Below are 54,939 nucleotides of genomic sequence, written 5' to 3' on the forward strand. Positions count from 1 at the left end.
GATGTCGACGGCCGGGTCGCCGGGCATGAGGACCACCAGGGAGAACACCCCGATGCTCGCGATGAACAGCACGCCGACGAGTTCCAGCACCCGAAGGGCCAGTCGGCGCAACGCGGCGGGACTCATGGTTCTCCTCCAGATCTGCCCGGTGCCGTCGGGCCGGGGGCGGCGGGCGTGGCGGGAGCGGCGGGATTCACTTGCCGATCCAGGCCTCGCCGAAGAGGGCCATGTACTCGTCGGTCGGCACGATGCCGTGCACGTTCTCGCCCCAGGCGGTGAACGCGGCGCTGGCGCCGAGGTTGACGAGCGGAACGTCCTCGTTGAAGAGCTTCTGGATGTCGTCGAGGACCCGCTGGGTCTCCGCCTCGCCCTGCGCGCCCTGCAACTCGACGAGGAGGCGGTCCATCTCGGGGTTGGCGTAGCCGCCGGGGTTGCCGTAGCTCTTGGAGTTCAGGACGCTCTGCAGACGGTGGTAGGGGTCGCTCTCGGAGACGCTGGCCGCGCCGCGGCTGATGTCGAAGTCGTGCTCGACGTAGGTCTTGGCGGTCCGGTCGGCGATGGAGGAGACCAGGTCGAGCTCGACCTTGAAGCCGACCCGTTCGAGCATCGCCTTGGTGACGACGGCCTTGGCCCGGGAGACGGGGTCGGTGCCGTCCATGTAGGTGATGGTGCCGTCGTAGCCGTCCTTCTTGGCCGCGGCGAGCAGCTGCTTGGCCCGGTCGAGGTCGATGCCGATCGGCTCCACGTCGGAGTGCCAGCGCGACTCGGGCGGGAAGATCTCCTGACCGGGCAGGCCCTTTCCGTCGTAGGCGCGTTCGGTGTCGAGGGCCGGGTCGAGGGCCAGGGCCATGGCCTTGCGGACGCGCAGGTCGGCGCCGGGCCGGCCCTCGCGGGTGTTGATGACGACCATGTTGCCGAGCCCGGTGAGGGTCAGCTCACCGGGGTGGCCCTCCTTCACGGCGTCGTCGACGACGTCCGGGCTGCGCATGTACACCACGTCGGCCGTGCCGTCGTTCAGTGCCTCCAGCTTGGCGCGGTCGGCCTGCGGCCAGGTGAAGCGCAGGGCGTCGAGGTACGGCTCGCCCTTCCAGTAGTTCTTGTTCGCCTTGAGGACCATCTCCTCCTGCGGCGCGTACGTGCCCAGGGTGAAGGGGCCGGCGCCGATCGGCTCGAACGTCTTCCCGTCGTACGCGGCGGGCGCGACGATCATGCCGGGTGCCTGGGCGAGCATCGCGGGGAAGGTGGCCCAGGAGTTGCGGAGGGTGAAGACGACGGTGGAGTCGTCGGTGGCCTCCATCTTCCCGAGGTTGGGCGCGAGCAGGGCCGTGTCGGCGCCCTTGTTCTCCTGGTACCACTCGATGCTGCCGACGACGGCGTCGGCGTCGAGCGGGGTGCCGTCGGAGAACTCGACTCCGTCGCGGAGCTTGAGCGTCCACGTCTTGGCGTCGTCGGTGGACCGAAGGGATTCGGCCAGCCACGGTTCGTACGTGTTGGCGGCGGTGTCGTAACGCATCAGCACGTCGTAGACGGCGGCGAGCGCGGAGCCGCCGGAGGCGCCGGTGGCGTAGGTCGCCGCGGGGCTGAGGCTGCGGGCCTCGGCGTAGTCGGCGAAGTGCAGGGTCCCGCCGCGGACCGGCTCACCCGCTTCTGGCTGCTTGCCGACCTTGCCGAAGGTGTAGCGGCCGCGTTCGGTCTTCTGTTCGCCGCTGCCGGCGTCGTCGGGCGAGACGCATGCGGAGGTGAGCAGTGCCGCGGCGGCCAGGGCCGCGGCCAGGCGGGCTCGCGCCCGTGGTGCTCGCTTCATGGTGTCCTCCAGGTGTCCGGTGGCGGGAGCGGAGACGAACCGGGGCCGGATCGGGTGGGGGGACGCTACGGCGGGCGAAATCCGGCCGACGTGACGCATCCCACTCACCGGGAGCCCGCCCTTGCGCGGCCCGTCGGTGCGGCGCGGCGGTTCTCCCGGCACCGGCGTCGTGGCACGGTGTCCCGGTGACCGGAACCGGCGGGGAACGCGCCCGCTCCCCGGCCGACACTGGCCCCGACCGCGATCACCAGTGGAGTTCCCGACGCACCAGGAGTCCCCGATGCCCAGCGACACGGACCACCGCTCCGCCGCCCGCGACCGAGCCGATCGGCTCACGGCTCCCGGCGGGCGGTTCGAGCTCATCGACGACGACGTGCTGGGCACCCGGCTGCCGGTCTTCGCCCACCGGCAGCGGGCCCTGCACGAGGTACTGCACGCCTCCGTCGCGTACGGCGACCGCACCTACGTCGTCACCGCGCGCGAGCGCCTCACCTTCGCCGAGCACGCCGCCCGGGTGTCGTCGCTGGCGCGCGTGCTGAGTGAGGAGTACGGGATCTCGCGGGGCGACCGGGTCGCCATCGCGGGCGCCAACTCGCCGGAGTGGATCCAGACGTTCTGGGCGGTGGTGTCGCTGGGCGCGGTGGCGGTCGGTTTCAACGCCTGGTGGTCCGCGCGGGAGACGGAGTACGGCTTGGAGAACGCGGAGCCCGCGCTGGTGGTGGCCGACGCGAAGCAGGTGGCGAAGCTCAGTGGCTGCCCGGTGCCGGTGCTGTCCCTGGAGGACGACGTCCGCCGTTTCCTCACCGCGCATGTGGACGCGCCGCTGCCGTCCGCCGACGTCGCCGAGGACGACCCGGCGGTGATCCTGTACACCTCCGGCACCTCGGGGCGTCCCAAGGGCGCCGTGCACACCCATCGGAACCTGCTGGCCGTCGTGGAGTACCACCGTCTCAACGACGCCCTGCTGCTGGAGTACGGCGATCCGCTGGCGCCCGAGGACCGGGTCTACCTGCTCACCCTGCCGCTGTTCCACATCGCGAGCCTGCACAACCTGGCCGTGCCGCGCCTGGCCACGGGCAGCCGGATCGCCCTGCACCAGGGCGCCTTCGACGCCGACGCGGTCCTGGGCATGGTCGAGCGGGAACGCGTCACCAACTGGGGCGCGGTGCCGACGATGGCGCACCGGCTGCTGGAGCACGGCCGTGCCGACCGGTACGACACGTCGTCGCTGACGGCGTTCGCCCTGGCCTCGGCGCCGTCGTCGACGGAGTTCAAGGAGCGCCTGCGCAAGGAGCTGCCGTTCGCGAGGAACTCGCTGGTGGACAGCTACGGACTGACCGAGTCCTGCACTGCGGTCGCCGCGGCGAGTCCGCAGGAGCTGGCGGTGGCGCCGGGCACGCTGGGCCGGCCCGTCACCGGGGTGCGGCTGGAGATCCGGGGGCCGGGCGGTGAGGTCCTCGGCGAGGGCGAGGAGGGTGAGGTGTGGGCGCGCAGCATGTACAACATGCGGGGCTACTGGCGTGACCCCGAGGCCACCGCGAACGCCTTCGACGCGGACCGCTGGCTGCGCACCGGGGACCTGGGGTGCCTGCGGGAGGGCCGACTGTACCTCAGCACGCGCCGTTCTGACCTCATCATCCGGGGCGGTGAGAACGTCTATCCGGCGGAGATCGAGACGGTCCTGAGTGAACACCCGGCCGTCAGGGAGTGCCTGGTGATGGGTGTGCCGCATCCCGACCTCGGGCAGGAGGTGGCGGCCGTCGTGGTGCTCCGCCCCGGGGCGGCGGTCACTCAGGAGGAGCTGCGGGAGTACGCGGCGGGCGAGCTGGCCTACTTCAAGGTGCCGAAGCACTGGCGGCTGACCACCGACGCGCTGCCGCGGAACGCGACGGGGAAGGTCGTCCGGCGCGCGGTGCGGGTCTGACGCGGACTTGAAGACGCCCCCGGCCGCCGTGTGCGGTCGGGGGCGCGGTGGTGAGGGACGACGCCGGAGCGCGACTCAGAAGTCCTCGGGTCCGCGCAGCACCGTCTCGGCGCCGCCGTCGACGTAGAGCACCTGGCCGGTGATGTGGCTGTTGTCCTCGGAGGCGAGGAAGAGCACGGTGCGGGCCACGTCCTCGGGCTGGAGGTAGCCGTTGAGCGGCATGGGCACCGCCGCGTCCATGACCTTCTTCATCTCCGGGTCGTCGAAGATGTCCGCGCTCATCGGGGTGAGGACGATGCCCGGTGCCACCACGTTCAGGGGGATGCCGGCGCCGGCCCAGCCGTCGGTGACGGCGGTGCGCCGCGCCCACTGGGCGAGCGCCGCCTTGGAGGAGGGGTACAGCTGCCGGGCGCGTCCGTCGGCGACGGCCCGGTCGGCGTGGGCCAGGGCGGCGGGCTCGTCGGCGGCGAGGCAGGCGGCGACGACGTCGGAGTCGTGGGGCTGGGTGCCGGAGATGGAGCCGATGAGGAGGGCCCGGGGCTGCGGGGCGGCGGCGAGGGCCGGGCGCAGGGCGGTCACGAACTCGGTGGTGCCGAAGTAGTTCACCGTGACCATCGCCGGTCCCGGCACCGAGGTGCCGGCGCAGGTGACGACCGCGTCCACCGCGCCGCCCGCCGCCGCGACGGCCCTCTCGGCGGCCGCGGCCCGACCGTCCGGCGTGGACAGGTCGGCGTCGATCTCGGCTCCGCGCAGGTCGACGCCGATGACGCGGTCGCCGCGGGCGCGGAGCATGGCGGTGAGGGCGGCGCCGATTCCCGAGCCGGATCCGGTGACGACGACGTTGCGTGGCATGGGGTACTCCTGGGTCTGCGGCCGGTGATCTTGCCGCACCGTAGCCGCGTGTCGCGGCGGGGGCCGGGCGCAGTCCCGGTGACCGGACGGGCCCCGGCGTCCTGAGGGGGTGTCACGCTCGACTGTCCTCGAGGACCGGTCCGAGCAGCAGGCGGCAGGCCAGCCGGATGCCGTCCTGGGCCGCCTCGGGCGACGAGCGTTCGTAGAGGACGGTGGTGAGCAGGCCGTACCAGGCCTGCTCCAGGATGCGGACCACCCGGCGGTCCCGCTCCCCGGGATCGGTCACTCCCGCGGTGCGCAGCACCAGGTCGGCGAGGATCTCGTCCGTGCCCCGGGACGGTCCGCCGCCGACGGCGAGCGCCGCGTTGTTGGCCTGCATCATCGCGAGCGCCAGCCTGGGTTGTTCGAACAGCTGCCGGCTCGCGCCGGTGAGCAGGTCCGTCACGGCGTCCACCGGCCCGGTGCCCGGCGCGGGCGGCGGGGTGTCGGCGGCGAGGCGCAGCACCTGGGCGCGCATGACCGCGGCGAACAGGTGGGTCTTGGACGGGAAGTAGCGGTACAGGGTGGCGATCGCGACGCCGGACTCCCTGGCGACGTCGTGCATCTGCATCCGTTCGAGGCCGTGCCGGGCGCCGAGGCGCGCCGCGACTCGCAGGATGCGGGCGTAACGGCGGTGCTGTGCGGCGGAGTTCGGGTGCGCGGGGGTTCTGTCGCCGGTCATCCGGGGCACGGGGGGGGTGTCCTTCCGTCGGCCGCCGATCGTCTCGCGCGCGGTACGGACCGGGTTCGGGCGTTCCGTTCAGTGGGACCCGGGCCCGCGCCGGGCGGGGGCCGGTGACTTGATGGCCCTGACCCGCCCCCTGACGTCCTGTTCCGAGAGAGGTGCCCTCATGCGGATCGGCATCACCAGTCCCGTCGTCACTGCCGTGCCCGGCGCCCACTCCCCGTGGGAGCGAACCGCCGGGATCGAGGAGCTGGGGGCGGTCGCCGAGGTCGCCGACCGGCTCGGCTTCCACCATCTGACCTGCTCGGAACATGTCGCCGTGCCCGCGGACGTGGCCGAACAGCGCGGAGGCACCTACTGGGATCCGCTCGCCACCTTCGGCTACCTCGCCGCCCGCACCCGCCGCATCCGGTTCGCCACCCAGGTCCTGGTCCTCGGCTACCACCACCCGCTGGCGGTGGCCAAGCGCTACGGGACACTGGACCGGATATCGGGCGGACGGCTCGTCCTGGGGCTCGGCGTGGGCAGTCTGGAGGAGGAGTTCCGGCTGCTGGGCGCGGCCTTCGAGGGACGGGGCGCCCTCGCCGACGACGCGCTCGCGGCGCTGCGGTCCTCGCTGTCCCGGCGTGAACCCGCCTACCACGGTGAGCACTTCGACTACGAGGGCTTCGTGGTGGAGCCGCACGCCGTGCAGGAGAGGGTGCCGCTGTGGATCGGCGGCCGTACCCCGCGTTCGCTGCGCCGGGCGGTGGCGCACGGTGACGGGTGGGTGCCGTTCGGGCTGGGGCTGGACCGGCTGCGCGAGATGCTCGGTGCGGTAGAGCTGCCGGAGGGCTTCGAGGTGGTGCTGAGTGCGGGCCGCCCGCTCGATCCGGGCGGGGACCCGGACGGTACGGCGGCGACGCTGCGGAAGGTGTCCGGCGCGGGCGCCACGCTGGCCGGCGTGTCGCTGACGGCCGGGTCCGTGAGCCACTACGCCGAGCAGTTGGAGTCCCTTGCCGAAATCACCGGCGTCGGGCCGGCCGGGGAGGTCCGGGCATGAGCGGGGACCGGCCGGCCACCGTCGAGGCGCGGCTGCGGCGCCTGGAGGACGAGCGGGACATCGCCAGGATGATGGCGTCCTACGGGCCGCTGGTCGACGGCGGCGACGCGGACGGTGTCGCCGCGCTGTGGGCTCCCGACGGGGTCTACGACATCGACGAGTTGTTCCTCGCGGGCCGGGAGCAGGTCCGGGAGATGGTGCGGTCCGCCGCCCACCAGGGGTGGATCCGGCAGGGCTGTGCGCACGTCGTGGGGCCGCCGCACATCACGGTCGACGGCGACGAGGCGGTCGCGGTGTGCCACTCGCTGATGGTGGTGCACGAGGCCGGCCGGTACGTGGTGCGCCGGGCCACCGCGAACCACTGGCGGCTGCGCCGCGCGGCCTGCGGCGCCGGGTGGCAGGTGGTGACGCGCACGAACCGGATCCTGGACGGCCGTCCGGAGTCGCCCGCCCTGCTGGCCGGCGGGGTGCGCGGCGAACCGGCGGGCGGCTGAGGAAACGGCGCGCGAGGGAGCGGTGACGGCCGCTCCCGCCCCCTCCCCCGCCGCGCGTGCGGGCGGAGCCCTGTACCGGCCGCCGGGAGGGTCGAGGCCGTGCCCGCCCCGCGGTCCGTGAGGCTCCGCCCGGCCGCCGCTCCGGGACCGGCGGGGCCCGGGACCCGCCCGGCACGGGTCGGCAGGACCCCGCCGAGGCCGGGTCAGCGCGCCCCGTACACCGGTTGGGGTGTCTCCGCGTCGGCCAGCAGCTTCAGTGCCGCCTCCCCCGCCTCGGCCGGGCTCCAGCGGGCGCCCTTGTCGGCGGTGGGGCCGGGGCGCCAGCCCTCCATCACCGTGATCCGGCCCGCCTCGGCCTCGAAGACCCGGCCGGTCACGCCGGCGGACGCCGCCGAGCCCAGCCAGACGACGAGCGGCGAGACATTGTCCGGGGCCATCGCGTCGAAGGCTCCCTCACCGGGCGCCGCCATGGTCTCGGCGAAGGTCTCCTCCGTCATCCGGGTGCGCGCGGCCGGGGCGATCGCGTTGACCTGGACGCCGTACCGGCCCATTTCGGCGGCGGCGACCAGGGTCAGGCCGACGATGCCGGCCTTGGCGGCGGAGTAGTTGCCCTGGCCGACGCTGCCCAGCAGGCCCGCTCCGGAGGCGGTGTTGACCACGCGGGCGGCGGGGACGCGGCCCGCCTTGGCCTCGGCGCGCCAGTGCGCCACCGCGTGCTTGAGCGGCAGGAAGTGCCCCTTGAGGTGGACGCGCATCACCGCGTCCCAGTCGTCCTCGTCCAGGTTCACCAGCATCCGGTCGCGCAGGAACCCCGCGTTGTTGACGAGGGTGTCGAGCCGGCCGAAGGAGTCGAGCGCGGTGGCGACGAGTGAGGCCGCGCCGTCCGACGTGGCGATGTCGCCGCCGTGCGCGACGGCATCGCCGCCCGCCGCGCGGATCTCCTCGACGACCTGCTGCGCGGGGCCGACGCCCGCGCCGGAGCCGTCGAGGCCGACGCCGAGGTCGTTGACGACGACCTTCGCGCCCTCGGCGGCGAAGGTGAGGGCATGGGCGCGGCCGAGGCCACGGCCGGCGCCGGTGACGACGACGACGCGGCCGGCGCACAAGGCGGACGGTGAAGTCATGGCGGGTTCCTTCCGTAAGGGGCGGGCGGCCGGTGCCGTACCGCTCAGTGGCACGGCACTCCCCCGGCGTGGGCATCGCTGCTACCTTCAGCCCTAACAAACGTTTGGTGGAAAGGTAGCTGATCTGCTCATGGGTGTCTCCACCTCCGTCCCGGAAGAGGGCGTGGCCGTCGTCACCGTGGACTTCCCTCCGGTCAACGCCCTGCCCGTACAGGGCTGGTACGACCTGGCCGCGGCGGTGCGCGCCGCCGGCGCCGACCCGAAGGTGCGCTGCGTGGTGCTCGCCGCCGGGGGCCGCGGTTTCAACGCGGGCGTCGACATCAAGGAGATGCAGCGCGCGGACGGGCACGGGGCGCTGATCGGCGCCAACCGGGGCTGCTTCGAGGCGTTCGCCGCGGTCTACGAGTGCGAAGTCCCGGTCGTTGCCGCCGTGCAGGGCTTCTGCCTGGGCGGCGGGATCGGCCTGGTGGGCAACGCGGACGCGATCGTGGCCAGCGACGACGCCACCTTTGGGCTTCCGGAGCTGGACCGGGGCGCACTCGGCGCGGCCACGCACCTGGCCCGGCTCGTCCCTCAGCACCTGATGCGGGTCCTGTACTACACCTCACGCACCGCGACGGCCGAGGAGCTGCACCGGCACGGCTCGGTGTGGCGGGTCGTCCCGCGCGAGGGCCTGCGGGCGGCCGCCCTCGAACTGGCCGGTGAGATCGCCGCCAAGGACGGCTACCTGATGCGGCTGGCCAAGGCCGCCATCAACGGCATCGATCCGGTCGACGTGCGCCGCAGCTACCGCTTCGAGCAGGGCTTCACCTTCGAGGCCAACCTCAGCGGGGTCGCCGACCGCGTGCGCGACACCTTCGGCACGGACACCTCCGGAACCGGCACTTCCGGAACCGACAAGGAGCAGCGAGCGTGACCGACGACAAGACGATGACGGCCGACGACGTCGTCGGCCGGCTGGAGAGCGGCATGACGATCGGCATCGGCGGCTGGGGCTCACGCCGCAAGCCGATGGCCCTGGTACGGGCGTTGCTGCGCTCGGACCTCACGGACCTGACCGTGGTCTCCTACGGCGGCCCGGACGTCGGTCTGCTGGCCGCCGCCGGGAAGATCCGCAAGCTGGTGGCGGCGTTCGGCACGCTCGACTCGATACCGTTGGAGCCGCACTTCACCGCCGCCCGGCAGCGCGGGGCGTTCGAGATGGTGGAGTACGACGAGGCGATGCTGATGTGGGGGCTGACCGCCGGGGCGCAGCGGCTGCCGTTCCTGCCGGTGCGGGCCGGGCTCGGGTCGGACGTGATGCGGGTCAATCCCTCGCTGCGCACCGTCCGGTCGCCGTATGCCGACGGTGAGGAGCTGGTCGCGGTCCCGGCCCTGCGCCTGGACGCGGCCCTGGTCCACCTCAACCGCGCCGACCGGCACGGCAACGGGCAGTACCTGGGCCCCGACCCGTACTTCGACGACCTGTTCTGCGAGGCCGCCGACCACGCCTACGTCTCCTGCGAACGGATCGTCGACACGGCGGACCTGCTCAAGGAGCACGGGCCGCAGACCCTGCTGGTGAAGCGCCTGTTCGTGGACGGCGTGGTCGAGACGCCGAACGGCGCGCACTTCACCTCGTGCGTGCCCGACCACGACCGGGACGAGGACTTCCAGCGCGCCTACGTCCGGGCCGCCCGCGATCCCGAGCAGTGGGCGGCGTTCCGCGAACGGTTCCTGTCCGGCGACGAGGTCGCCTACCAGGCCGCCGTCACGGCGTTCCACCAGGAGGAGGAAGCATGAGCGCCACCACCGGAACAGGTCTCGCCACCGCGACCCGCGCCGAGCACTGCGTGGTGGCCTGCGCGGAGGTCTGGCGCGATGCCGGTGAGGTCCTCGCCAGTCCGATGGGCACCGTCCCTTCCATCGGGGCTCGCCTGGCGAAGCTCACCTTCTCGCCGGAGCTGCTGCTCACCGACGGCGAGGCGCTGCTCATGGCGGACGTGCCCTCGGTCGGGCAGCGACCGGGAGCCGTGGAGGGATGGCTGCCGTTCCGTCAGCACCTGGCGCTGACCGCCAGCGGGCGCCGGCACGTGATGATGGGCGCCAGTCAGCTCGACCGCCACGGCAACCAGAACATCTCCTGCATCGGCGACTGGGCCAGGCCCACCCGGCAGCTGCTCGGGGTGCGCGGGGCGCCAGTCAACACGGTCAACAACCCGACGAGTTACTGGGTGCCGAAGCACTCCGCGCGGGTCTTCGTGGAGCGCGTCGACATGGTCAGCGGCGTCGGGTACGACCGGGCCGCCACGGCCGGACCCTCGGCGACCCGCTACCACCGCGTCCCCGACGTCGTCACCAACCTGGGCGTCTTCGACTTCGAGACCCCGGACCGCTCGATGCGGCTGCGTTCGCTGCATCCGGGGGTCACCGTCGAGGAGGTCACCGAGGCCACCGGCTTCCCGCTGGTGGTCCCCGACGAGGTCCCTTTCACCCGCACGCCCACCGAAGCGGAGCTGCGGCTGATCCGGGAGGTCGTCGACCCGAAGGGACTGCGGGAGCGGGAGGTCCCGGCGTGAGCGCGCCGGAGGGGCCGGCGACGATCCCGACGGCGCTCACCGAGCTGACCGGGGTGCGGTACCCGATCGTGCAGACCGGCATGGGCTGGGTGGCCGGCCCCCGGCTGGTGTCCGCCTCCGCCAACGCGGGGGCACTCGGCGTCCTCGCCTCGGCCACGATGAGCGTGGAGGGGCTGCGGGCCGCCGTGCGGGAGGTCAAGTCCCGTACGGACGCGCCGTTCGGTGTCAACCTGCGGGCGGACGCGGGCGACGCCGTGGACCGGGTGCGGGTCATCGTCGAGGAGGGGGTGCGGGTGGCGTCCTTCGCGCTCGCCCCGTCCAAGGACCTGATCGCCCGTCTGAAGGACGCGGGCGTCGTCGTCATCCCGTCCGTGGGCGCCCGGCGGCACGCCGAGAAGGTCGCCGCGTGGGGCGCCGACGCGGTGATGGTGCAGGGTGGGGAGGGCGGCGGTCACACCGGTGACGTGGCCACGTCCGTGCTGCTGCCGCAGGTGGTGGACGCCGTTGGCATCCCCGTCATCGCGGCGGGCGGCTTCCGCGACGGGCGGGGCCTGGTGGCCGCGCTGGCCTACGGGGCGGCCGGCATCGGGATGGGCACGCGGTTCCTGCTCACCTCCGACAGCACCGTCCCGGCGGCCGTGAAGGAGAAGTACCTGGCCGCGTCCGTGAAAGACGTCACCGTCACGACCAAGGTCGACGGGCTGCCGCACCGGATGCTGCGCACCGAGTTGGTCGACTCCCTGGAGCGGTCGGGCCGCGCGGCCTCGCTGCTGCGGGCGCTGCGGCACGCGTCGGCGTTCCGGAAGGAGTCCGGGACCAGTTGGCCGCGGCTGGTGCGGGACGGGCTGGCGATGAAGCACGGCAAGGACCTGACGTGGGGCCAGGTGCTGCTGGCCGCCAACACGCCGATGCTGCTGAAGGCGTCGATGGTCGAGGGCCGCACCGATCTGGGGGTGATGGCCTCCGGGCAGGTGGCGGGGCTGATCGATGATCTGCCGTCCTGCGCGGAGCTGGTCGGGCGGATCATGGAGGAGGCGCGGGCGGCGCTGAAGGCGCTGCCCGAAGCCGGCTGACGGCCCCCGCACGGCGGAGGGGCGGTCCGGAGTCCGGGCCGCCCCTCCGCCGTCGTCGCACAAGTCGTCGTACGAGTCGTCGTACGAGTCGTCGTACGAGTCGTCGTACGAGTCGTCGTACGGGTCGTCGTACGGGTCAGAGGCGCTCGATGATGGTGACGTTGGCCTGGCCGCCGCCCTCGCACATCGTCTGCAGGCCGTAGCGGCCTCCGGTGCGCTCCAGTTCGTGCAGCAGGGTCGTCATCAGCTTGGTGCCGGTGGCGCCGAGCGGGTGGCCCAGCGCGATGGCGCCACCGTTGACGTTGACCCGGTCCGGGTCGGCGCCGGTCTCCTTCAGCCAGGCCAGGACGACCGGTGCGAACGCCTCGTTGATCTCGACCAGGTCCATGTCGTCGATGGACATCCCGGCCTTCTTCAGCGCGTACGCCGTCGCCGGGATCGGGGCCGACAGCATGCGGATGGGGTCCTCGCCGCGCACCGACAGGTGGTGGACGCGGGCCCGGGGGGTGAGCCCGTGTTCGGCGACGGCCCGTTCGGAGGCGATGAGCAGCGCAGAGGCACCGTCGGAGACCTGGGAGGACACCCCGGCGGTGAGCCGGCCGCCCTCGACGACCGGCTTCAGGGCCGCCATCTTCTCCAGGGACGTGTCACGGCGCGGCCCCTCGTCGGTGGTGAGGTCCCCGTAGGCGACGGTCTCGCGGTCGAAGCGGCCCTCGTCGATGGCGCGCAGGGCCCGCTGGTGCGAGCGCAGCGCGAACTCCTCCATCGCCTCCCGGCTGATGTCCCACTTCTCGGCGATGAGTTCGGCGCCGTGGAACTGGTTGACGGGCGCGTCGCCGTAGCGGGCGCGCCAGCCCTCGGAGCCGGCGTAGGGGCCGTCGGTGAGGCCGAGGGGTTCGGCGGCCTGGCGGCTGGCGAAGGCGATGGGGATCATCGACATGTTCTGCGTGCCGCCCGCGACGACCAGGTCCTGGGTGCCGGAGAGCACGCCCTGGGCAGCGAAGTGGACGGCCTGCTGGGAGGAGCCGCACTGCCGGTCGACGGTGGTACCGGGCACCTCCTCGGGCAGGCCGGCGGCCAGCCAGGCGGTGCGGGCGATGTCCCCGGCCTGCGGACCGACGGTGTCCAGGCACCCGAAGACGACGTCGTCGACGGCGGCCGGGTCGATGCCGGTGCGCTCGACGAGCGCCTTGATGACGTGCGCGCCGAGGTCGGCGGGGTGGACGGCACTGAGGCCGCCCTTGCGCCGGCCGACCGGCGTGCGGACCGCTTCGACTATGTATGCCTCGGCCATGACTGCTCCTTCATGTGGGACAGGGGGTGTCAGCTGCGCGGGGTGATGCCTTCGAGGACCATGGACAGGTACTGGCGGGCGATCTCCTCCGGGCTGTGGGTGCCGCCGGGGCGGTACCAGGAGGCGGCCACCCACACGGTGTCGCGCACGAACCGGTAGACGAGCCGGACGTCCAGGTCGCCGCGGAAGACCTTCTCGGCGACGCCCCGCTCCAGGGTGCGCAGCCAGGCGTCCTCGAACTTGACCTGGGAGTCGGCGAGGTAGGCGAAGCGCGGCTGGGCGGAGAGGTGCCTGGACTCCTTCTGGTAGATGGCGACTGCCGGTCCGTGCCGGTCGATCTGCCGGAAGGACTCGGTGACGAGGGCCTCGATGGTCTCCCGGGGGCCGAGCCCGGCGGCGAGCACGGTGTCGTAGCCGGCCCACAGTTCGTCCAGGAAGGCGGAGAGGATCTCGTCGAGCATCGACTCCTTGGAGTCGAAGTGGTAGTAGAGGCTGCCGGCCAGCAGCCCAGCGGCGTCCGCGATCCGGCGGACGGTGGTGGCGTTGTAGCCCTGGTCGGCGAAGACCTGGGCGGCGGTGGCGAGGATCTCGGCGCGGCGCTCGGCGGCGGAGTTGGTGCTCATCGGGTCATGCTCTCTGACTGCTGACGGAAACGGTCTCACCGGTCAGGTAGGAGGAGTAGCCGCTGGCCAGGAAGACGATGACGTTGGCGATCTCCCAGGGCTCGGCGTAGCGGCCGAAGGCCTCCCGCTCGGTGAGTTCGGCGAGGAGTTCGGGGGTGGTGACCTTCACCAGGTGCGGGTGCATGGCGAGGCTCGGGGCGACGGCGTTGACCCGGACGCCGAAGTCGGCGGCCTCCAGGGCGGCGCAGCGGGTGAGGGCCATGACGCCGGCCTTGGCGGCGGCGTAGTGGGCCTGGCCGCGCTGGGCCCGCCAGCCGATGACGGAGGCGTTGTTGACGACGACGCCCGGCCCGCCCTGCTCCTTCAGGCGGCGCAGGGCGGCGCGGGTGCAGCGGAAGGTGCCGCCGAGGGTGACGTCGAGGACCTTGGACCACTGTTCGTCGGTCATGTCGACGAGGTCGGCGGTGCCGCCGAGTCCGGCGTTGTTGACGACGACGTCGAGGCCGCCGTGCCGTTCGGCGGCGAGCGTGAACAGGGCGTCGACCTGTTGTTCGTCGGTGACGTCGCAGGGCAGTCCGGCGACGTTGTCGGCGCCGAACTCGTCGGCGAGGGCGGCGGCGCTCTCCTTGAGGCGGCGTTCGTGGGCGTCGCCGATGACGACGCGGGCGCCCTCCTCCAGGAATCTGCGGGCGGTGGCTCCACCGATCCCGGCGCCGGCAGCGGCGGTGATCACGGCGGTGCGGCCGGCCAGGAGGGAGTGTCCCGGTACGTAGGGCGGCGGCTGGTGGGTCGCGGTCACGGGCGGCTCTCCTTCGGCAGGCCGAGGACGCGTTCGGCGATGATGTTGCGCTGGATCTCGTTGGACCCGGCGTAGATGGTGTCGGAGCGGGAGAAGAGGAACAGCCGCTGCCAGTCGTCGAGGTCGTAGGGTTCCCCGGCGGCGAGCAGGCCGCCGGCGCCGCACACGTCCATGGCGAGTTCACCCAGCTCACGGTGCCAGGTGGCCCAGAAGATCTTGCCGATGGACGCCTCGGGTCCGGGGGCACCGGCGGCCACGCCGTCCAGCATGCGCAGGGCGTTGCAGCGGATGGTCTCCAGCCCCGTCCAGGCGCGGGCGAGGCGGTCGCGGACGAGCGGGTCGTCGGCCGCCCCGTTGCGCCGGGCCAGGTCGATGAGGGTTTCCAGTTCGCGCCGGAAACCGACCTGCTGGCCCAGTGTGGAGACGCCGCGTTCGAAGCCGAGGGTGGCCATGGCCACGCGCCAGCCGTCGCCGGGGGCGCCGACGATGTGGTCGGCGTGGGTGCGGGCGCCGTCGAAGAAGACCTCGTTGAACTCCGAGGTGCCGGTCAGCTGGGTGATGGGCCGGACCTCGACGCCGGGCTGGTCGAGCGGGACCAGGAGGTAGGACAGGCCCTGGTGGCGGCGCGAGCCCGGTTCGGTGCGGGCGACGACGAAGCACCACTGCGCCTCGTGGGCGAGTGACGTCCAGATCTTCTGTCCGGTGACCACCCAGTGGTCGCCGTCCCGCTCGGCCCGGGTCCGCACGTTCGCCAGGTCGGACCCGGCGTCGGGCTCGCTGTAGCCCTGGCACCACAGTTCCTCGGCGGCGACGATCGGCGGCAGGAACCGGGCCCGCTGCTCGGGCGTGCCGAAGGCCACCAGGGTCGGCCCGAGCAACTGCTCCCCGATGTGGTTGACCCGGGCGGGCGCCTCGGCCAGGGCGTACTCCTCGTGGAAGGCGACCTGCTGGTCAATGGTCGCGCCCCGGCCGCCGTACTCCTCGGGCCAGCCGACGCAGGTCCAGCCGGCGGCGGCCATGTGCCGCTCCCACTCCAGCCGTTCGGCGAAGGCCTCGTGCTCACGACCCGGGCCGCCGCGGCCGCGCAGGGCGGCGAAGGCGCCGGTGAGGTTGGCGGCCAGCCAGCCGCGGATCTCGGCGCGGAACTCCTCGACGCTGCTCATGCCGTTACGTTAATCTACCAAACACTTGTTAGGGAAGGAGGGCCGATGTCCGCTGCCCACGACGAGACCGGCGAACCCGTGCGCTACGAGAAGCAGGGCCCGGTCGCGACGGTCACCATGAACCGCCCCGAGTACCGCAACGCCCAGAACTCCGCGATGACTTACGCCCTGGACCGGGCGTTCTACCGAGCGGCCGAGGACGACGAGGTGAAGACCGTCGTCCTGGCCGGGGCGGGCAAGCACTTCTCCGCCGGCCATGACATCGGCACCCCCGGCCGCGACGCCCACCTGCCGTTCGAGCGCAGGGCGGGGCTGTGGTGGAACCACTCGGACAAGGAGGGCGCGGAGAGCCGGTTCGCCCGCGAGTCCGAGGTGTACCTCGGCATGTGCCGCCGCTGGCGCGAGCTGCCGAAGCCGGTCGTCGCCTCCGTGCAGGGGGCGTGCGTGGCGGGCGGGCTGATGCTCGCCTGGGTGTGCGACCTGATCGTCGCCTCGGAGGACGCGTTCTTCGCGGACCCGGTGGTGCGGATGGGCATACCGGGTGTCGAGTACTTCGCCCACCCGTGGGTGATGCCGCCGCGCGTCGCCAAGGAGTTCCTCTTCACCGGCGACCGCATGAGCGCCCGGCGCGCCTACGAGGTCGGCATGGTCAACCGGGTCGTTCCCCGCGAGGAACTGCCGGAGCGCACGCGGGAGCTGGCGCTGCGCATCGCCGAGATGCCGCGTCTCGGGCTGGCCCTGACCAAGCGCGCCGTCAACCAGGCCGAGGACCTCCAGGGCCTGCACACCGGCATGGACTCGGTGTTCGGGCTGCACCACCTGGCGCACGCGCACAACGCCGAGACCGCGCCGGACGCGCTCGGCGGCATGGACATCCGGGCGATGAAGAAGGCGGGCGGCTGATGGACCTCGACTTCAGCGAGGCGGACGACACGTTCCGCGCCGAGGTCCGCGACTGGCTCGCCGCCCATGTGCCGACCACTCCCCTGCCGTCCCTGGAGAGCGCCGAGGGCTTCGCCGCGCACCGGGAGTGGGAAGCCGAGCTGTCCGCCGGCCGGTGGTCGGTGGTGTCCTGGCCGGAGGAGTTCGGCGGGCGGGGGGAATCGATCCTGCGGTGGCTGGTCTTCGAGGAGGAGTACTTCGCGGCCGGCGCCCCCGGGCGCGTCAGCCAGAACGGCATCAACCTCCTGGCCCCCACCCTCTTCGAGCACGGTACGCCCGAGCAGCGGGCCCGCATCCTGCCCCCGATGGGGCGCGGCGAGGTCATCTGGGCGCAGGCCTGGTCCGAGCCGGAGTCCGGTTCCGATCTGGCCTCGCTGAAGTCGACGGCCCGGCGCACGGACGGCGGCTGGTTGCTGAGCGGCCAGAAGACGTGGTCGTCCCGGGCGGCCTTCGCCGACCGGGCCTTCGGCCTGTTCCGCAGCGACCCGGACGCGGCGAAGCCGCACCACGGACTGACGTACCTGATGTTCCCGCTGGACGCCGAGGGTGTCACGGTGCGGCCCATCGGCCGCCTCGACGGCAGGCCGGCCTTCGCGGAACTCTTCCTGGACGACGTGTTCGTGCCGGACGAGGACGTCATCGGCGAACCCGGCCAGGGGTGGCGGGTCGCGATGAGCACCACCGGCAACGAGCGCGGGCTCACCCTGCGCAGCCCCGGCCGCTTCACGGCCGCCGCCGGCCGGCTGACCGAGCTGTGGCGCGAGTACGGCGATCCGGCCGACACCGCGCTGCGCGACCGGGTCGCCGACGCGGTGATCGGCGCCCACGCCTACCGGCTGTTCTCCTACGCGGGCGCCTCGCGCATCCTGCACGGCGAGGACGGACCTGCCGGCGCGGCCTCCAGCCTCAACAAGGTCTTCTGGTCGGAGCTGGACATCGCCCTGCACGAGACGGCCCTGGACCTGCTCGGCCCGTACGGCGAACTCGCCGACCACGCGGGCGAGTCACCGGCCCACGGAGTCTGGGCCGAGGGTCACACCTTCTCCCTGGCCGGACCGATCTACGCCGGCACCAACGAGATCCAGCGCGACATCATCGCCGAGCGGCTGCTCGGCCTGCCGAAGGGACGCCGGTGATGCGGTTCCTCCTCGACGCCGAGCAGCGGGAGTTCGCCCGCTCCCTCGACGGGCTGCTCGCCTCGTCGGACACCCCGGCCGTGGTGCGGTCCTGGGCGGCCGGTGACCACGGTCCCGGGCGGGCCGTCTGGGCGCGGCTGGCGAACGCCGGGCTGTTCGCGCTCGCCGTGCCGGACCGGTACGACGGCTTCGGCGTCCTGCCGCTCGAACTCGCCGTCGCCTTCACCGAACTGGGCCAGCACGCCGTGCCCGGACCGCTGGTAGAGACGGTCGCGACGGCCGCCCTGCTGGACCGGCTCGGCGACACCGACGCCGCCGGCGCCCACCTGCCCGGCATCGCCTCCGGCAAGACCGTCGCCTCCCTCTGCCTGACCGACCGGGGCCCGTACGCCCTGGACGGCGACGCGGCCGACACGGTGTTCGTCGTGGACGGCGACACCTTGCGCGTCGCGGACGGTGTCGGCCCCGTGCAGCCGTCGGCCGACCCGGGGCGGCGACTGACCCGGCCGTCCGGCGGCGCGGTCCTCGCCTCGGGACCGGCCGTGACCGCCGCGACGCGCCACGCGGCCGACGTCGCCGCGCTCGCCACCGCGGCGCAGTGCCTCGGCGTGGGCCGCGCGCTGCTGGACCGCACCGTCGCGTACGTCGGGCAGCGCACCCAGTTCGGGGTCGCCGTCGGCTCCTTCCAGGCCGTCAAGCACCGCCTCGCGGACACCCTGATCGCCCTGGAGTTCGCCGAGCCACTGGTGCACGGCGCCGCGCTGGCGCTGGCCTCCGGGGACGCCGACCGGGCGGGCCGGGAGATCGCCGCCGCGAAGGTCACCGCCGGCGAGGCCGCCCACCGGGCCGCCCGGGCGGCCCTCCAACTGCACGGGGCGGTCGGCTACACCGACGAACTGGACCTGTCCCTGTGGCTGCGCAAGGCCCGTCCGCTGCGCGACGCCTGGGGCACCCCGGCCGCCTGCCGGGCCCGCGTACTGGCCGTCTGACGCGCGCCGCGTGCGCGCCGCACCGAGGGGAGCAGCCCGATGAGGCTGACGGAGGAGCAGGAAGAGCTGAGGTCGGCCGTGCGGTCGTTGCTGACCCGGCACGAGGGGGAGGCGGCCTGGGCGCCGCTGGCCGAGCAGGTCGGCGTCGCCGGGCTGGCCGTGCCCGAGGAGTACGGGGGCGCGGGCGGCGGCGCCCGGGACGTGCACGTGGTGATGGAGGAGCTGGGCCGCGCCCTGAGCCCGCTGCCGCTGCTCGGGTCGGCGGTGCTGACGGCCGGGGCGCTGCTGGCCTCCGGCGACAAGGAGGCCTGCGGGCGCCTGCTGCCGCCGCTCGCCGAGGGCCGTGCGGTGGGCGCCCTGGCCTGGGCCGAGGGCGGCTCCTGGGACACGGGGGCAGTGCGCGCCGAGGCAGTGCCCGCGCCCGGCGGCGCCTGGCGGATCACCGGGGCCAAGGAGCTCGTACTGGACTGGCCGCACCTGGACGTGCTGCTGGTCGCGGCCCGCACGCCGGCCGGCGTCTCACTCTTCGAGGTCGCCGTGGACGCCGCCGGGGCGCGCCGCGAACCCCTCGTCACCATGGACACGACCCGAGGACTGGCCCGGTGGGTGCTGAGCGGCGCCGAGGGCTGGCTCCTCGGCGTGGACGGCGACGCGGAGCGCACCCTGGCGCACGTACGGGACCTGGCCTGCACGGCGCTCGCCGCCGAACAGGTGGGTGCCGCCGAGCGCTGCCTCGAGACGACCGTCGCCTACGCCCGCGACCGTGTCCAGTTCGGCCGTCCCATCGGCTCCTTCCAGGCGGTCAAGCACCGGCTCGCGGACGCCTATGTGCAGGTGGAGTCCGCGCGGTCGGCTGCGCTCGGCGCGGCGTTCGCCGCCGACGGGGACCCGGCGGCGCTGCCGCGGGCCGCCGCCGTCGCCAAGTCGGTGTGCTCCGAGGCGTTCTCGGCGGTGGCAGGCGAGACGATCCAGCTGCACGGCGGGATCGGCATCACCTGGGAGCACGACGCGCACCGCTTCTTCAAGCGGGCGCACGGGGCGGGCGAGCTGTTCGGCGCGCCCGCCCGCCACCGGGCGCGGCTGGCCGCCGGGCTCGGCCTGACCTCGCGCTGAACACGTACACGTATCCCTACTGACCGGAGAGGCCGGGAAACATGGACATCGGCAACCCGCTGGACTTCACCGGCCGCGTCGCGCTCGTCACCGGCGGCACCAAGGGCATCGGTGCCGCCGTCGCCGAGGCGTTCCTCGGTGCCGGGGCCGACGTCGTCGTCTGCGGCCGCAACGAGCCGGCCGCCCTGCCGGCGGCGCGGGGGCGGCAGGCGGTCTTCGTCCCCGCCGACGTGCGCGATCCCGCGGCGGCGGCTGGGCTCGTCGACAGTGCCGTGGAGCGTTTCGGCCGCCTCGACGTGCTCGTCAACAACGCGGGCGGCTCCCCGGACGCCGACGCGGCGACCGTCTCGCCCCGCTTCGTGGAGAAGATCGTCGCGCTCAACCTGCTGGCGCCGTTCTACGTGGCGCAGGCGGCCCACCGAGTGATGCGGACCCAGCCGGGCGTCGGCTCGGTCGTCAACGTCGGCAGCGTCTCCGCGCACGACCCGCAGCCGGGCACCGCCGCGTACACGGCGGCCAAGGCCGGGTTGCTGGCCCTCACCAGGGCGCTGGCGCTGGAGTGGGCGCCCGGGGTTCGGGTCAATCACATCACGACCGGGCTGATCCGCACCGAGAGCGCGGCCTCCGTCTACGGGGCGGACGGCGGGGCGTCGGTGGCCGGCGTCATCCCGATGGAGCGGATGGCGGTGCCCGGGGACGTCGCCCGCGCCTGCCTGTTCCTCGCGAGCGACCTGGCGGGATACGTCAACGGGGCGGACCTCGCGGTGCACGGGGGCGGGGAGTTCCCGGCCCGCTACCTCGCCGCGAGGTCCGCCGACGGAGTGGGGTGAGGGGAGGGAGGAGGGTCAGGGCAGGTCGGGGGCCCAGGCGACGCCGTTGATGTGCGAACCGCCGTCGACGAAGAGGGTGTTGCCGGTGACGTAGCGGGCGTCCTCGCCGGCGAGGAACAGCACGGCGGGGGCGATGTCACGGTCGGGGTCCCCGATCCGGCCCATGGGGTTCATGGCCCCGACCTGCTTCTCCAGCTCGGGGTTCTGGCTCATCCGCCGCCGGAAGGCCGCGCTCTTCGCGCCGGGGCAGACGGCGTTGACGACCACCCCGGTGGAGGCCCACTCCCGGGCTGCGGTACGGGTCAGGGTGCGCAGGGCCTCTTTGGCGGCGTTGTACTCCAGGGTGCCCATGTGGGCGTTCACGCCGTTGAGGCTGCACATGTTGACGACCCTCCCCCACCCTCGCTCCCTCATGTGCGGGAAGGCCGCCCGCATCGCCCAGAAGGGCCCGTAGAAGCCGATGCCCAGCCCCCGGGCCAGCATCTCGTCGGTCTTGTTCTCGACCCGGCCGAGTTCACCGGTCGTCGCCCAGGCGTTGTTGACCAGGATGTCCACGCCGCCGAGTTCCCGCACCGCGCAGTCGACCATCGCCAGCACCTGTGCCTTGTCACCGACGTCGGTGCGCAGGAAGCGGCCGCCGATCTCGTCGGCGACGGCGCGGCCGGTCTCCTCGTTCACCTCCGCGACCAGTACCCGGGCCCCTTCGGCGGCGAACCGACGGGCGACCGCCGCGCCTATGCCGTCGCCGGCGCCGGTGACGACCGCCACGCGTCCTTCGAGCCGCATGCCTTGCCCCTCTCTGTTCCTCAGACCAGGTTGTCCTCCACGGTCAGCCCGAAGGCCCCGCGGCCGTACATGGCGAGGGCGCGCTCGACGTCGTTGGCGACGTGGACGCTGCCCGCGTGGGCGTCGCGCCAGGCCCGCTCGATCGGGTTGCCGCGGCGCAGGGCGTTGCCGCCGGCGGTCTTGAAGAGCAGGTCGATGGCGGCGACGGCGCGTTCGGTGCCGCGGACCTGGTCGCGGCGGGTGCGCAGCCGCAGCTCCATGGGGATCTCCGCGCCGGCGGCGGCGAGTTCGAAGAGCTCGCGCACGTTGCCGTCCATCTGCCGGACGGTCGCGTCGATGTCCGAGGCGGCGCGTGCGATGGCGACCTGGGCGAACGGGTCCTCGGTGAACCTGCCGCCGCCCAGGCTGAGCCGCACCCGCTCCTTCATCAGCGACACGTACGACTCGTAGCCGCCCGCTACGGCGCCGATCACCGGTGCCGTGATGGCGCTGGTGAAGATCGCCCCGAACGGCAGCCGGTACAGCGGTCCCTTGTTGACCTGCTGTCCCGGCACCTTCAGCTGGGCCTGCTCGTAGTTGCGCAGCACCCGGTGGCCGGGCACGAAGGCCGACTCGACGATGATGTCGTTGCTCGCGGTGCCGCGCAGTCCGACCACGTCCCACGCGTCCTCGATGGCGTAGTCGGACCGGGGCACCAGGACGGTGAGGAAGTCCACCGGCCGCCCCTGGGCGCCGACGACCAGGGCGCCCAGAAGTGCCCAGCCGGCGTGTTCGCAACCGGAGGAGAAGCTCCAGCGGCCGGTGAGCCGGTAGCCGCCGTCGACGGGGGTGAGCCGTCCCACCGGGGCGTACGAGGAGGAGATGCGGGTGTCGGGGTCCTCGCCCCACACGTCGTCCTGCGCCCGGCGCGGGAACAGGCCCAGCTGCCAGGGGTGGACGCCGAGGACGGACGCCACCCAGCCGGTGGAGCAGCAGACCGCGGAGATCGCCCGCACCACCTGGTAGAAGTCGACCGGGTCGCTCTCGAGGCCGCCGTAGCGGGCCGGCTGCAGCATCCGGAACACTCCGGCCTCGGTCAGCTCCCGGACCGTGGAACGCGGTATGCGCCGCGCCTCGTCCGCGGCCACGGCCCGCTCGGCGATGCCGGGCAGCAGGGCGCGCACCGACTCCAGAACCTGATTGCCCATCGTCCGTCCCTCTCGCGGCCCTTCGAGCCGTGTCCGTGCGGCGCGTCGCGGCGCCGCGTCCGTCAGTCGGTCCGCAGGGCCGTCTTGTCGACCTTGCCGGAGGCGTTGCGCGGGAGTGTCCCGAGGACGACGACCTCGCGGGGGACCTTGAAGTTGGCGAGCCGCTCGCGGCACCAGCCGACGAGTGCGTCCGGGTCGGCCCCGCCGCCCGGGCGTGCCGTCACGTACGCGCGTCCGACCTCTCCGAGCCGTGCGTCGGGGACTCCGACCACCGCGGCCTCGGCGACGGCGTCGTGCCCGGTGAGCACCTGCTCGACCTCCGCCGGATAGACGTTGAAGCCGCCGACGACGAACATGTCCTTGGAGCGGCCGGTGACGACCAGGTTGCCGCGTTCGTCGAAGTGGCCGACGTCCCCGGTGGCCAGCCAGCCGTCCGCGTCGACGGCCGCCGCGGTGGCCGCCGGGTCGTCCAGGTAGCCGAGCATCACGTTGTAGCCGCGGACCATGATCTCGCCGTCGCTCCCCGAATGGGGCGAGTGCGGGTCGCCGCCGGCGATCCGGACCTCCACGCCGTCGATGGGGCGGCCCGCGGTCAGCGCGACCGTCTCGGCGTCGTCGTCCGCGGAGCAGGCGGTGACCGTGCCGCACGACTCGGTCAGCCCGTAGGCGGTGACCACCTCGGGGAACAGTTCGGCCCGGATGCGCCGGACCAGGGCGACCGGCACGACGGCGGCGCCGGTCACCGCCAGCCGCAGCGACGACAGGTCGAACCTCTGCCGGTCGGGGGCGTTCAGCAGCTCGGTGTAGATCGTGGGCGGGCCGGGCAGGACGGTGATCCGTTCGGCCTCGACGGCGCGCAGGGCCCGGTCCACGTCGAAGACGGGTTGCAGCACCATCGTGGCGCCCCGCAGCAGACAGGCGAGAACGCCGGCCTTGTAACCGAAGCAGTGGAACAGCGGGTTGACGATCAGGTAGCGGTCGTCGCCGGCGAGGCCGGTCCGCCCGCACCAGGCCCGGTACGTGGTGAGGTTCTGCCGGTGGGTGGTCAGCGCGCCCTTGGGCCGGCCGGTGGTGCCGGAGGTGAAGAGCAGGTCGGACGGGTCGTCGGGGCGCACGGTGGTGGTGCGGACGGTCACCTCGTCGTCCGGCAGGTGGGCACCGTAGGCGAGGAAGTCGTCCCAGGTCAGTGCGCCGGGGCGAGCCGCGCCGTCGAGCGTCACCACGGCGGCCAGGCCGGGCAGGGACGGCACCGGGTGGGTATCGCCGCCGTCGTCGCCCTCCCCGGTGTCCCCGTCGTCCAGCATGGCCAGGTAGTCCTTGCCCAGGAATCCGTTCTCGACGAACAGGAGGCGGGCCGCGCCCCGCTCCAGGAGCCAGCGCGCCTCGCCGCCCTTGTAGCGGGTGTTGACGGGCACCAGCACCGCCCCGGCCGAGGTGACGGCGAGGGCCGTCACCACCCAGCGGTGGCTGTTGGGCGCCCAGACGGCGATCCGGTCGCCGCGTCGTGTGCCGAGCGCGATCAGCGACTTGACGGCCGCCCGCACCTGGTCCCGCAACTGGGCCCAGGTCAGCCGCACTTCACCGTCCACCAGCGCCTCCCGGTCGGGGGCGCGGGCGGCGGCGAGATCGAGGGCCGCGGGGATCGTCAGCGGGGGCTCTGGCTCGGTCTGGCTCATCAGCTCTCCGGGAAGGGACGACTTGCGCGGTCGGTAAGGGGTCAGGAGGACGCCGGCAGCAGCCGTCGCGAGGCCTCGTGCGCGCCGAGGACCAGCTCGGCGCGGGGGAAGCCGCTGCGCCGCTCGGCGGTGTCGGCGTTCCCCCCGGCGACCCACACCGGCCCGTCGGCGAGGTGCTCCAGCCCTTCGCGGGCGACGTCGTCAGGCTCGGCGACCCGCAGGCCGGGCAGGTCCATGCGCAGGCCGGCGCGTTCCATGGCCGGGGTGCGGGTGACGCCGAGGACGAGTTCGAGGACGTGGACGCCGTGGGGACGCAGCTCCAGCCACAGGCCCTCGGCGAAGACGCGGCTGAAGGCCTTCGCCGCCGAGTAGACGCTGATCTGCGCCTGGCCCATGAACCCGGAGAGCGATCCGACCAGCACGATGCCGCCCGCCCGCCGCGCCTTCATCAGGGCGCCGAAGTGATGGGTGAGGGCGAGCTGCGCGGTGATGTTCAGGTCGAGCACGCCCTGGACGCGGTCGAGGTCGCCGGTGACGAACTCGTGGCCGTAGCTGTTGGCTCCCGCGTTGAAGATCAGCAGGCCGACGTCCAGACCGTCGGTGACGGTGCGGACGGCGGCCAGGGCGCCGGGGTCGAGCAGGTCGAGGGTGAGGGTGCGCACCTCGACGCCCTTGGCGCGGGCCCGGTCCGCCGTCTCGTGCAGGGGGCCCGGCTTGCGGGCGATGAGGACCAGGTTGATCCCGGCGTCCGCGAGCCGGTCGGCGAACGAGGCGCCGACGCCCTCGGAGCCGCCGGCGACGACCGCCCACGGCCCGTACACACTGCTGTCGATCATCGGGTACCTCTCCTCAGTCCTGGGCCGGCGGTGCCGTGACGGTAGAACGCGGCCCGCCGGTGGCGCCGCCGGTGATCCCACTGGCCGGGAGCGTCATGTCCCGCACGGCGAGTGACGCGAAGACCATCGCGGTGCCGATGGGGACACCGGGGCCCGGGTACACGCCGCCGGTGAAGGAGGCGCTGGTGTTGCCCGCGGCGTACAGGCCCGGGATCGGGCGCTGCCGGGTGTCGAGGACGCGGGCGTGGGCGTCGGTGCGCAGTCCGCCCTTGGTACCGAGGTCGGCCAGGACCAGGCGGGCGGCGTAGTACGGCGGACGGTCCAGCGGGACCAGGCACGGGTTGGGGCCGGGGGCGCCCTGGTCGCCCGCGAAGAAGCGGTCGTAGGGGTCCTCGCCCCGGTGGTGGTCCGTGTCGGTGCCCGAGGCGGCGAAGCCGTTGAAGCGGGCCACGGTGTCCGTGAGGGCGTCGGCCGGGACGCCGATGAGGCGGGCGAGTTCCGGCAGTGTGTCCGCCCGGACCCAGGTGCCGGCGGCCAGGTGCCCGGTGGGGTCGGCGGGCGGCACGGTGATGGCGGGCAGGGCGCCGCCCTCGCGGGAGTCGAAGACGAGGTGTGCGCGGGCCCCGGCGGCGGCGAGGGCGCGGCCCATGCGGTCGTAGGGCAGGGACTCGTTGGCGAAGCGGCGGCCGGTGGCGTCGACGACGATGCCGCCGCGCAGGCCGAGGGTGAAGGCGGCTGTGCCGTCCGGCCGTTCGGTGCCGGGGCACCACCATGCCTCGTCCAGGAGGCCGGTGGCGGCGCCGGCCCGGACGGCGGCGCGCAGCAGGTCCCCGGTGTTGGTGCCGCGCGGCGCCATGGTCCACGCGGCGCCGCCCGGCACCCCGTGCTCGGCGCGCAGCGCGTCGTCGCCCTCGAAGCCGCCCCCGGCCAGCAGCACCCCGTGCCGGGCCCGCAGGGTGACCGTGCCGTGCGCGGTCCCGGCCGTCACGCCGGTCACCCGGCCGTCCTCGGTGACCAGCCCGGTCACGCGGTGTCCGGTGCGCAGCGTCACGTTGCCGGTGCGGGTGGCGGCGAGCAGGAGGCGGCCGATCAGGGCGCGGCCCTGGGTGAGCGGGCCGTCCGGGTGGCCCTGTCCGGCGCGGTCGCGGTCGACGGCGGGGCGGACCAGTGGCAGCAGGTCGCCCATGCGCTCGGCGGGCAGGTCGAGCGGGACGAAGGAGCGTCCGGCGTCCATCCGGCCGGGCGCGGGGACGTAGTCGGGGAAGGCGCGCCACTCGAACTCGACGTCGGGGTGGCCTTCGAGGCGGGCGACCAGTTCGGGTGCGTGCCGCAGGAACGCCTCCCGGTGTTCCGCGCCTGCGTCGCCGAGCAGTGCCCGCAGGTAGGCGCGGGCCGCATCGGTCGAATCGCCGAGCCCCGCCCGTTCCTGTACCCGGGTGCCGGGCAGCCAGCAGGCGGCCCCCGAGTAGGCGGAGGTGCCGCCGAACAGGCCGGTCCGTTCCAGTACGACGGTGTCCAGGCCGTCGGCGGCGGCCGTCAGGGCCCCGGTCAGCGCTCCGGCGCCGGAGCCGACGACGACCACGTCGTGGGTGGCGTCCTCCGCACGGTCCCCTGCACGTCGGCCGTCCCGCATGGATGGTCCTCCTGCCGCTCGGTGGTGTGGGGGCCCAGCAGATCGCGCGGGCGGCGTTCGGGGGTGCGGGCGTCCCACTGACCGGTACGGCGTGGTGAGGGAAGCGTCGCCGGATGCCGCACCGCGTACCGTGCCCTCCGTGGAGTCGGCCTCGCCCGGCACCTGACTCGATGCCGCGCCGCGCGTATTGTCGGAGGCCGTTGACGCGAGCGAACGCCGGAGGGATGGAGAGCGTGCCCAGAATCGCCGAGGCCAGGGCGGGGGCGGAGCCCAGTTCGCCCCGGCAGCACGCGCGCCGGCAGAGCATCCTGCGGGCGGCGGCGGAGATCGCCGCCGACACTGGGCTCGATCGGGTGCAGATGCAGGAGGTGGCCCGGTCCGCGGGGGTGGCGATCGGCACCCTGTACCGGTACTTCCCGTCGAAGACGCACCTGTTCACCGCGGTCATGGCCGACCAGATCGAGGGGCTCGCGGCGCGGCTGCCGGACCGGACGGCGCACGAGTCGGCGGAGGACTCGGTCTTCGCGACGCTCTCGGCAGCCACCCGCAATCTGCTGCGCCGGCCGGCGCTGGCCACCGCGATGATCCAGTCGGCGAACGCCGCCCGCGCGGCGACCGTCCCGGACCTGGCGAGGGTCGACACCGGCTTCCTCGACCTGCTGCTGCGGGCCTGGGGCGTCGAGTCGCCCACGGAGCACCATGTAGCGCGGCTGCGGCTGCTGATCCTGCTCTGGTACGGCGTCCTGCAGTCCCGGCTCAACGAGCGGTTCACCCCCGAGGAGGCGGACGCCGACCTGCGGATGGCCTGCCGTCTGCTGCTCGCGCCCGAGGCGGACGCGGGCTGACCCCTGCCCCCCGACAGGGGCGGTGGTCGGCCCGCGCCGCGCTCAGCCCGCGGCGGTCTTCTGCGTGCCCGTGGTGTCGAGCCCGGCGACGCTGTAGGCCGCGTAGGTCCGGTGCGGGTCGCGGCCGCTGAAGTACGGGGTCAGCTGGGCGTCGAGTTCCTCGGGGGTGAAGGTGCCGTCGGCCGCGGTGAACTTGTGCTCCACGGTGGGCGGGGCGAGGAGGGCGACCATGTCGCCGTAGACGACGAAGACCTGCCCGTTGATCTCGTCGGCGGCAGGCGAGGCCAGGTGGGCGACGAGGGTGGCGACCCGCTCGGGCGCCATGATGTCGAGGCCGCCCGGCGCGACGGCGCCCTCGCCGAAGGAGTCCGCGGTCATGGCAGTGCGGGCGCGCGGGCAGATCGCGTTGGCGCGCACGCCGTAACGGGCCAGGCCCTGCGCGGTGGCCAGGGTGAGCGCGGTGATTCCGGCCTTGGCCGCGGAGTAGTTCGGCTGTCCGGGCGCGCCGAAGAGGAACGCCTCGGAGGAGGTGTTGACGACGCGGCCGTAGACGGGTGCGCCCGACGACTTGGACGCTGCGCGCCAGTGCACGGCCGCGGCCCGGGACAGGCCGGCGTGTCCCTTGAGGTGGACCCGGAGGACGTCGTCCCAGTCGGACTCGGTCAGGTTGAACAGCATCCGGTCGCGCAGGACGCCCGCGTTGTTGACGACGACGTCGAGGCCGCCGAAGGTCTCCACGGCGGCGCCGACCAGGCGGTCGCCCATGGACCAGTCCCCCACGTCCCCCATCACCGCGACGGCTTGGGCGCCGAGGGCCTTGATCTCGGCGACCACGTCGTCGGCCGCCGGGCCCACGTCGTTGACCACCACGTTGGCGCCGAGTCCCGCGAGGGCGAGCGCCTCGGCCCGGCCGAGTCCGGCGCCGGCACCGGTGACGACGGCGGTACGCCCCTCCAGGGTGGTGTTCGTGGAGCTCATGCTGCCTCTTTCCATGTTCCTGTTTCGTGTTGCGTGATCGGTCGAGCCGCTGTGGGCGAAGGTGAATGACGACGAAGGCGCCGGCGAACGAGCGGCGCTCAGACGAACGCGACCGACACGGAGCCGAGTCCCTCGAAGTCGGCCCGGAACTCGTCCCCCGGCCGCACGCCCACCGCCCGGGTGCACGAGCCCGGCAGCACGACGTGCCCGGCCTCCAGACGCACCCCGTAGGAGGCCACCTTGCGGGCCAGCCACGCGACGGCCTCGGTCGGGTCGCCCAGTACGGCGCTGGTGTTGCCCCGGGCGATCTCCTCGCCGCCCCGGTACAGGACGGCGGCGACGTCGGCCGGGTCGAGGTCGGCCGGGCGGACCCGGGCGGCGCCGAGGAGCACCCCGGCGGAGGACGCGTTGTCGGCGATGGTGTCCGCGAGGCCGATCTTCCAGTCCCTGATCCGGCTGTCGATGAGTTCGATGCTCGGCACGACGTACTCGGTGGCGGCCAGGACGTCCGCCGTGGTGCACCCCTCACCGGGCAGGCTCCGGCCCAGCACGTACCCGATCTCGACCTCGATGCGCGGTTGGCAGTAGCGGCCGGTTTCGACGGGCGTCCCCTCGGTCAGCACCATGTCGGAGAGCAGGTGGCCGTAGTCGGGCTCGTCCACACCCATCATCTGCTGCATGACCTTGGAGGACAGGCCGACCTTGTGCCCGTGGACGGTGACGCCGTCCTGCTTCAGTTGCTCCCTGATGTTGAGGAGCTGGATCTCGTAGGCGTCGGTGGCGTCGATCTCCGGGTGGGTGGTGGTCAGCGGGTCGACGGGGGCCCGGTCGCGTTGTGCGGTGCGGAGCAGTTCGGCGGCTTCGGCGCGTCGCGCGGGGTCAAGCATCGGGGGTCTCCTCACGGTTCGGTACGGCCTGGTGCCGGTCGGGGGTGAAGCGGGCGCGTCCGCCGGAGAGCACGGTGCGTCCGTCGTCGGCCGACGCCTCGAAACGGACGCCGGTGTCGTCGGCCGTCCAGCCGTGCAGGGCGAGCGGGTCGCCCGGGAAGACGGGGGCGGCGAACCGGGCCTCCAGCTCCGTCAGGTCGGCGGGGTGCGCGCCGAGGGTGTCGGCGAGGGGCAGCAGGGCCGCGGCGAGGGTGCACAGTCCGTGCAGGAACGGCCGGGGCATGCCCGCGGCCTTCGCGGCTTCGGGGTCGATGTGCATGGCGTGCCGGTCGCCGAGCAGCCGGTAGAGGGCCGCCTGCCGGGAGTGCGTGGGCACGGTCAGCCGGTGTTCGGCCGGCCGGTCCGGGCGGCGCGGTGCGGACGGCCCGCGCTCGCCGCCGAAGCCTCCGCTGCCGGGGGCGAAGATCGACCAGGTGGCCGTGAAGCGGTCGCAGTCCACCTCGACGTCGAAGACGGCGGCGGAGCCCTTGTCCCACACGCCGGAGACCCGGGCGGACGTCGTCAGCTCTCCGGAGCGCTCCAGCGGGCGTTTCACGGTGAGGCGTTGGCTGCCGTGCACGGCGGTGGTGACGTCGAAGGCGCCGAGGGTGCCCAGGGCGTCGGGCGCCCACTGGGCGAGGGTCAGCGCGAAGGTGGGCAGCACGCGCAGGTGCCGCTCGTACACGAGGTCCAGCCGGTCGGCTCCGGCGCCGACGGCGAGCGCGTACAGGATGGCGTCGCGTTCGGTGTAGGAGACGGTGCGGGTGCCGAGGTCGTGGCCCTGCCACGCGTGGGTGGTGGTCATCGGTCGGCTCCCAGGATCAGGCCGCTGGTGGGGACTCCGGTGCCGGCGGTGACCAGCACGTGGCCGACGTCGTCCGGCTGGTTGACGGAGGTGCCGCGGACCAGGCGGACGCCCTCGGCGATGCCGTTCATGCCGTGCAGGTACGCCTCGCCGAGTTGTCCGCCGTGGGTGTTGAACGGCAGCCTGCCGCCGAGTTCCAGGTGGCCGTCGGCGATGAAGTCCTTCGCCTCACCGGGCTTGCAGAAGCCCAGTTCCTCCAGTTGGGGCAGGACCAGCGGGGTGAAGTGGTCGTAGAGGACGGCGGCGTCCACGTCGTCGGGTCCGAGCCCACTCTGCCGGTACAGCTGCCGTCCGACCAGGCCCATCTCGGGGATACCGGTGATCGTCGGCCGGTAGTAGCTGGTCATCATGTGCTGGTCGACGCCGAGTCCCTGGGCGGCGGCGCGGATCAGGGCGGGCCGGTGGGGCAGGTCGCGGGCCCGTTCGGCGGAGACGACGACCAGGGCCTGGCCGCCGTCGGTCTCCTGGCAGCAGTCCAGCAGCCGCAGCGGCTCGGCGATCCACCGTGAGTCGCGGTGGTCCTGGAGGGTGATGGGGCGGCCGTGGAACCAGGCGGCGGGATTGTTCGCGGCGTGCTTGCGGTCCACCACGGCGACGCGGCCGAAGTCGTCGGTGGTGGCTCCGTACTCGTGGAGGTAGCGGCGGGCGAACATGGCCACCCACTGGGCGGGGGTGCTCAGTCCGAACGGTGTCATCCAGGCGTACGCGGCCCGGTCGGCGGTGGCGTCCATGGGGCGGGCGGCCTGGCCGAGGCCGTAGCGCTCGCCGGAGCGCTCGTTGAACGCCCGGTAGCAGACGACGACTTCGGCGACGCCGGTGGCGACGGCCATCGCGGCCTGCTGGACGGTGCCGCAGCCGGCCCCGCCGCCGTAGCCGACGCGTGAGAAGAAGGTCAGGTCGCCCATGCCGGTGTTGCGGGCGACGTGGATCTCGGAGTTGGTCTCGGCGGTGAAGGTGACCAGGCCGTCCACGTCGGCGGGGGTCAGTCCGGCGTCGGCGAGGGCGGCGAGCACCGCCTCGCACGCCAGCTGGAGTTCACTGCGCCCGGAGTTCTTGGAGAACTCGGTGGCGCCGATGCCGACCACGGCGGCGGCACGGGAGAGCGCGAGGGAGGTCATCGGTCCTCCGCCGGCAGCTGTACGGTCACGGTTCCGGTGACGTGGGCGCCGAGGCCGTTGGTGCCCTGTACGGCGATGTCGACGCGGCGGTCCTCGTCGGACTTCGCGGTCACCGTCCCGGTGAGCACCATGGTGTCGCCGGGGTGGTTGGGGGCGCCGAGCCGGATGCGGATGCCCTTGACGACGACGGCGGGGCCGGCCCAGCCGGTGACGTACCGGTCGACCAGGCCGTTGCTGGTCAGGATGTTCATGAAGATGTCCTTGGAGCCGCGCTCGCGGGCGAGTTCGGGGTCGTGGTGGACGTCCTGGTAGTCGCGGCTCGCGAGGGCCGTGGCGACGATCAGGGTGCGTGTCACCGGGATCGTCAGGTCGGGCAGGACGTCACCGACGGCCACCTCGCTGTACCCCCGGGTGCGGGTCATGACGCCACCGCCTGGCCGGTCAGCAGGGCACCGAGGCGTTCCAGGTCGGCGCCCGCACCGCCGAGGGTGGTGGAGATCTGCTTGCCCCACAGGAAGTGGCGGTGCACCGGGTAGTCGGTGTCGACGCCGATGCCGCCGTGGACGTGCTGGACCCGGTGGACGGTGTTCAGTCCGCCCTCGGTGGCCCACCACTTGGCGACGAGGGCGGCCTTGTCGGCGTCACCGGCGTCGTCGGCGGTGCCGAACGGCTCCTTCGAGGCGTCCACGGCCTGCCACAGGGTGACCCGCATCGCCTCGATGTCGACGTAGCAGTCGGCGAGCTGGTGCTGGACGGCCTGGAAGGTGGCCAGCGGACGGCCGAACTGGTGGCGTTCACGCAGGTGGTCGGCGGCGTACCGGAGCGCGCCCTCGGCCACGCCGAGCTGTACGGCGGCCAGCGCCACGAAGACGTCGCGGACCAGGTGACCCACGGTCCCGTCGCCCGGGGTGCCGACGGGTTCGCCGACGGCCTGGTCGAGGGTGAGGTGGGCGCTCAGGTCGTGGCTGGTGGTCTCGGCGTGCTCCCAGGTGAGGCCCGGGGCGTCGGAGGCGACCAGGAACAGGCCCGGCCCGGCCGCCGTACCGGCGGTGACCAGGACGTGCCGGGCACCGGACGGCGACGGCACCACGGCCTTGATGCCGGTCAGCCGCCACCGCGCACCGTCGGCCACCGCCTCGGTCCGGGGGGCGAGCGGGTCGGCGGCGTCGAACTCCTCCAGGGCGAGGGTCAGCCGGGCGGTCCCGTCCACGAGACCCGGCAGCAGGTCGGCGCGCTGCCGTCCGCTGCCGTGGGCGGCGACGGCGAGGGCGCCGGTCAGCGCCGGCCACAGCGGCACCGGAGCCACCCGCCGGCCCTGCTCCTCCAGCAGTACGGCGAGACCGGCGAGACCGAGTCCGGCGCCGCCGTCCGCCTCGGGCAGCACGGCGCCGAGGAGGCCGGCGGCGGCCAGGTCGCGCCACAGGTGTTCGTCGACGCGTCCGGCCGAGGTCTCCACCTCGCGAAGCCGCTCGGGCGTCGCCCGGTCGGTGAGGATCTCCCGCGCCAGGTCACGGACGGCTTCGAGCTCTTCTCCCAGGGAGAAATCCATCAGGGCGCCTCCGTCGGGGCGGGCCGGAACACCGGCAGGGTCAGATCGGGATCGGCGTCCAGCCAGTCCAGGACGACGGGCATGCCGACGGCCACGTCCTCGGGCGCGACGCCGGTCAGGTTGGTGATGAGGCGGGTGCCCTCGGCGAGTTCGACGACGGCGACGACGTAGGGGAGGTCGAAGGCGGGGTGCCTCGGGTGGTGGTTGACGACGAAGCTGTACACGTGGCCTCGCCCGGAGGCCTCCACGGTGTCCCACTCCAGCGAGTTGCACCGTGGGCAGCAGGGGCCCGGGGGGTGGCGCAGGGCGGCGCAGGCGGCGCAGCGCTGGGTGAGCAGGCGGTGCTGCTTCGCGCCGTCGAAGAAGAAGGCGTTGTCGCGGTTGACCGCGGGGCGGGGGCGCAAGGCCGGCCGCGGTTGCGCGGCCGGGCGGAACCTGAGGGTCCGCCAGCGCTGGGTGGCGACGGTCTCGCCGTGCTGGTCGGTGTACGTCTTGAGGGTGGTGACGAACCGCCCCACACCCAGGCCCGTCTTCTTCTCCCCGGAGACCGACTCCACGGTCTCGCGGACGGCGACGTGGTCCCCGGGCGTCAGCTCCCGTTCGAAGGTGAACTCGGAGTCGGTCGCGACCACGGAGGTGTAGCCGCCCTCGTCGAGGAGGTCGACCAGTTCGTCGAAGCCGGTGCGCCCGACCGGTGGGGAGACGGTGGCCGCGTAGCCGCGCATCGTCCACGCCTGGACCATCGAGGCCGGTGCCACCACCCCCGTGCGTCCGGTGGCACGGGCCGCCTCCGGGTCGGTGTAGACGGGGTTGGTGTCGCCCATCGCCTCCGTCCAGTGCCGGATCATCGGCTGGTTGACGGGGTCCTGGGCGGCCGTGAGGGGGCGCAGTTCACGCCCGGTGAAGGCCTGGAGCCGCTCCTCGTACCCGGGGCCCGGCCCGGTGCCGTCGCGCCCGCTCACGCGCCACGCCCCTTGCGCGGGAGCCCGAGTCCCTGGGTGGCGACCATGTCGCGCAGGATCTCGTTGACGCCGCCGCCGAAGGTGTTGACGATGCCCTGCCGGGAGAGCTGCTCCACCTGCCCGGCGAGCACCGCGCCGGGCGACTCGGGGCGGATGCGGCCGGCGGCGCCGAGGATCTGGGTCAGGGCGCGCTGGACGTCGATGTGGGTCTCGGTGCCGTAGGCCTTGGCGGCGCCCGCGTCGGCGCCGGTCAGGGTGCCGGCCGCGACGGCGGTGGTCATCCGCCAGTTCATCAGCCGCATGGCCTCCAGCCGGGCGTGGGTGCGGGCGAACTCGCGGCGCACCCACGGAAGTTCGGTGGTGCCGTTCTCCGTGGCCCAGTCCAGGACCCGCTCCCAGAGCTGGATCATGCGGCCGCCGAGGGCGGCGAGGCCGATCCGCTCGTGGTTGAGCTGGGCGGTGATGAGCCGCCAGCCGCCGTCGACCACCCCCACCACGTCACCGGCCGGGACCCGTACGCCGCTGTAGTACGTCGCGGTGACGACCATGCCGCCGACCGTACGGATGGGGCTCCAGGAGAAGCCGTCGTCGGTGGTGGGCACGATGAGGATCGAGATGCCCTTGTGCTTGGGGGCGTCCAGGTCGGTGCGGGCGGCGAGCCACACGTAGTCGGCGGTGTTGGCGCCGCTGGTGAAGATCTTGCTGCCGTCGACGACGTACGCGTCGCCGTCCCGGACGGCGCGGGTGCTCAGCGAGGCGAGGTCGGTCCCGGCCTCCGGCTCGGTGTAGCCGATCGCGAAGACGATGTCGCCGGAGAGGATGCCGGGCAGGAAGCGCTGTTTGTGCTCCTCGGAGCCGTGGGACATGAGGGTCGGTCCGACGGTGTTGACGGTGACGAACGGGAAGGGCAGTCCGGCCCGCTGGACCTCGTCGAAGAAGACGTACTGGTCCTCGACCGGCCGGCCCTGGCCGCCGTACTCGGTGGGCCAGCCGATGCCCAGCCAGCCGTCGGAGCCGAGCCGCTTGACGACCTCGCGGAAACGGTCCCCGCCGACGCCCTCCTCGCCGACGCGCCGGCGTTCGTCCTCGGGCATCAGTCCCGAGAAGTACGCCCGCAGTTCCCGCCGCAGCTCGCGGTGCGCGGCGCTCTCGCGCAGTTGCATGTGGTTCTCCTTGATTGTCGCCGCCGTCAGGGCAGGAAGCGCCCGCGCCCGTTGGCCAGGAACTCGTCGCGCAGCGCGGCCTTGTCCTCGTCGGTCATCGGCGTGTACGCGGGAGTGCCGCGGCCGGCCCAGCGGTACACGGGGTCGTCCGTGCGCCAGCCGTCGAGCTGCATCTCCTTCTTGCGCAGCTTGTTGGAGCCGGTGGTGGGCAGCGCGTGCGAGACCCGCACGAACCGCGGGGCGCCCTTGGTGCCCAGGTCCTCCTGGGCGGCCAGGAAGCCGGGCAGGTCCAGGTCCTCGAAGCGGGTGCCGTCGGGCAGCTCCACGGCGGCCATCACCTGGTCGCCGGAGCGCGGATCGGGCACTCCGAAGACGCCGGCGGCGACGACCCGGGGGTGTCTGCGCAGGACGCGTTCGGTGAGCAGGGCGGAGATGTTCTCGCCGTCCACGCGTATCCAGTCCCCCGAGCGGCCCGCGAAGTAGAAGTAGCCGGCCTCGTCGACGTAGCCGAGGTCCCCGGTCCAGTACCAGCCGTGCCGGACCCGTTCGGCGTTGGCGGCCTCGTTGTTGTAGTAGCCCTCGAAGCGGGCGGCGCCCTCGGTGTCGACGATCTCGCCGATGGCCTCCTCCGGGTTGCGGACCCGGCCGTGGGCGTCGAGCAGCGCGGGCGGGCAGGTCTCGCGGGTGGTGGGGTGCACGATGCGGACGCCGTCGCGGGCGGGGACGCCGAGCGCGCCCACCGGTCCGTCGGTCACCCGCTTGAGCATGCCGGCGCCCTCGCTGGAGCCGTACCCCTCGACGAGTCGGCAGCCGAAGCGGCGCAGGAAGCGGTCGGCGTCCTCGGGGGACGCCTCGGTGCCGAAGGCGTGGGTGAGCCGGTTGTCGGTGTCGGCGGGCGTCTCGGGGCGGGCCAGGATGTAGCCGATCGCCTTGCCGACGTACGTGAAGTAGGTGGCGCCGAAGTGGCGGACGTCGGGCAGGAATCCGGAGGCGGAGAACTTGGGGGTGAGGGCGATGCCGGCGCCCGCGGTGAGGGCCGGCGCCCACAGGGCCATCAGCGCGTTGCCGTGGAACAGCGGCATCGGGCAGTAGCAGGTGTCGGCGCGGGTGATGTCGTACTTGGTGCTGTTGGCGGCACCGAGCGCGGCGAGCCTGCCCTGGGAGCAGATCGCCGCCTTGGACGTGCCGGTCGTGCCGGAGGTCAGCAGGAGCAGCATCGTGGTGGCGGCGGTGACGTCCGGTGCGGCGCGCACGGGGCCCGGGCGGGCGGTGTGTGCGGCGAGGCGGGTCGTGTACTCCGGTTCGTCGGTGACGAGGAAGCGGTCGGGCTTCACGCCGATGTCCAGGCCGTCGAGCAGGCCGAGGCCAGCCCGGTCGGTGACGACCAGTTGGCAGTCGGTGTGCCGGACCTCGCGTTCGAGTTCGGCTCCGCGTCGGGTCGGGTTGATGCCGACGACGGCCGCTCCCGCGAGGGCGGCGGCGCCGAGCCAGAAGACGTACTCGGGCACGTTGTCCAGCAGGACGCCGATGTGGAAGGGCCCGTCGGTCCGCAGGCCGTCGGCCCAGGCGGCGCGGGCGGCGCTCTCGGCCAGCACCTCGTCCCAGGTCCAGGTCCGTTCGCGGGTCAGCAGACCGGGATGGTCGTCGCCGGCGCGGGCGAGCAGCAGGTCGGCAATCGTCTGGTGTGGCAACGTCGGTCCCTCTCACCCGGTGGACGGGTTGCGGAGTCGGTACGGAGACGGGGCGCGCGGACGCGCCGTGTGCTCCGCGGTGGTCGTGGCGCACCGGGCGGGGGCGGCCGGTGCCGCCCGCCGTCGGCGAAGCTAGCCGCGGGTGGGCCGCCCCGGCGGCGGCGGTCCCGCTGACCGGGAGGACTCCCGGGGAGGGCCGGGCGGCATCGTCGGTGTCAGTCGAAGTTGGCCTGGCCGCCGTCCAGCGGCACCGTCGCCCCCGTCAGGTAGCGCGCGTCCGGGCCGCAGAGCATCGCCACGGCGCGGCCGATGTCCTGCTCGCAGTCTCCGACGTAGCCCAGCGGGATGGACGCGCAGAACTCGGCGGCCTCCTCGGGGTGGGCCGCCTGCCACTTCGCGTAGGCGGGCGACACGGCGTGCGGGGCGATCGCGTTGACCCGGATGCCGTCGCGGCCCCACTCGTTGGCGGCCGCCCGGGTCAGGGTGCGCAGCGCGGACTTGGCGGCGGCGTACGCCCCGTAGGTGCTCAGGTCCCAGCGGACCATGGCCGAGGTGACCAGGTTGACGATCACTCCGCCACCGGCCCGGCTGAGATGAGGGTGTGCCGCCTTCATGAAGGCGAACGCGGCGAACGGTCCGCTCTCGAAGCCCCTGCGGAACTGCTCGTCGTCCAGGGACAGGAGCGGCCCGTAGCAGCCGGTGTAGGCGTTGTTGACGAGAATGTCGATGCCGCCGAGGCGTTCGGCGACGGCCTCGACGACGGCGGGGATGCGGTCCGTGTCGAGCACGTCGAGGACGAAGGGTTCCGCCCGTGCCCCTCTGGCCCGCAGCAGTGCGCAGGTGCTCTCCAGTTTGGCCGCGGTCCGCCCGAGTACGGCGATCGAGGCGCCCTCGGAGGCGAGGGCGAGGGCGATGCCCTGGCCCACGCCCTGGCCGGCTCCGGTGATGACGGCGACCTTGCCGTCGAGCGTGCGCGCCGGGTCTCCCATGGCGGTGGCCCCTCCCTCAGCTCGGCCTCGGCAGCCGCTTGTTGATGAACAGGCCCTCCGCGGTGACGCAGACCTTGCCGCCGGCCGAGATCTCGCCGGAGGTGCGGATGCGGGAGCCGTCCACCGAGTCCTGCCGGCCGGTGACGGTGAGCGGCTCGAACAGCGGGGTGGGCCGCAGGTAGCGCAGGGTGAGTTCGGCGGTCATCCCGGAGGGGCCGGCCCAGTGGTTGTCCACGCCCAGCGTGTGGTCGAGGAGCAGCGCGGAGACGCCGCCGTGCACGTGTCCGGGTGGCCCCTGATAGGGGAGGTCGAGCGTGACGGTGCCGGAGACGGAGCGGTCCTCGGCGCCGTGCAGGGCGAGCGGCGGGGCGAGGGCGTTCTCCGGGCCGGTGACCGGGTCGTGGCGGGTGACGCCTTCGCCGCGCCACATCTCGGCGAGGCGTTCCGGGACGGTGGGGGCCTTCTCGGTGAGTTCGTCGGCGAGGGCGTCGAGGCGGGCGGCGATGCCGTCCATGTCGGCGCCGGTGCCGTCGCCGGTCCGCAGCAGCGCGGTGACGAGGCGGCGGGCCGCGGCGACGGCGGCGTCGACGCCGCCCGGGTGGCGTTCGGCCACCAGGCGGGGGCCGGTCGTCGGGCCGGTGGTGTCGTGGGTGGGGACGTTCATGGGCGCACCGTCGCCTTCGCGTGGGTCAGGACGGGCGCGCCGTCGCGTTCGGGGCAGGCGGTGTGCAGCAGGAGCCCCTCGGTGCCGTCGTCCGCCGGTCCGTCGCGCCACACCGAGGTGGTGAGGGACTCGCCGGGCACCAGGGGGCCGGCGAAGCGTACGGCGAGGCCGGTGAGGCGGGTGACGTCGCCGTCGAGGAGGCCGTCGACCAGGGCCTTGGCCAGCAGCCCGTAGGAGGCGAGTCCGTGCAGGACGGGCCGTTCGAAACCGGCCGAGCGGGCGAAGGACGGGTCGGCGTGCAGTGGGTTGAGGTCACCGTTGAGGCGGTACCACAGGGCCTGCTGGGGCGTGGTGGCGGTGGTGAGCACGGTGTCGGCGGGCCGGTCCGGTGCCGTCGGTTCCTCGTCCGGTCCGGGGCCGGCGCCGAAGCCGCCCTCGCCGCGGGCCCAGATGCGGGTGGTCGTGGTCCACAGCGGTTCGCCGTCGGGTGCGGTGGCCGCCGACTCCAGCACGATCAGCGCCGCCCTGCCCTTGTCCCACACCTCGGCGACGCGCGAGCTGAGCGTCGCGGTACCGGAGGCGGGCAGGGGGCGGTGCACGTCCAGTCCTTGGCCGGCGTGGAGCACGGCCCGCAGGTCGACGTCGATGCCGGGCAGGTGCAGGCCGGGCGCGGGGCCCTCGCCCGCGGAGATACCGGTGCCGGCCACCACGGCGAAGGTGGGGAGCACGGCGAGGTTCTTCTCGTAGGTGAGGTGCAGTTCGGGGTCGGTGGCGGCGTCGGTTCCCGCTCCCAGGCTGAGGTGGTAGAGGAGGACGTCGCGGGTGGTCCAGCGGATCTCGCGGACCGACGGCGGCGCGGTCAGCGCCTTCTCGCGGTCGATGGGCATGGTCAGCCTTTCCGGGTGGGCTCGGGGTCGCGCGGCAGGCCGAGGAGGCGCTCGCCGATGATGTTCAGCTGGACTTCCGTGGTGCCGCCCGCGATCGACAGGCAGCGGGAGTTGAGGAACATCCACATGGGGTCGTGGCGCTGTCCCTCCCCGCTCAGCGCCGCGTCGCCGAGCCAGTCGACGCAGGTCTCCCAGACCCGCTGCTGGTGTTCGACGCCGAGGAGCTTGGCCACGGACGCCTCCGCGCCCGGCTGTCGGCCGGAGACGGTGCGCAGGGTGGTGCGCAGGCCGAGGACGGCGCCGGTCTGGGCGTCGCAGAGGTGGCCGCCGAGGACGGTGAGGCGTTCGCCGTCCAGGCTGTCCGAGGCGGCGGCGATCTCCAGCAGGGTCTCGGCGCCGGAGCCGACCGAGTCGTGGGAGAGGGCGACGCGTTCGTTGGCCAGGGTGGTGCGGGCGAGTTTCCAGCCGTCGCCGGGCGCGCCGACGAGGAGGTCGTCGGGAATGAACACGTCGTCCAGGAACACCTCGTTGAACTCGGCCTCGCCGGTGATCTGCCGCAGCGGCCGGATGTCGATGCCGGGGCCGGTCATGTCGAGGAGGAAGTACGAGATGCCCTTGTGCTTGGGCACGGTGGTGTCGGTACGGGCGAGCAGGACGCCCCAGTGGGCGTCGCGGGCCATGGACGTCCACACCTTCTGCCCGGTGACACGCCAGCCGCCATCGACTTTCCGGGCTCGGGTGCTGAGGCCGGCCAGGTCGGAGCCGGCGCCGGGTTCGCTGAACAGCTGGCACCAGACGATGTCGCCGCGCAGGCTGGGCGTGAGGAAGCGCTCCTGCTGGGCCGCGTCGCCGTGGGCGATGAGGGTGGGCACCACCCAGCCGCCGATGATCATGTCGACGGGGGTGAGGTCGGCGGCCCGCAGCTCCTCGGCGATGACCAGCTGGGTGACCGGGTCGGCGCCCTTGCCCCAGGGGGCGGGCAGGTGCGGGGCGGTGTAGCCGTGGTCGGCGAGGTGGGTGAGGCGTTCCTTGCCGTCGAGTGCGGCGGCGGCCCGCAGTTCGGCGCGGACGTCCTCGCGCACGGTCTCGGCCTCCGGCGGCAGTTCGACGCCGAGTCGGCGTCGGGTGCCGTCCAGGGCGAGGCGGGCGACGCGGCGGCGCCAGGCGGCGGCCGGGCCGAGGGCGGTGCGCAGCGTCTGGGCCCGGCGCAGCGCGAGGTGCGCGTCGTGCTCCCAGGTGAAGCCGATGCCGCCGAGTACCTGGACGCAGTCCTTGGCGGTGACGAAGGCGGCTTCCACGGCGACCGCGGCGGCGACGGCGGCGGCGAGCGCGGCCTCCCGGAGATCCTCCCCGGTGCCGTCGGTAAGGGCGTCCTGGGCGCGGGCGGCGTCCCAGGCGCAGGCGCGGGCCTGTTCGGCGTGCGCGAGCATGCGGGCGCAGCGGTGCTTGACGCCCTGGAACTGGCCGATCACGCGGCCGAACTGCTCCCGTACGCGGGCGTGGTCGGCGGCGGTGGTGACGCAGCGGTCGGCGATGCCGGAGGCCTCGGCGGCGAAGAGGGTCGCGGCCAGGTCGTGGGGGCGCCGGGGGGCGAGGCCGAGGAGGTCGGCGGCGGGGACGGGTACGGAGCGGGCGGTGACGCGGGACGAGCGGCGGGTGAGGTCGTGGCTGCGGACGTCGTCGGTGTCCACGGCGGCTCGGGGCAGGACCAGCCAGGTGGTGCGGCCGTGGTCGGCGGCGGGGAGCACGAACAGGTCGGCGAGGTGCCCGCCGACGACGAGGTCCGAGGTGCCGCTGACGGTGACCGTTCCGTCGGCGGCGCGGGCCAGGGTGAGGGTCCCGGGGCCGAGACCGACCGCGCCCACGGTGGTGCCGGCGGCGAGCGCGGCGAGGTGGGTGCGGTGTCCGGCGGCGTGCAGGACGGCCGAGGCGAGGGTCGTCGGCAGGAAGGGGCCGGGGGCCAGGGCGCGGCCCAGTTCCTCGGTGACGACGGCGAGTTCGAGCAGGCCGTAGCCGGCGCCGCCCACGTCCTCGGGCAGGTGCAGGCCGAGCAGGCCCTGTGCGGCGAGGCCGCCGAAGTGGTCGGGGAGCGTCTCCTTGCCGGCGTCGGCGGCGGAGCGCAGGGCGTCCTCGGTGAGGTGCCGGACGGCGAAGGCCCGCACGGCGTCGCGCAGGTCGCGGTGCTCCTGGGTGAGCCCGATGGTCATGACGGCTCCTCAGACGCGTTCGATGACGGTGGCGGTGGAGTGCGCCCCGCCGGCGCACATGGTGATCAGCGCGGTGGACTTGCCGGTGCGTTCCAGTTCGTGCAGGGCCTGGGTGACGAGGCGGGCCCCGGTGGAGCCGACGGCGTGACCGAGCGCGATGGCCCCTCCGTTGACGTTGACCTTGTCCAGGTCGGCCTTGTGGACCTGCGCCCAGGACAGGACGACGGAGGCGAAGGCCTCGTTGATCTCGACGAGGTCGATGTCGTCGAGGGTCATACCGGCCTTGCGCAGCACCTGCTCGGTGGCGGCGACGGGGCCGTCGAGGTGGAAGTACGGGTCGGAGCCGACCATCGTGGAGGCCACGATGCGGGCTCGGGGGCGCAGGCCCGCGCGGGCGGCGCGCTCGCGGCTCATCAGCAGGACGGCGGCGGCGCCGTCGCTGATCTGGGAGGAGTTGCCAGCGGTGTGGATGCCGTCGGGCAGGACCGGGGCGAGTGCGGCGAGCGCTTCGGCGCTGGTGTCGCGCAGTCCCTGGTCGCGGGTGACGAGGGCGCTCTCGCCGGTGGGGCCGTCGGGGCCGGTGGCGGGGGCCTCGACGGGGATGATCTGCCGGTCGAAGCGGCCTTCCGCCCAGGCCCGGGCGGCCTTCTGCTGGGAGGCGAGGCCGAGGGCGTCCGCGTCGGCGCGGGTGATGCCCCGGTGCCGTGCGATGCGCTCGGCGGCCGTGAACTGGTCGGGCATGTCCAGGGTCCAGCTGTCCGGGACCGGGCTGCCGGTGTCGGGGGTGCGCGCCTTGCCGAGGAAGACTCGGCTCATGGACTCGACGCCGCAGCCGATGCCGGTCTCGACGGCGCCGGCCGCGATCAGTCCGGCGACCAGGTGGATCGCCTGCTGGGACGATCCGCAGGCGCAGTCGATGGTGGTGCAGGCTGTGGTGTGCGGGAGCCCGGTGTGCAGCCAGGCGTTGCGGGTGACGTTGTTGGACTGCTCACCGGCCTGGGTGACACAGCCGCCGACGACCTGTTCCACGGTATCGGCCGGGATGCCCGCGCGCTCCACGAGGCCCTTCTGGGCGAGGCCGAGGAGTTCCGCCGGGTGCAGCCCGGACAGGGCGCCGCGGCGCCGGCCGACCGGTGTCCGCGCGGCTTCGACGATGACGGCCTCGGTCATGGTTCTCCGTAGGGGGGTGCGGGTCCACGGGCGGGCCGCGGACGGACTGGCTGGGTGGCTGGTCGGGCCAGCGGGCTGACTGGGCCGATGCCGGGAAACTAGAATTCGTTCTCGAAATGGGCAAGGTCCAGTCCCGCTCAGTGGCCACGGCCCCCGCGCGCCGCGAGTCGCGGGGTGCCCCGTCAGATGTGCGACCCGTCAGATGTGCGACCCACCGTCGACCCGCAGCTCGGCGCCCGTGAGGTAGGCCGCGTCCCGCGACGCCGCGAAGGTGATCACTCCGGCGATCTGTTCCGGTTCGGCGGTGCCGAACGGCGCCCGGATCCGCCCGTAGTACGACACGTCCAGCTCCGGCGGCAGCACCTGCGGTCCCGCCAGCGGCGTGGCGACCGAGCCGGGCGAGACGGGGACGACGCGGATGCCCCGGTGGGCGACCTCCGCGGCCAGGGACAGCGAGAAGCCGAGGACGGCTCCCTTGGAGGCGGCGTACGCGGTCATGTACGGGTTCCCGTGTGCCGCCGCCGACGAGGCGACGTTGACGACGACACCGGTGCGGTCCGGGAGCAGGGGGAGTGCCTCCCGGCAGAACAGGGCGGTGCCGACCGCGTTGACCGTGAAGAGCCGTTGCATGTCGGCGACCGCCAGCCGGTGGATCGGCGTCGTCCGGTGGATGCCCGCCACGTTCACCAGGACGTCGATCCCGCCGAGCGCCTCGGCGGCCGCCGCCACGGCGCCCACCACCGCGTCCTCGTCGGCGACGTCGGCCACGTGGGGCGTGATCCGCCCGGGGCCGCCGGCCGCGGCGACGGTCTCGGCGAGGCCGTCGCCGGACAGGTCGACGGCGAAGACGGCCGCGCCCTCGGCGGCCAGCCGCAGGGCGGTGGCCCGGCCGATGCCGGAGCCCGCCCCGGTGAGCAGGACCTTCACACGGTCGAATCGGTTCATCTCGGCTCCTCGCTGCCCCTGCCGGTGGACGGAGCGGCGGACGGTACCCGCCCCGGCGCGGGCGGCGCGCCGCCGGTCCCACCGACCGGGACGACCCGCTCACCCGGGCCCGCGAAACGGCGGTTCCGGTCAGTGGGACTCCCCCGCCTCGGTGCCGGTGTCCGGTCCTACCGTCCGGACCGTGGAGACCACGCGTCCTGAGGGGATGAGAGCAACGTGAGCGCAGTCGAGTCGGCACACGACGACGTCCGGGCCATCGAAGCCGCCGCGGCACCCGCCCGCTTCGCGCGCGGCTGGCACTGCCTGGGTCTCGCCGAGAAGTACAAGGACGGCAAGCCGCACTCGGTGCGGGCCTTCGGCCAGAAGCTGGTGGTGTTCCAGGCGGGCGACGGCACGCTGAACGTGCTGGACGCGTACTGCCGCCACATGGGCGGCGACCTCTCCCAGGGCACCGTCAAGGGCGACCAGGTCGCCTGCCCGTTCCACGACTGGCGCTGGGGCGGCGACGGCCGCTGCAAGCAGATCCCGTACTCGAAGCGGGTCCCGCTGCGCGCCCGCACCGCGGCCTGGCCGACCCTGGATCAGGACGGCATGCTCTTCGTCTGGAACGACCCGGAGGGCAACCCGCCGCCGCCCGACGTGACGATCCCCCGCATCGAGGGCGCCACGAGCGACGAGTGGACCGACTGGATCTGGTACGAGACCGTCGTCGACGCCAACTGCCGCGAGGTCGTCGACAACGTCGTGGACATGGCCCACTTCTTCTACGTGCACTACTCCTTCCCGACGTACTTCAAGAACGTCTTCGAGGGCCACACCGCCACCCAGTACATGCGCGGCACCGGCCGGCCCGACGCCCGCCCCCAGGAGCAGGACGACAGGCCGAGGACCACCGGCAGCAACTCGGTGGCCTCCTACCACGGTCCGTCCTTCATGATCGACGACCTGACCTACCACTACGCCGACGCGGATGACGTGCGGTCCGTCCTGATCAACTGCCACTACCCGGTGGACGCGAACCGCTTCGTCCTCCAGTACGGCATCGTCGTCAAGCGCTCCCAGTCCCTGTCGGGCGAGGCGGCCGACGAACTCGCCGCCGGGATGGCCCAGTTCATCAAGCTCGGTTTCGAGCAGGACATCGAGATCTGGAAGAACAAGACCCGCATCGACAACCCGCTGCTGTGCGAGGAGGACGGCCCGGTCTACCAGCTCCGCCGCTGGTACGAGCAGTTCTACGTCGATGCCGCCGAGGTGACGCCGGAGATGACCGACCGCTTCGAGTTCGAACTGGACACCACGCGGCCCGTCGAGGCGTGGCAGAAGGAGGTCGAGGCGAACCTCGCCCGCAAGGCCGCCGCCGCAGAGAGCCGGCCGGTCTGATGCGGGTCGACAACCGGCTCGTCGACAGCGCGCCGATGCGCCCGCTGGCCTGCGAGCGGTGTGCCGCCGAGGTCCTGGTGCGCAAGAGCAGCTGGCAGCAGACGAGCGTGCAGTGGAACGCCCGGGCCACGGCGGCCTGCGCGGAACGGGAGGGGGCAGGCGGGGCCTTCGAGGGCTGCCGGTCCCTGAGCGACACGATCCGTGAGGCGGCGCTGCGGGGCACGATCGAGGTGGTGGACGGCGGCGCCGACCGGGTCCCGTAGGGCCGGTCCTCACCATACGTCCGCCGGGACACGTCCCCCGGGCCCGGCGGGCACCACGAAGAGGCCGGGTACGCGCACCTCGCGCACCCGGCCTCTCCTCGCATCCGCTTCCGGCGTTATCCGCCCGCCGCCGCGATCCCCGCCCGGCGGCCGAAGAACGTGCCGTCGCCGAGCGAGGTGCCGCTGACGTACCCCTCGCCGTGGATGCCGGACGCCGCCCGGCCCGCGGCGAACAGGCCCGGCAGGACGGAGCCGGACACGTCGAGCACCGCGCCGTCCACGGTGGTGCGCAGCCCGCCCAGGGTGAAGCCGGCGGCGCCCGTACCGGCTCCCGCGCTCGGTCGCCCGCCCTGGTGGAAGCCCGCCCTCGGGTCGATCGCCGCGAAGGGGCCCTCCAGCGGGCGCAGCCAGCGCGCGTCCTTGTGGAAGTACGGGTCCCGCCCGCTCGCCGCGTACCTGTTGTAGGTGCCGACGGTGGATTCCAGGGCGCCCGCCGGCATGGCGAGTTCCCGTTCCAGCTCGGCCAGCGTCTCGCAGACGAACCGGGGCACGACGCCCCAGCGTTCGCGCTCGGGGACCGCCTCGTAGCCCTCCTCGTCGACGATCACCCAGTAGGGGCCGGGCTGGGTGCGTACGGCGGCGACGCTGAACAGGCCGGGATACACGTCCTCGTTGACGAAGCGCTGCCCGTGGCCGTTGACCAGCATGCCCCGCACGGCCAGGGCGGGCAGCGCGGTCAGCGCGAGCTGGACGACGCCCATCCCGCGGGTGGCGGCACCGATAGCGCAGGCCATCCGGATGCCGCTGCCGTCGTCGAGTCCGTCGCTGACCCTGCCGTGGGCGAGCAGGTGCGGGGCGTGGTCGGCGAGCATCTCCTCGTTGTCGGCGAAGCCGCCGGTGGTCAGCACCACCCCCTTGCACGCCCGGCACGCCAGGTCTTCGCCGTGCCGCCGGGCGGTGACGCCCACGACCCGGCCGGTGTCGTCGTCCACGATCAGTGCGGTGGCCAGGGTGTCGGAGTGGACCACGGTGCCGGCGTCCTCGGCGGCGGCGACCAGCTTCTCCATCACCAGCCAGCCGCCGTATGCCTCGGTGGCCGCGCGGTGACCGCGCGGGGCGGGCCGGGCGATCTCGTTGTACGGCCAGGCGTTCTCGCCGAGCCACATGAGGCCGTCGCGGGTGGTGGGCATCCAGGTGGGCGCGTCCCACAGGGTCGGCTCGAAGGCCAGCCCCCGGTCCACGAACCACTGGAAGTGGGCCACGCTCTCCTCGCAGTACAGGCGCAGCTTCTCCTCGTCGGCGTGCGGGCCGAGGGCGGCCCGCAGGTAGCCGAACATGTCGTCCGGGCTGTCCACGAAGCCGCACGCCTTCTGCACCTCGGTGCCGCCGCCCAGGTAGAGCTCGCCGCCGGACAGGGCCGACGAGCCGCCGGGGCCGCCGGCCCGTTCCAGGGCCAGGACGTCGGCGCCCGCCGACGCGGCCTCGAACGCGGCGGCGGCCCCCGCGCATCCGAGGCCGACGACCAGGACGTCGGTCTCGGCCGTCCAGCGGGTGACCGTTCCCGCGCGGACCGGGGTCACCGGCCGCGGCCGGGCGGTGCTCACGTGGCCGCCGCGGGCGGGGTGAAGGCGGCCAGCGGCTCGGAGCCGGACCAGTCGTGGCCCCAGTAGCTGTCGGCGGTGATCTCCTCGGCCGTGTAGTGCCGTTCGTCCACGCGCATGCCGTCGCAGCCGTACTCGATGTCCCAGCCGCCGGGGGCGCGCACGTAGAAGGAGACCATCTTGTCGTTGGTGTGGCGGCCCAGGGTGGAGGAGAGCGAGAAGCCCTCCCGGTTGACGTTGTCCAGGGCGCGGCCGACCGCGTCCAGGGTGTCCACCTCGACCATGAGGTGGACCAGCCCGGGTTCGCCGCTGTGCGGGGCGGGGCAGACGGCAAGGCTGTGGTGGCGTTCGTTGACGCCCATGAAGCGCACCCGGCGGGGCGGCGCGTCGGGCGACTGGCCGCTGAGCCGGATGCCGCCGCGGGGCAGGAAGCCGAGCACCTCGGTGTAGAAGGCGACGGTGTCGTCCATGGCGGTGGTGGGCAGCACGACGTGGCCCATGCCCTGTCCGTCGGTGACGAACCGCTGTCCGAGGCCGGTCAGGACGGGGCTGTGGTCGAGGATCGGGGCGAAGAACACCTCGACGGGCACGCCGGCCGGGTCCTCGAAGGCGATGGCCGCCTCCACGCCCCGGTCGTCGGCCTCCTCCTGGCTGAGCATCTTCACGGGCGTGCCGGACGCCTCGACGGCGCGGCCGACGGTGGCCAGGGCGAACTGGTCGCGGACCTCCCAGCCGACGGACAGGACCCGGTCGCCGTCGCCGGGCAGGACGGTGAGCCGGGAGCGGCGTTCGTCCATGCGCAGGTAGAGGCCGTCGGGGTCGGGCCCCGAGCCTTCGGCGAAGCCGAGCGCGTCCACGGTCAGCTCGCGCCAGCGGTCGATGTCCCGGGTCTGGACGCGGAGGTATCCGAGCCCTCGTATCTGTGTCATGTGTCGTCCTCTCCCTGGTCGTCAGATCATCGAGCGCATCGGGCCATGCGGGGGTTCCACGCCGATCTCCGTCAGCGCCGAGGCGTGGAAGACCGAGCCGGGCACGTGGATGGCGTGGGCGAGACCGGTGTGCACGTCGCGCCAGAACCGCTGGATCGGGTTGTCCAGGCGCATCGCGTTGCCTCCGGAGCGGGCGACGATCTCGTCGACGGCGCGGACCGCCCGCCAGGCCGCGGCGGTCTGGGTGCGGCGGCCGACGGCGCGCCGCTCGAAGCTGATCTCCTGTCCGGCGGCGACCATGTCGTACATCCGGCACACGTTGTCCAGGAGCGCGGCGCGGGAGGCGGCGATCTCGGCCGCCGCGTCGCCCACGGCGTAGAGGACGTACGGGTCGTCCTTCACCGCCTGGCCGGTGATCTGCACGCGGTCGCGCTGGTGGGCCAGGTGGTGGGCGAGGGCGCCCTCGCACATGCCGATGACGGCGGAGGTGATGCCGAGCGGGAAGGCGGCGGAGAACGGCAGCCGGTAGGCGGGGTTGGTCAGGCCGGACTCGGCGGCCAGGGAGCCGTCGACCACCTTGGCGTACTCGATGACCCGGTACGCGGGGACGAAGGCGTCCTTGACGACGACGTCCTTGCTGCCGGTGCCGCGCAGCCCGACCACGTCCCAGGAGTCCTCGACGATCTCGTAGTCGGCGCGCGGCAGGATGACGTGCACCGACTGCGGCGGGTTGAGCCGGTTGCCGTCGGCGTCGGCGAGGAAGCCGCCGAGGAAGATCCACCGGCAGTGGTCGGTGCCGGAGGAGAACTGCCAGCGGCCGTTGAAGACGTAGCCGCCGTCCACGGGCCTGAGGACACCCATCGGCGCGTACGGGGAGGCGATCCAGGTGTCGGGGTCCTCGCCCCAGACCTCCTCCTGGACCCGCGGGTCGGCCATCGCCATCTCCCACGGGTGGACGCCGACGACGCCGGCGACCCAGCCGGTGGCGCCGTCGCAGGCGGCGATCCGCATGACGGTCTCGGCGAACTCGCGCGGGTGCAGTTCGAGTCCGCCGTACGCCTTCGGCTGGAGCATGCGGATGGCGCCGACGTCCCGCAGGACCTTGACGGCCTGGTCGTCGAGCCTGCCGAGCGCTTCGCTCACGGGACCGAGGGCGCTGATCTCGTCGGCGCGCGCCTCGACGGCCTCGAGTACGGAATTGGGCATGCCGTGTCTCACTTCCCCGGGGAGGTCTGGGCGGCGGCTCGGTCCTTCTCGGCGAGGGCGACCGCGATCTCGATGAGCTGGTCCTCCTGGCCGCCGACGAGCTTGCGGCGCCCGGCCTCCAGCAGGATCTCGGCGCCGGAGACCCGGTACTTGTCCGCCTGGCGGGCGGCGTGCTTCAGGAAGCTGGAGTAGACGCCTGCGTAGCCCATGGTCAGCGACATGCGGTCGAGCAGGCACTCGCCGTCCATGACGGGCCGCACCACGTCCTCGGCCGCGTCGACGATCTTCAGTACGTCGATGCCGGTGCGGATGCCGAGGCGTTCCGCGACGGCCGCGAACCCCTCGACGGGCGTGTTGCCGGCGCCCGCGCCGAAGCGGCGGGTCGAGCCGTCGATCTGGGTGGCTCCGGCGCGCACGGCGAGGACGGAGTTGGCGACGCCGAGGCCCAGGTTCTCGTGGCCGTGGAAGCCGACCTGGGCGTCGTCGCCGAGTTCGGCGACGAGGGCGGCGATGCGGTCGCTGGTCTCCTCCATGACGAGGGCACCGGCGGAGTCGACGACGTAGACGCACTGGCAGCCGGCGTCGGCCATGATCCGGGCCTGGCGGGCGAGTTCCTCGGGCGGCCGGCTGTGCGACATCATCAGGAAGCCGACGGTCTCCAGGCCCAGTTCGCGGGCGAGGCCGAAGTGCTGGACGGCGATGTCGGCCTCGGTGCAGTGGGTGGCGATCCGGCAGATGGCGGCGCCGTTGTCGGCGGCCTCGCGGATGTCGTCCTGGAGGCCGAGGCCGGGCAGCATGAGGAAGGCGATCCTCGCGCGCCGGGCCGTCTTCACGGCGGCCTTGATCAGCTCCTGCTCGGGGGTGTGGCTGAAGCCGTAGTTGAAGGAGGACCCGCCGAGGCCGTCGCCGTGAGTGACCTCGATGACGGGGACGCCCGCGTCGTCGAGGGCGGCCACGATGGAGGTGACGTGGTCGACGGTGAACTGGTGCTGCTTGGCGTGCGAGCCGTCCCTGAGGGACGAGTCGGTGACGCGGATGTCCAGGTCGGTGCTGTAGGGCATGACTCGTGTACTCCTCGGTGAGCGGGGTCAGGCGCCGGCGCGGCGGGCGGTGATCCGCTGGGCGAAGCCCTCGCCGACCTTGGTGGCGGCGGCGGTCATGATGTCGAGGTTCCCGGAGTACGGGGGCAGGAAGTCGCCCGCTCCCTCCACCTCCAGGAACACGGCCACGCGGGCGAGTCCGCCGCTGACCGTGCTCGGCTCGTCGTACTGCGGTTCGGCGCGCAGCCGGTAACCGGGCACGTAGGAGGCGACCTTGGCGACGGTCTCGCGGATGGACGCGGTGACGGCGGCGCGGTCGGCGTCGGCGGGGATCGCGCAGAGGACGGTGTCCTGCATGAGCATGGGCGGTTCGGCCGGGTTGAGGATGATGATGGCCTTGCCCTTGGCGGCGCCGCCGATGGTCTCGATGCCCCGGGAGGTGGTGCGGGTGAACTCGTCGATGTTGGCGCGGGTGCCGGGTCCGGCGGACGGTGAGGCGACGCTGGCGACGATCTCCGCGTAGGAGACGTCGGTGACCCGGGAGACGGCGTGCACGACGGGGATGGTGGCCTGTCCGCCGCAGGTGATGAGGGAGACGTTCGGGGCGTCGAGGTGGTCGCCGAGGTTGACGGCGGGCACGACGGCGGGTCCGATGGCGGCCGGGGTCAGGTCGATGGCCTGGATGCCGAGTTCGGCGTACTTGGGCGCGTTGGCCTTGTGGACGTACGCGGAGGTGGCCTCGAAGACGAGGTCGGGCCGTTCGGTGCCGGACAGCAGCGGGTCGACGCCGTCGGCACTCGTGTGCAGCCCGTGGTCGGCGGCGCGTTTGAGGCCGGGGCTCTGCTCGTCGATGCCGATCATCCAGCGCGGCTCGATGGTCCCGGAGCGCAGGAGCTTGTACATCAGGTCGGTGCCGATGTTGCCGGATCCGACGATCGCGGCGGTCGCCTTGGTCACTGTTTCGAACCTCATCCGAGTCGAGGAAGGGCAAAGAGGATGGGAGGGCAGGACGGTCAGCCGTCGTAGGTGACCTTCAGCCGGTCGCTGACCGGGCGGGCCTGGCAGGCGAGGACGAGTCCGTCGGCGATGTCCTGGGCGTCGAGGACCTCGTTGCGCTCCATGACCACCTCGCCCTCGACGAGGACGCAGGCGCAGGCGCTGCAGGCGCCCTCCCGGCAGGAGTAGGGGGCGTCGAGGCCGGCCGCGAGGAGCACGTCGAGCAACGGCTTTCCGCGTGGCCAGTCGACGGTGCGGGTGACGCCGTCCAGTTCCACCTCGGCCGTGCTGACGGGCCCGTCGGTCTCCGGGGCGGGATCGGTGTCCGGCCGGGCGAACGGGTCGCCGGTCAGGGAGGTGAACCGTTCGACGATGACACGCTGCGGCGGGACGCCCAGGTCGGCGAGGGCACCTGTGGCGAGGTCCATGAAGGGTCCGGGCCCGCACACGAAGGCGGGGCGGCCGGCACAGGGCCCGGCAAGTGTCCGCAGACCGGCTGCCGTGGGCCGGCCCTGGAGGGACTCCAGCCAGTGCAGGACGGTGAGGCGGTCGCCGTACTCCCGGGCCAGCTCCGCCAGTTCGTCGCGGAAGATGACGTTGTGCTCGTCGCGGTTGGCGTAGACGAGGGTGACGTCGCCGGTCCCGGCGTGCAGGGCGGAGACGAGGATCGACATGACCGGAGTGATGCCGCTGCCGGCGGCGATCAGCAGGAAGTCGCCGTCGAGCGTGTCGGGGGTGAAGGTGCCGGCGGGCCGCAGTACTTCGAGAGTGTCGCCCTCGGTGACGTGGTCGCAGATCCAGTGGGAGGCGTAGCCGCCGGGGGTGCGTTTGACGGTGACCCGCAGCAGCTCGTCGCGGACCGGGGAGCTGCACAGGGAGTAGCAGCGCGCGGCCCCGCCGTCCCGCTCGGAGGGCACCCGGACGGTGAGGAACTGGCCGGGCCGGTAGGCGAACGCGGCCCGGTCCTCGTCCGCGGGTTCCAGAACCAGCGAGTGCGCGTCGGCGGTCTCCCGGATCACCTTGACGACGCGTACGGTCAGCGGTCCGGGGCTCATGGCGCGCCCCCGGCGGTGACGGACCGGGTGCGGACGCCGGCCGCGTGCCGGGCGGCGATGTGGCCGAAGACGATGGACGGGCCGATGGTGGCGCCGGGACCGGCGTACTCGCCTCCCATCACGGACGCGGAGGTGTTGCCCGTGGCGTACAGCCCGTCGATGGCGGTGCCGTCCTCGCGCAGGACCCGGCTGTGCTGGTCGCAGACCAGACCGCCCTTGGTGCCGAGGTCGCCGACCTCGATGCGCACGGCGTAGTAGGGGGCCTTGTCGATCTCGTCGAGGTTGGGGTTCTTCAGGGTGGGGTCGCCGTAGTAGCGGTCGTAGGCGCTGTCGCCGCGGCCGAAGTCGGTGTCCTTGCCGGCACGGGCGAAGCCGTTGAACCGTGCCACGGTGTCGGCCAGCGTGTCGCGCGGGACGCCGATCTTCCCGGCGAGTTCCTCGACGCTGTCCGCGCGGTGCACGATGCCGTTGTCGTAGAACGCCTTGGGGAACGGCATGCCGGGCAGGACCTGCGCGAAGGGGTAGCGGGCGCGGGCCTTGGCGTCCATCACGAACCAGGCGGGGACGTGCCCGCCGGCCAACTGGTCGTGGACGAAGTTGACGTACGGCGACGACTCGTTGGTGAAGCGCCGCCCGTCGCCGGAGACGATGACCGACGGCGGGATGCAGCGTTCGGAGACCAGGGGGATGGTCGCGCCGGAGGGGTGGTGCACGGACGGCATCCACCAGGCGTCGTCCATGAGGTCGAGGGCGGCGCCGAGGGCCTGGCCGGCCGCGATGCCGTCGCCGGTGTTCTCGACGGCGCCGGCGCTGTGGTTGTCCCGGCCGCCTTCGGGGAGGTACTTCTCGCGCATCTCCCGGTTGTGGTCGAAGCCGCCGGTGGCGAGGAGCACGCCGTGCCGGGCGCCGACGCGGACGGTGCGGCCCTCCCGGTCCAGGACGACACCGGTGACCTTTCCGGCGTCGTCGACGACGAGTTCGGTCATCGGGCTGCGCAGCCACACCGGCACGCCGGCGTCCTTGAGAGCCATGCGCATGCGTGCGACCAGGGCCCGGCCGCCGGTGGCCATGTGGCGGCGGCGGACCACGTTGGACGAGACGCGCCAGGCGGCGACGACCGAGGCCCAGCGTCCGCGCCAGGTCCGCTTCACCATGGCGAGGTCCCGGTAGTCCTTGGCGGTGATCCACAGGCCGAGGGGGCCCTTGAGGCTGTTGGGCCGCTGGTACTTCTCATCGTCGCCGAGCCTGCGGGTGTCGAAGGGCAGCGCCTCGACGGACCGGCCGAGCGGGCGCCCGCCCTCGTACTCGGGGTGGTAGTCGGCGTAGCCCTTGACCCAGAAGAACCGCATCCAGCGGCTCTTGCCGAGCAGGGCCATGGCGGCCGGCCCGTGGTCGACGTAGGCGTCGAGGCGGGCGGCCGGCACCCGGCCCTCGGTGAGCCGGTCCAGGTAGCGGCGGATCGAGTCGCGGCTGTCGTCGTGGCCCTTGGCGCGCAGCGTGGGGTTGTTGGGGATCCAGATGCCGCCGCCGGAGATGCCGGTCGTGCCGCCGTACATCTTCCCCTTCTCGACGACGACGGTCGACAGTCCGCTGTCGGCCGCGGTGAGCGCGGCGGCCATGCCGCCACCGCCGCTGCCGACGACGACGAAGTCGAACTCCTCGTCCCAGCCCTGCCGGGCGGGGGCGCTCACTTGTCGTCCTTGCGGGTGAGGAAGGCGAGGACGGCGCTCTCCCAGGCGGCCTTCTGCTCGATCATCACCCAGTGCCCGCAGTCGGGGAAGACGTGCAGCTCGGCGTCCGGGATGGTGCGCATCGGCAGGATGGCCATGTCGACGGGGCTGACCCGGTCGTCGCGGCCCCAGGTGAGCAGCGTCCTCGCCTTCAGCCGGTGCAGCAGCGCCCAGTACGGTGCCTCGTCGGAGGCGGCCGCGGCGGCGGCCCGGGCCGCGAAGGCGGCACTGCCGTACATGCGGCGGGCACTGGCGAGCGTGTCCGGGTCGGTGGCCTGCGCCCAGCGCTCCTCGATCAGTTCCTCGGTGACGAGCGACGGGTCGTACACCATGGAGTGCAGCCAGCGCACCAGGCCCTCGCGGGACGGGGTGTCGGTGAACTCGGTGAGCAGCTTGATGCCTTCGCCGGGCCCGGGGCTGAACACGTTGCGGCCGATGCCGCCGATCGTGACCAGGCGGCGCACCCGCTCGGGGTGGTCGAGGGCGAACCGGGTGCCGACGATGCCGCCCATCGAGTTGCCGATGACGTCGACCTGCTGGAGCCCGAGGCCGTCCAGGAACCGGGTCACCGCCGGACCCGCGGTCGCCATGGGGTGTCCGTCGACGGGGTCGCTGACGCCGAACCCGGGGAACTCCAGGACGAGACAGCGGAAGTGCTCGGCGAACGTGGCCAGGTTGTTCCGGTAGTTGCGCCAGCCGGTGACCCCAGGCCCGGAGCCGTGCAACAGGAGCAGGGGCGGGCCGTCACCGGCCTCGTGGTAGCGCAGCACGCCGTGTTCGGTCGGGAGTTCGCGCAGTGTGGAGTCGTGGCTCAGCTCCGTCATCATCCCTGCCCTCGGTTGACCTTGCTGGTCGGTGATCGTGGTGACCGGTGGCTCTCCGGGTGGCCGCCGGCTGCGGGCGGTCACGGGGGCCGTGTCATCGGTTCCCGGACGGTAGTCACGGCCACCGGGACCGCGCGGGGTACGTCTCGGTGAGCGGGACGGGTACGTCCGAGGGAGTGCCGGCGGGGTCCGCCGTCCGCGCCCCGGGCGGCGTTCCACTCATCGGGAACGGTCCCCTGGCGCGGTCGGCCGGTGACCTAGCTTCGGCTCCCTGCCCGCTCCCGGGCACATCACCGCAGCGTCCCCCTCGAGGTGAAAGCCATGACCGCAGAGTCCCTGTCCCCGCCCGAGGCC

The 54,939-nt window shown here is 73.4% G+C and carries 53 protein-coding genes (2 of these 53 running past the window's edge); 16 read left to right on the plus strand and 37 right to left on the minus strand.

From position 1 onward, the window contains the following. Both KUM03_RS22090 and KUM03_RS22095 read right to left on the minus strand, forming a co-directional pair. Positions 1 to 126, minus strand: the start of a protein-coding gene (locus KUM03_RS22090; protein ID WP_217251010.1) for an ABC transporter permease. Its footprint begins 843 nt before the window's first position; 126 of the gene's 969 nt are visible here — the first part of the coding sequence; the start codon lies at positions 124 to 126; the stop codon falls past the left edge of the window. Between the two features lie 67 nt (positions 127 to 193). Next, positions 194 to 1,804, minus strand: coding sequence for an ABC transporter substrate-binding protein (locus KUM03_RS22095; RefSeq protein WP_217251011.1), 1,611 nt, complete (start codon positions 1,802 to 1,804; stop codon positions 194 to 196). A 280-nt stretch (positions 1,805 to 2,084) separates the two neighbouring features. On the opposite strand from KUM03_RS22095, the gene KUM03_RS22100 reads away from it, so the two are divergent. Next, positions 2,085 to 3,728, plus strand: a complete 1,644-nt coding sequence (locus tag KUM03_RS22100) for a class I adenylate-forming enzyme family protein (protein ID WP_217251012.1) — start codon at positions 2,085 to 2,087, stop codon at positions 3,726 to 3,728. A gap of 75 nt (positions 3,729 to 3,803) precedes the next feature. Here the strand turns inward: KUM03_RS22100 and KUM03_RS22105 are convergent, their stop codons facing one another. Together KUM03_RS22105 and KUM03_RS22110 are read right to left on the minus strand one after the other, a co-directional pair. Continuing rightward, a complete protein-coding gene (locus KUM03_RS22105; RefSeq protein ID WP_217251013.1) occupies positions 3,804 to 4,580 on the minus strand; it encodes an SDR family oxidoreductase in 777 nt (258 codons plus the stop codon). 112 nt (positions 4,581 to 4,692) lie between these two features. Beyond that, positions 4,693 to 5,301 carry a TetR family transcriptional regulator gene (locus KUM03_RS22110; RefSeq protein ID WP_217251014.1) on the minus strand — a complete coding sequence of 203 codons (609 nt, stop codon included), beginning with the start codon at positions 5,299 to 5,301 and terminating at the stop codon, positions 4,693 to 4,695. Positions 5,302 to 5,470: 169 nt separating this feature from the next. On the opposite strand from KUM03_RS22110, the gene KUM03_RS22115 reads away from it, so the two are divergent. Continuing rightward, positions 5,471 to 6,346, plus strand: a complete 876-nt coding sequence (locus KUM03_RS22115; RefSeq protein WP_217251015.1) for a TIGR03619 family F420-dependent LLM class oxidoreductase — start codon at positions 5,471 to 5,473, stop codon at positions 6,344 to 6,346. Then, entirely contained in the window at positions 6,343 to 6,840 is a 498-nt protein-coding gene (locus KUM03_RS22120) for a nuclear transport factor 2 family protein (protein WP_217251016.1), read from the plus strand. Before KUM03_RS22115 ends, KUM03_RS22120 begins: the two co-directional genes overlap by 4 nt. A gap of 203 nt (positions 6,841 to 7,043) precedes the next feature. On the opposite strand, the gene KUM03_RS22125 is transcribed toward KUM03_RS22120, so the two are convergent. Next, a complete protein-coding gene (locus tag KUM03_RS22125; protein ID WP_217251017.1) occupies positions 7,044 to 7,964 on the minus strand; it encodes an SDR family oxidoreductase in 921 nt (306 codons plus the stop codon). 130 nt (positions 7,965 to 8,094) lie between these two features. Between KUM03_RS22125 and KUM03_RS22130 the strand changes: the two genes are divergently transcribed. From KUM03_RS22130 to KUM03_RS22145, 4 genes are read left to right on the plus strand one after another with little or no spacing between them, the layout of a single operon-like run. After that, positions 8,095 to 8,880, plus strand: a complete 786-nt coding sequence (locus KUM03_RS22130; RefSeq protein ID WP_217251018.1) for an enoyl-CoA hydratase family protein — start codon at positions 8,095 to 8,097, stop codon at positions 8,878 to 8,880. Positions 8,881 to 8,894: 14 nt separating this feature from the next. Beyond that, on the plus strand, positions 8,895 to 9,746 hold the full coding sequence (locus KUM03_RS22135; RefSeq protein WP_217251415.1) for a CoA transferase subunit A: 852 nt from the start codon (positions 8,895 to 8,897) through the stop codon (positions 9,744 to 9,746). Beyond that, the gene (locus KUM03_RS22140) at positions 9,743 to 10,522 is read left to right on the plus strand and encodes a CoA-transferase subunit beta (RefSeq protein ID WP_217251019.1); all 780 of its coding nucleotides are present in this window, start codon (positions 9,743 to 9,745) and stop codon (positions 10,520 to 10,522) included. The genes KUM03_RS22135 and KUM03_RS22140 overlap by 4 nt, the downstream gene beginning before the upstream one ends. Positions 10,523 to 10,545: 23 nt before the next feature. After that, entirely contained in the window at positions 10,546 to 11,595 is a 1,050-nt protein-coding gene (locus KUM03_RS22145; protein WP_217251416.1) for a nitronate monooxygenase family protein, read from the plus strand. 136 nt (positions 11,596 to 11,731) lie between these two features. Here KUM03_RS22145 and KUM03_RS22150 read toward each other — a convergent pair whose 3' ends face one another. The 4 genes from KUM03_RS22150 to KUM03_RS22165 are packed head-to-tail and all read right to left on the minus strand — an operon-like array spanning position 11,732 to position 15,474. Next, on the minus strand, positions 11,732 to 12,889 hold the full coding sequence (locus tag KUM03_RS22150) for an acetyl-CoA C-acetyltransferase (protein WP_217251020.1): 1,158 nt from the start codon (positions 12,887 to 12,889) through the stop codon (positions 11,732 to 11,734). Positions 12,890 to 12,918: 29 nt separating this feature from the next. Further along, the gene (locus KUM03_RS22155) at positions 12,919 to 13,512 is read right to left on the minus strand and encodes a TetR/AcrR family transcriptional regulator (RefSeq protein ID WP_217251021.1); all 594 of its coding nucleotides are present in this window, start codon (positions 13,510 to 13,512) and stop codon (positions 12,919 to 12,921) included. A 4-nt stretch (positions 13,513 to 13,516) separates the two neighbouring features. Beyond that, positions 13,517 to 14,311: an SDR family oxidoreductase gene (locus KUM03_RS22160; RefSeq protein WP_217251022.1), complete on the minus strand. Its 795-nt coding sequence runs from the start codon at positions 14,309 to 14,311 to the stop codon at positions 13,517 to 13,519. Further along, positions 14,308 to 15,474: an acyl-CoA dehydrogenase family protein gene (locus tag KUM03_RS22165; RefSeq protein ID WP_217251023.1), complete on the minus strand. Its 1,167-nt coding sequence runs from the start codon at positions 15,472 to 15,474 to the stop codon at positions 14,308 to 14,310. Before KUM03_RS22165 ends, KUM03_RS22160 begins: the two co-directional genes overlap by 4 nt. 45 nt (positions 15,475 to 15,519) lie before the next feature. On the opposite strand from KUM03_RS22165, the gene KUM03_RS22170 reads away from it, so the two are divergent. The 5 genes from KUM03_RS22170 to KUM03_RS22190 are packed head-to-tail and all read left to right on the plus strand — an operon-like array spanning position 15,520 to position 20,484. After that, positions 15,520 to 16,377, plus strand: coding sequence for an enoyl-CoA hydratase (locus KUM03_RS22170; protein WP_217251024.1), 858 nt, complete (start codon positions 15,520 to 15,522; stop codon positions 16,375 to 16,377). Further along, complete coding sequence (locus KUM03_RS22175) at positions 16,377 to 17,552, plus strand: acyl-CoA dehydrogenase family protein (protein WP_217251025.1); 1,176 nt, start codon at positions 16,377 to 16,379, stop codon at positions 17,550 to 17,552. The genes KUM03_RS22170 and KUM03_RS22175 overlap by 1 nt, the downstream gene beginning before the upstream one ends. Further along, the gene (locus KUM03_RS22180) at positions 17,552 to 18,541 is read left to right on the plus strand and encodes an acyl-CoA dehydrogenase family protein (RefSeq protein ID WP_217251026.1); all 990 of its coding nucleotides are present in this window, start codon (positions 17,552 to 17,554) and stop codon (positions 18,539 to 18,541) included. The genes KUM03_RS22175 and KUM03_RS22180 overlap by 1 nt, the downstream gene beginning before the upstream one ends. Positions 18,542 to 18,580: 39 nt before the next feature. Beyond that, the gene (locus tag KUM03_RS22185; protein WP_217251027.1) at positions 18,581 to 19,654 is read left to right on the plus strand and encodes an acyl-CoA dehydrogenase family protein; all 1,074 of its coding nucleotides are present in this window, start codon (positions 18,581 to 18,583) and stop codon (positions 19,652 to 19,654) included. Positions 19,655 to 19,695: 41 nt separating this feature from the next. Beyond that, positions 19,696 to 20,484, plus strand: coding sequence for an SDR family oxidoreductase (locus KUM03_RS22190; RefSeq protein WP_217251028.1), 789 nt, complete (start codon positions 19,696 to 19,698; stop codon positions 20,482 to 20,484). A gap of 15 nt (positions 20,485 to 20,499) precedes the next feature. Here the strand turns inward: KUM03_RS22190 and KUM03_RS22195 are convergent, their stop codons facing one another. The 5 genes from KUM03_RS22195 to KUM03_RS22215 all read right to left on the minus strand — a co-directional run bounded on the left by KUM03_RS22195 (position 20,500) and on the right by KUM03_RS22215 (position 26,602). Then, a complete protein-coding gene (locus KUM03_RS22195; protein ID WP_217251029.1) occupies positions 20,500 to 21,270 on the minus strand; it encodes an SDR family NAD(P)-dependent oxidoreductase in 771 nt (256 codons plus the stop codon). Between the two features lie 20 nt (positions 21,271 to 21,290). Continuing rightward, positions 21,291 to 22,457, minus strand: coding sequence for a 3-hydroxy-9,10-secoandrosta-1,3,5(10)-triene-9,17-dione monooxygenase oxygenase subunit (hsaA, locus tag KUM03_RS22200; protein WP_217251030.1), 1,167 nt, complete (start codon positions 22,455 to 22,457; stop codon positions 21,291 to 21,293). 62 nt (positions 22,458 to 22,519) lie between these two features. After that, positions 22,520 to 24,133, minus strand: coding sequence for a FadD3 family acyl-CoA ligase (locus KUM03_RS22205; RefSeq protein ID WP_217251031.1), 1,614 nt, complete (start codon positions 24,131 to 24,133; stop codon positions 22,520 to 22,522). A gap of 41 nt (positions 24,134 to 24,174) precedes the next feature. Further along, positions 24,175 to 24,969 (minus strand): SDR family oxidoreductase, encoded by a 795-nt coding sequence (locus tag KUM03_RS22210; protein WP_217251032.1) that lies wholly within the window; start codon positions 24,967 to 24,969, stop codon positions 24,175 to 24,177. A gap of 13 nt (positions 24,970 to 24,982) precedes the next feature. Next, a complete protein-coding gene (locus KUM03_RS22215; RefSeq protein ID WP_217251033.1) occupies positions 24,983 to 26,602 on the minus strand; it encodes an FAD-dependent oxidoreductase in 1,620 nt (539 codons plus the stop codon). A 233-nt stretch (positions 26,603 to 26,835) separates the two neighbouring features. Here KUM03_RS22215 and KUM03_RS22220 point away from each other — a divergent pair, with 233 nt between their 5' ends. Next, positions 26,836 to 27,447 carry a TetR family transcriptional regulator gene (locus KUM03_RS22220; RefSeq protein ID WP_217251034.1) on the plus strand — a complete coding sequence of 204 codons (612 nt, stop codon included), beginning with the start codon at positions 26,836 to 26,838 and terminating at the stop codon, positions 27,445 to 27,447. A gap of 42 nt (positions 27,448 to 27,489) precedes the next feature. Here the strand turns inward: KUM03_RS22220 and KUM03_RS22225 are convergent, their stop codons facing one another. From KUM03_RS22225 to KUM03_RS22295, 15 genes are all read right to left on the minus strand, one after another. Beyond that, a complete protein-coding gene (locus KUM03_RS22225) occupies positions 27,490 to 28,425 on the minus strand; it encodes a 3-oxoacyl-ACP reductase (protein ID WP_217251035.1) in 936 nt (311 codons plus the stop codon). Between the two features lie 98 nt (positions 28,426 to 28,523). After that, complete coding sequence (locus KUM03_RS22230; RefSeq protein ID WP_217251036.1) at positions 28,524 to 29,312, minus strand: 2-keto-4-pentenoate hydratase; 789 nt, start codon at positions 29,310 to 29,312, stop codon at positions 28,524 to 28,526. Beyond that, positions 29,305 to 30,156, minus strand: coding sequence for a MaoC/PaaZ C-terminal domain-containing protein (locus KUM03_RS22235; protein WP_217251037.1), 852 nt, complete (start codon positions 30,154 to 30,156; stop codon positions 29,305 to 29,307). The genes KUM03_RS22230 and KUM03_RS22235 overlap by 8 nt, the downstream gene beginning before the upstream one ends. Continuing rightward, complete coding sequence (locus tag KUM03_RS22240) at positions 30,153 to 31,334, minus strand: lipid-transfer protein (protein WP_217251038.1); 1,182 nt, start codon at positions 31,332 to 31,334, stop codon at positions 30,153 to 30,155. The genes KUM03_RS22235 and KUM03_RS22240 overlap by 4 nt, the downstream gene beginning before the upstream one ends. After that, positions 31,331 to 31,756 (minus strand): MaoC family dehydratase, encoded by a 426-nt coding sequence (locus KUM03_RS22245; RefSeq protein ID WP_217251039.1) that lies wholly within the window; start codon positions 31,754 to 31,756, stop codon positions 31,331 to 31,333. Before KUM03_RS22245 ends, KUM03_RS22240 begins: the two co-directional genes overlap by 4 nt. Further along, a complete protein-coding gene (locus KUM03_RS22250; RefSeq protein ID WP_217251040.1) occupies positions 31,753 to 32,883 on the minus strand; it encodes an acyl-CoA dehydrogenase family protein in 1,131 nt (376 codons plus the stop codon). The genes KUM03_RS22245 and KUM03_RS22250 overlap by 4 nt, the downstream gene beginning before the upstream one ends. Next, positions 32,883 to 33,845: a bifunctional MaoC family dehydratase N-terminal/OB-fold nucleic acid binding domain-containing protein gene (locus KUM03_RS22255; protein WP_217251041.1), complete on the minus strand. Its 963-nt coding sequence runs from the start codon at positions 33,843 to 33,845 to the stop codon at positions 32,883 to 32,885. Before KUM03_RS22255 ends, KUM03_RS22250 begins: the two co-directional genes overlap by 1 nt. Next, on the minus strand, positions 33,842 to 35,008 hold the full coding sequence (locus KUM03_RS22260; protein ID WP_217251042.1) for an acyl-CoA dehydrogenase family protein: 1,167 nt from the start codon (positions 35,006 to 35,008) through the stop codon (positions 33,842 to 33,844). The genes KUM03_RS22255 and KUM03_RS22260 overlap by 4 nt, the downstream gene beginning before the upstream one ends. Before the next feature lie 26 nt (positions 35,009 to 35,034). Next, positions 35,035 to 36,699: an AMP-binding protein gene (locus tag KUM03_RS22265; RefSeq protein WP_217251043.1), complete on the minus strand. Its 1,665-nt coding sequence runs from the start codon at positions 36,697 to 36,699 to the stop codon at positions 35,035 to 35,037. Positions 36,700 to 36,914: 215 nt separating this feature from the next. Next, entirely contained in the window at positions 36,915 to 37,688 is a 774-nt protein-coding gene (locus tag KUM03_RS22270) for an SDR family NAD(P)-dependent oxidoreductase (protein ID WP_217251044.1), read from the minus strand. 16 nt (positions 37,689 to 37,704) lie between these two features. Continuing rightward, complete coding sequence (locus KUM03_RS22275; RefSeq protein ID WP_217251045.1) at positions 37,705 to 38,352, minus strand: PaaI family thioesterase; 648 nt, start codon at positions 38,350 to 38,352, stop codon at positions 37,705 to 37,707. Next, positions 38,349 to 39,239: a MaoC/PaaZ C-terminal domain-containing protein gene (locus KUM03_RS22280; RefSeq protein ID WP_217251046.1), complete on the minus strand. Its 891-nt coding sequence runs from the start codon at positions 39,237 to 39,239 to the stop codon at positions 38,349 to 38,351. Before KUM03_RS22280 ends, KUM03_RS22275 begins: the two co-directional genes overlap by 4 nt. A gap of 2 nt (positions 39,240 to 39,241) precedes the next feature. Beyond that, complete coding sequence (locus tag KUM03_RS22285) at positions 39,242 to 41,446, minus strand: acyl-CoA dehydrogenase (RefSeq protein ID WP_217251047.1); 2,205 nt, start codon at positions 41,444 to 41,446, stop codon at positions 39,242 to 39,244. A gap of 9 nt (positions 41,447 to 41,455) precedes the next feature. Further along, positions 41,456 to 42,616, minus strand: coding sequence for a steroid 3-ketoacyl-CoA thiolase (locus tag KUM03_RS22290; RefSeq protein ID WP_217251048.1), 1,161 nt, complete (start codon positions 42,614 to 42,616; stop codon positions 41,456 to 41,458). A 198-nt stretch (positions 42,617 to 42,814) separates the two neighbouring features. Then, on the minus strand, positions 42,815 to 43,561 hold the full coding sequence (locus tag KUM03_RS22295) for an SDR family NAD(P)-dependent oxidoreductase (protein WP_217251049.1): 747 nt from the start codon (positions 43,559 to 43,561) through the stop codon (positions 42,815 to 42,817). A 216-nt stretch (positions 43,562 to 43,777) separates the two neighbouring features. Here KUM03_RS22295 and KUM03_RS22300 point away from each other — a divergent pair, with 216 nt between their 5' ends. Beyond that, positions 43,778 to 44,941 (plus strand): Rieske 2Fe-2S domain-containing protein, encoded by a 1,164-nt coding sequence (locus tag KUM03_RS22300; RefSeq protein WP_217251050.1) that lies wholly within the window; start codon positions 43,778 to 43,780, stop codon positions 44,939 to 44,941. Next, positions 44,941 to 45,204: a ferredoxin gene (locus KUM03_RS22305; RefSeq protein WP_254399709.1), complete on the plus strand. Its 264-nt coding sequence runs from the start codon at positions 44,941 to 44,943 to the stop codon at positions 45,202 to 45,204. The genes KUM03_RS22300 and KUM03_RS22305 overlap by 1 nt, the downstream gene beginning before the upstream one ends. Positions 45,205 to 45,320: 116 nt before the next feature. Here the strand turns inward: KUM03_RS22305 and KUM03_RS22310 are convergent, their stop codons facing one another. The 8 genes from KUM03_RS22310 to KUM03_RS22345 are packed head-to-tail and all read right to left on the minus strand — an operon-like array spanning position 45,321 to position 54,588. Further along, the gene (locus KUM03_RS22310; RefSeq protein WP_308406383.1) at positions 45,321 to 46,808 is read right to left on the minus strand and encodes an FAD-dependent oxidoreductase; all 1,488 of its coding nucleotides are present in this window, start codon (positions 46,806 to 46,808) and stop codon (positions 45,321 to 45,323) included. Continuing rightward, positions 46,805 to 47,734, minus strand: a complete 930-nt coding sequence (locus KUM03_RS22315; RefSeq protein ID WP_217251051.1) for a VOC family protein — start codon at positions 47,732 to 47,734, stop codon at positions 46,805 to 46,807. Before KUM03_RS22315 ends, KUM03_RS22310 begins: the two co-directional genes overlap by 4 nt. 21 nt (positions 47,735 to 47,755) lie before the next feature. Further along, positions 47,756 to 48,940 carry an acyl-CoA dehydrogenase family protein gene (locus KUM03_RS22320; protein ID WP_217251052.1) on the minus strand — a complete coding sequence of 395 codons (1,185 nt, stop codon included), beginning with the start codon at positions 48,938 to 48,940 and terminating at the stop codon, positions 47,756 to 47,758. A gap of 8 nt (positions 48,941 to 48,948) precedes the next feature. Then, the gene (gene dmpG, locus KUM03_RS22325; protein WP_217251053.1) at positions 48,949 to 50,001 is read right to left on the minus strand and encodes a 4-hydroxy-2-oxovalerate aldolase; all 1,053 of its coding nucleotides are present in this window, start codon (positions 49,999 to 50,001) and stop codon (positions 48,949 to 48,951) included. 27 nt (positions 50,002 to 50,028) lie between these two features. Next, positions 50,029 to 50,952 (minus strand): acetaldehyde dehydrogenase (acetylating), encoded by a 924-nt coding sequence (locus tag KUM03_RS22330; RefSeq protein ID WP_374225364.1) that lies wholly within the window; start codon positions 50,950 to 50,952, stop codon positions 50,029 to 50,031. A gap of 41 nt (positions 50,953 to 50,993) precedes the next feature. Beyond that, positions 50,994 to 52,031, minus strand: coding sequence for a ferredoxin--NADP reductase (locus KUM03_RS22335; protein ID WP_217251055.1), 1,038 nt, complete (start codon positions 52,029 to 52,031; stop codon positions 50,994 to 50,996). Then, positions 52,028 to 53,722: an FAD-binding protein gene (locus tag KUM03_RS22340; protein ID WP_217251056.1), complete on the minus strand. Its 1,695-nt coding sequence runs from the start codon at positions 53,720 to 53,722 to the stop codon at positions 52,028 to 52,030. Before KUM03_RS22340 ends, KUM03_RS22335 begins: the two co-directional genes overlap by 4 nt. Continuing rightward, the gene (locus KUM03_RS22345; RefSeq protein ID WP_217251057.1) at positions 53,719 to 54,588 is read right to left on the minus strand and encodes an alpha/beta fold hydrolase; all 870 of its coding nucleotides are present in this window, start codon (positions 54,586 to 54,588) and stop codon (positions 53,719 to 53,721) included. The genes KUM03_RS22340 and KUM03_RS22345 overlap by 4 nt, the downstream gene beginning before the upstream one ends. A gap of 318 nt (positions 54,589 to 54,906) precedes the next feature. Here KUM03_RS22345 and KUM03_RS22350 point away from each other — a divergent pair, with 318 nt between their 5' ends. After that, positions 54,907 to 54,939, plus strand: the 5' end (the start) of a protein-coding gene (locus KUM03_RS22350) for a flavin reductase family protein (protein ID WP_254399710.1). The gene runs 540 nt beyond the window's last position; only the first 33 of its 573 coding nucleotides appear in the window; its start codon is at positions 54,907 to 54,909; its stop codon lies off the right edge, out of view.

Origin of the sequence: Streptomyces sp. AC602_WCS936 (assembly GCF_019049125.1) — a bacterium.
Lineage (GTDB): Bacteria > Actinomycetota > Actinomycetes > Streptomycetales > Streptomycetaceae > Streptomyces.

Coding starts and splice junctions, on each gene's coding strand:
- KUM03_RS22095 (WP_217251011.1), bottom strand. CDS start 1,804: ATGAAGCGAGCACCACGGGCGCGAGCCCGCCTGGCCGCGGCCCTGGCC.
- KUM03_RS22100 (WP_217251012.1), top strand. CDS start 2,085: ATGCCCAGCGACACGGACCACCGCTCCGCCGCCCGCGACCGAGCCGAT.
- KUM03_RS22105 (WP_217251013.1), bottom strand. CDS start 4,580: ATGCCACGCAACGTCGTCGTCACCGGATCCGGCTCGGGAATCGGCGCC.
- KUM03_RS22110 (WP_217251014.1), bottom strand. CDS start 5,301: ATGACCGGCGACAGAACCCCCGCGCACCCGAACTCCGCCGCACAGCAC.
- KUM03_RS22115 (WP_217251015.1), top strand. CDS start 5,471: ATGCGGATCGGCATCACCAGTCCCGTCGTCACTGCCGTGCCCGGCGCC.
- KUM03_RS22120 (WP_217251016.1), top strand. CDS start 6,343: ATGAGCGGGGACCGGCCGGCCACCGTCGAGGCGCGGCTGCGGCGCCTG.
- KUM03_RS22125 (WP_217251017.1), bottom strand. CDS start 7,964: ATGACTTCACCGTCCGCCTTGTGCGCCGGCCGCGTCGTCGTCGTCACC.
- KUM03_RS22130 (WP_217251018.1), top strand. CDS start 8,095: ATGGGTGTCTCCACCTCCGTCCCGGAAGAGGGCGTGGCCGTCGTCACC.
- KUM03_RS22135 (WP_217251415.1), top strand. CDS start 8,895: ATGACGGCCGACGACGTCGTCGGCCGGCTGGAGAGCGGCATGACGATC.
- KUM03_RS22140 (WP_217251019.1), top strand. CDS start 9,743: ATGAGCGCCACCACCGGAACAGGTCTCGCCACCGCGACCCGCGCCGAG.
- KUM03_RS22150 (WP_217251020.1), bottom strand. CDS start 12,889: ATGGCCGAGGCATACATAGTCGAAGCGGTCCGCACGCCGGTCGGCCGG.
- KUM03_RS22155 (WP_217251021.1), bottom strand. CDS start 13,512: ATGAGCACCAACTCCGCCGCCGAGCGCCGCGCCGAGATCCTCGCCACC.
- KUM03_RS22165 (WP_217251023.1), bottom strand. CDS start 15,474: ATGAGCAGCGTCGAGGAGTTCCGCGCCGAGATCCGCGGCTGGCTGGCC.
- KUM03_RS22170 (WP_217251024.1), top strand. CDS start 15,520: ATGTCCGCTGCCCACGACGAGACCGGCGAACCCGTGCGCTACGAGAAG.
- KUM03_RS22175 (WP_217251025.1), top strand. CDS start 16,377: ATGGACCTCGACTTCAGCGAGGCGGACGACACGTTCCGCGCCGAGGTC.
- KUM03_RS22180 (WP_217251026.1), top strand. CDS start 17,552: ATGCGGTTCCTCCTCGACGCCGAGCAGCGGGAGTTCGCCCGCTCCCTC.
- KUM03_RS22185 (WP_217251027.1), top strand. CDS start 18,581: ATGAGGCTGACGGAGGAGCAGGAAGAGCTGAGGTCGGCCGTGCGGTCG.
- KUM03_RS22190 (WP_217251028.1), top strand. CDS start 19,696: ATGGACATCGGCAACCCGCTGGACTTCACCGGCCGCGTCGCGCTCGTC.
- KUM03_RS22195 (WP_217251029.1), bottom strand. CDS start 21,270: ATGCGGCTCGAAGGACGCGTGGCGGTCGTCACCGGCGCCGGCGACGGC.
- hsaA (WP_217251030.1), bottom strand. CDS start 22,457: ATGGGCAATCAGGTTCTGGAGTCGGTGCGCGCCCTGCTGCCCGGCATC.
- KUM03_RS22205 (WP_217251031.1), bottom strand. CDS start 24,133: ATGAGCCAGACCGAGCCAGAGCCCCCGCTGACGATCCCCGCGGCCCTC.
- KUM03_RS22210 (WP_217251032.1), bottom strand. CDS start 24,969: ATGATCGACAGCAGTGTGTACGGGCCGTGGGCGGTCGTCGCCGGCGGC.
- KUM03_RS22215 (WP_217251033.1), bottom strand. CDS start 26,602: ATGCGGGACGGCCGACGTGCAGGGGACCGTGCGGAGGACGCCACCCAC.
- KUM03_RS22225 (WP_217251035.1), bottom strand. CDS start 28,425: ATGAGCTCCACGAACACCACCCTGGAGGGGCGTACCGCCGTCGTCACC.
- KUM03_RS22230 (WP_217251036.1), bottom strand. CDS start 29,312: ATGCTTGACCCCGCGCGACGCGCCGAAGCCGCCGAACTGCTCCGCACC.
- KUM03_RS22235 (WP_217251037.1), bottom strand. CDS start 30,156: ATGACCACCACCCACGCGTGGCAGGGCCACGACCTCGGCACCCGCACC.
- KUM03_RS22240 (WP_217251038.1), bottom strand. CDS start 31,334: ATGACCTCCCTCGCGCTCTCCCGTGCCGCCGCCGTGGTCGGCATCGGC.
- KUM03_RS22245 (WP_217251039.1), bottom strand. CDS start 31,756: ATGACCCGCACCCGGGGGTACAGCGAGGTGGCCGTCGGTGACGTCCTG.
- KUM03_RS22250 (WP_217251040.1), bottom strand. CDS start 32,883: ATGGATTTCTCCCTGGGAGAAGAGCTCGAAGCCGTCCGTGACCTGGCG.
- KUM03_RS22260 (WP_217251042.1), bottom strand. CDS start 35,008: ATGCAACTGCGCGAGAGCGCCGCGCACCGCGAGCTGCGGCGGGAACTG.
- KUM03_RS22270 (WP_217251044.1), bottom strand. CDS start 37,688: ATGGGAGACCCGGCGCGCACGCTCGACGGCAAGGTCGCCGTCATCACC.
- KUM03_RS22275 (WP_217251045.1), bottom strand. CDS start 38,352: ATGAACGTCCCCACCCACGACACCACCGGCCCGACGACCGGCCCCCGC.
- KUM03_RS22280 (WP_217251046.1), bottom strand. CDS start 39,239: ATGCCCATCGACCGCGAGAAGGCGCTGACCGCGCCGCCGTCGGTCCGC.
- KUM03_RS22285 (WP_217251047.1), bottom strand. CDS start 41,446: ATGACCATCGGGCTCACCCAGGAGCACCGCGACCTGCGCGACGCCGTG.
- KUM03_RS22290 (WP_217251048.1), bottom strand. CDS start 42,616: ATGACCGAGGCCGTCATCGTCGAAGCCGCGCGGACACCGGTCGGCCGG.
- KUM03_RS22295 (WP_217251049.1), bottom strand. CDS start 43,561: ATGAACCGATTCGACCGTGTGAAGGTCCTGCTCACCGGGGCGGGCTCC.
- KUM03_RS22305 (WP_254399709.1), top strand. CDS start 44,941: ATGCGGGTCGACAACCGGCTCGTCGACAGCGCGCCGATGCGCCCGCTG.
- KUM03_RS22315 (WP_217251051.1), bottom strand. CDS start 47,734: ATGACACAGATACGAGGGCTCGGATACCTCCGCGTCCAGACCCGGGAC.
- KUM03_RS22320 (WP_217251052.1), bottom strand. CDS start 48,940: ATGCCCAATTCCGTACTCGAGGCCGTCGAGGCGCGCGCCGACGAGATC.
- dmpG (WP_217251053.1), bottom strand. CDS start 50,001: ATGCCCTACAGCACCGACCTGGACATCCGCGTCACCGACTCGTCCCTC.
- KUM03_RS22330 (WP_374225364.1), bottom strand. CDS start 50,952: ATGAGGTTCGAAACAGTGACCAAGGCGACCGCCGCGATCGTCGGATCC.
- KUM03_RS22335 (WP_217251055.1), bottom strand. CDS start 52,031: ATGAGCCCCGGACCGCTGACCGTACGCGTCGTCAAGGTGATCCGGGAG.
- KUM03_RS22345 (WP_217251057.1), bottom strand. CDS start 54,588: ATGATGACGGAGCTGAGCCACGACTCCACACTGCGCGAACTCCCGACC.